Genomic DNA, 41,142 nt, shown 5'->3' with positions numbered 1-41,142 from the left:
GATTGAAAGGATTGAGGGCAGTAAAACTGAGACGATGGGAAGAATTGAAAGCGTCAGGACAGAGATGATTGAAAGGATGGATTCAGTGAGAGTAAGCCTTATAAAGTGGATGATCGGTTTATTCGTTGCTTTTTCAACTTTGATGATAACGGCGATTTGGGCAATTTTAACTTTTGCAACAAAGTAAAAACAAAAAACACATCATTTGAAAATGGCTATTATAAAAAATGCTGTTTATATGAAAGAAGTTGAACTTCCGTTTTGCCCTGGTTGTGGGCACTCACAAATTTTGCCACAACTTGACAAAGCAATGGCGAAGCTTAACCTTGACCCAAGAAAAACAGTTTTAGTCACTGATATAGGCTGCGTCGGTTTGTCGGATCAATACTTCAATGTAAATGCCTTTCATGGTCTTCACGGCAGGTCAATAACCTATGCCTGTGGTTTAAAAATGGCGAATCCGGAGTTAACCGTAATAGTTCTTATAGGAGATGGTGGACTTGGGATCGGTGGAACGCATTTCATAAACGCAGCAAGGAGGAACATTGATATAACCGTCATAATCTTTAACAATTTCAACTTCGGAATGACCGGAGGAGAACATTCAGTAACAACACCATTTGGTGGTAAAACAGCAACGACATACCTTGGAAACATAGAATATCCGCTTGATGCCTGTTCATTAGTCCAGGCAGTAAACGGTGGTTTTGCAGCAAGGATGACCGTCTTTGATAAAAATCTTTCTGATGTGATAGCCGAAGCAATCGCTTTCAAAGGTTTTGCTGTCGTTGATGTTTGGGAATATTGCACCGCATACTATGTTCCGAGGAATGACCTCAACAAAGAAAAAATGATGAAACTTTTAGAAACTTACGGCTTTAAAACGGGCATCGTTCATAAACTTGAAAGAAAAGAGTATATTGAAGCATATAAAGAAACTTATTCCAATCAACCGATAAAGGAATCAAAGCAATTTTCCCTTGAACCTGAATTTACAAACAATTTAACTCAAAAAACAGGAATAGTAATTGCTGGAGCAGCTGGTCAAAAAGTAAAATCAAGCGCCACCGTTTTCGGCTCATCTGCAATTTTATCAGGGCTATATGCGACACAAAAAGATGATTATCCCATAACGATTATGACCGGTCATTCTGTCTCAGAAATTATACTTGACCGAAAGGAAATTTTTTATACTGGGATTGACAAACCCAACTATATCATAGCAATCGCTCCCGAAGGTATAGGTAAGGTAAAAAGATTAATCCAAAATATGGATGAAAATTCAACCATTATGGTTGATGAGAATCTCATAAACTTGCTCCCAGAGACAAAGGCAAAAATTGAGGTGTATCCGTTTAGAAAAACCGCAAATACCATTGACAGGTTTTCAATTACGATACTATCTATTGCGACATTTCTTGCACGAACTGATTTATTCCCGATTGAAGCGCTGAAAAAAGCTGTGACTTTAACACAAAAGAAAGTGATAGCGGAGATAAATCTCAAAGCGATTGAAGCTGGAGCAAACCTAGCGCACGAAGATATTTCCGTGAAATAAAATTTCAAATGACATGATTTTAATCGGAACTTCCGGATATAGCTTTCAGGATTGGCGTGGGACATTTTACCCAGAGGATATTGAAGACGGTCGGATGCTTGATTACTATAAAAGATTTTTCAATGCTGTTGAAATAAACTCAACTTATTATAGAATCCCAAGCGCAAGCGTATTTTATCATCTTGACAAGAAAACACCGCCTGACTTTCATTTCATCGTCAAGGTTCATAAACAAACAACCCACGAGCGTGAAGGAAACCGTGAAGCAATGGAATCACTTTTGAAATCCACCGAACCACTTATCAGATCGGGGAAATTAAAAGGTTTCCTCGCCCAATTCCCATACTCATTTAAAGATACCCCAGAAAACAGGGAATATATACTTGAGACGAAAAAATTCGCTGGGGAAATTCCATTGATCGTGGAGTTTAGGCACATAAGTTGGGTTAAAAATTCAGTTTATCAATTTTTAGCCCAAAACGATATCCCTTATGTTTGTGTTGATGAACCACGTCTTAAAGGTTTGATACCACCTCAAAGTATAGCAACGAGTAAAAAAATCGGTTATATAAGATTTCACGGTCGCAACGAAAAAAGCTGGTGGGAGGGAGGAGTTAGTGAAAGATATGATTATCTTTACACTGAAAGCGAATTAAGGGAATGGATTCCAAGGATCAAGGATTTAAACGAGAAAGTTGAGGCATTATACATTTTTTTCAACAATTGTCATCGCGGTAGTGCTCCTAAAAATGCTCAAATGTTACAAAAAATCCTTGAAGAGGAAGGAATAAAATGAAACAGAAACGAATTCTCGTCATCCGTCCAGATAGAATTGGTGATGTGGTCTTAGCAACGCCTTTGCTGCGTGAACTTAGAAAAACTTTCCCCGATGCATTCATCGCTGTAATGGTTAGACCATATACAAAAGATGTTTTAATCAATAACCCGAATATAGACGAAATCATAATTGATGATTACGAAGGAAAAGACAAAGGATGGCGCGGGTTTTGGAGACAAGTTTTTAACTTGAGAAAGTATAAATTCAATATCGCCCTCCACCTGCTCCCAACACAAAGACACGCTTGGATGACATTCTTCGCTGGGATTAAAACGAGAATAAATGTTGGGGTAAGATTTTACGGAGTTATAACATTGATGAAACATGTCAGCAGAAACAAATACATCCCACTCAGACATGAAGCTGACTATTCACTTGACCTTGGACGCAAAATTGGGGTGAAAACTGATAACCTTGAACCTGAGATCTTTCTAACGGACGAGGAGAGGGAAAAAGCAAAATTTTTTGTCCCGAAAGACGAGGGGGAAATTATTATCGGAATTAATCCAGTAAGTGGAAAATCCGCGCCGAATTGGGAAGTTGACAAATATGTTGAGCTGACGGAAAAAATAATTTACAGATTTCCCGAGGCGAAAATTTACATTAATTCCTTTAACGACCCCATGGTTTTAAATAAATTCAAAAACTTGGTTTCGGAAAAAATTTACATTTTACAGAACAATTCATTGAGGGATTTAATACTTTACATATCAAGGTTTGATGTCCTCATAACACCAAGCACTGGGAGCATGCACATTGCTTCGGCACTTAAAGTTCCAGTTGTCGCTATGTTTTGCCCGCTTCCAGCTTGTTCTCCAAAGCTTTGGGGTCCGATAGGAAATGAAAGCGAGATAATCTTGCCACCTGAAAATTACTGCAAAACAAGATGTCCTGGTGACCCACATATATGCGACTTTGAAGGTGGAATAGAAGTCCAAGATGTTTTAGATGCTTTGTTAAAAATTCTACGCAATAAAATGAGTGAAAATGCAAAACATGAGAATTCGGCAGGCAAGGTCGGTTGACATTGACGATATCGCCCACATAATCTCAACCTCATTTCTAATAAATGACTATCACGGTTTAAGAGAAAATATAATTGATAACCCAAGATATAACTACAAAGATATAATCGTCGTTGAAGACAGCAATGAAATAATTGCCTGTACGAAGATAATGCCATTGAAAATATCATTTAAGGGGAAAATCGTTGATGCGGGCGGGATATCCGCTGTGGCAGTTCTCCCGGAATATAGAAGAAGGGGAATTGCGGATATGATGTTAAAAGACGCCATAAAAAGAATGTTTACGGCGAACTATCCTTTTTCAATTTTGTATCCATTTCAACACAGGTTCTACAGAAAATATGGCTGGGAATATATCGGTATGACATTGCTTTATGAAATTGAACCATCAAACATAATAATGTATGACGAGAGAATAAATGTAAGGCGAATGAAAACTTCGGAGAGGGAGAAAATTAAAAAGGTTTACGCCGAAAGAATAAAATCAATAAACTTTGCTCTTCACAGAAACGATGCTTTTTGGACTCGCGTCATTTTCCCGAACTTCCCTAATCCCTATGTTTATGATGATGGCGAAGTAAAAGGTTACCTGTGTTTTGAGATGAAGAAAAACGAGAAAAATCAAGTTGAGGTAGAGATAAAAGAACTTATTGCTCTAACCCCTGAAGCTTATCGCGGTTTATGGGGCTTCCTTGCATCTCTTGCAGAACAAGTCGTCAAAATCAAATATCTAGCCCCGCCAGATGAACCATTATTTAACGTTTTGATTGAACCACGAGAGATAGATTTCAAAAGGCCATTCTTTGAGTATAAATCCGTCGCCTCAATTTGTTCAACATTTATGATGAGAATCATAAATCTTGAAGAAGCATTGAAACTCTTAACATTCGCTCATGCCCCCGATGGCGAAACGACAATATCAATAAAAGACGAAATCCTCCCGGAAAACAACATCACATTTAAAATCTCCGTTCAAAATAAAATTGTTTCAATACAAAAATTAAACACACAATCTGCAATGATTAGAATGGACATAAAAACATTTGCCCAAGTTCTTTCATCTTTCGCAAAACCAAGCTCTCTTTATAACAGTGGGAAAATAGAAGGTGATCAGAACGCTCTAAAATTTCTTGATGCTGTTTTCTCCGATACCTTGCCTTTTATCTTCCATTTTGATATATTTTGAAAGATTTCTTAAAACTTAAAAGGAAACTAAAATGCGAATTTTAAGCATCTTGGTCATTGCATCGCTTTTCACAAGATTGACATTGAGTATTCAAGAGAGTAAAGAATTGAAATGGTATTCCTTCTCCGAAGGTCTGAAAATAGCTAAATCTGAAAACAAAAAGGTTCTGATAGATGTATATACCGATTGGTGTCAATGGTGTAAAAAGATGGATAAGGAGGTTTATTCAAATTCAACGGTTAAAAATTATCTTGCTTCTAAATTCATCCTTGTAAAACTCAACGCTGAATCCGAAAGGAAACATATTTTTGAGGGTCGCGAGTATAGCGAGACCGAACTTGCATATATCTTCGGAGTTGAAGGTTTCCCAACGACTATTTTCATTCGTGAGGATATGCAACCGATAACAGCCGTGCCAGGTTATTTCCCTGCTGATGTCTTTATGAAAATATTGACATTTATCGGAGACGATTACTATATGAAAATGTCTTTTGACGATTACCTTGAAAGGACCGGAGGGTTGCCCAAAAATTAATCTGACGACTCATCCATTTTTTCAAAAACGATGTTCAATCCCTTTTGACTGTATTTGTCAAGGTTTCTCTCAAGAAGAGCAAGCAAAACTTCTTTGTTAAGGTTATACTTCTCAATCTTTGGGGATTCAAGATTCCCGGTGAATTCTATATAAAAGTATTTTTCTTTCTCGTTCCCAAAAATCACAAGCCGATTATTCACTGTTTCGCCGATGAAAACCATCTTAAATTTGCTTTTTGTTTTCTATTTCCTTTTTCGGAAATGTTTTTTATTTACTTTAACAAAATTTGAAGAAATTAAAATTCCCAAGTCCTCACATGCGCAAGTTGACAGCTTTTGAGATTGAAAAGAAAAGACATAAACTTGAAGAATTGAAAAAAATTGAAAGACACCCAATTTATGTTTTGCTTGATAATGTGAGAAGCGTTTACAATGTTGGCTCAATCTTCAGAACAAGCGATGCTGCACTTATAAAAAAACTTTTCCTGACTGGGTATACCCCACACCCTCCGCGGAAAGACATTGAAAAAACAGCACTTGGAGCAATTGAAAGTGTCCCTTGGGAATATCATAAAAACCCAATTGATCCGATAAAACTTCTAAAATTGGAAAATGTTAAGATAGTTGCCCTTGAAATAACAGATGAAAGCATACCATATTATGAGATAAAACCTGAGGATTTCCCGCTGTGCCTCATCGTTGGGAATGAGATAACGGGGATTACTGAAGAAGTGCTTTCAATGTGTGACCTTTCAATTGAAATCCCTCAATTTGGAATAAAACACTCCTTAAATGTCGCAGTTGCTTATGGAATCGCTGTCTTTGAGCTTGTGAAAATTTACAGGGAAAGTCATCAAACAAGCGTAAAATAATCACCTCCACCGGTGATGTTAATTTTCAAGATCCCAACCCTAACAAGATTAACAAGTATATCCGATGCCTCATCTTCACTTATTTTGACAAGCTTGCTAAATTCTTTCACTGTTATCTTCTTGAAATTATCAAGATAGTTCAAAAGACGCCTCTCCTTTTCTCCGATCATGATGCGAAGGGGTTGATTATCATTTTCAAGTTTCATCAATTTGATCATCTCTTCGCTTGCAACTACATTTTGTGAGCCAAGCCGAATGAAAACCTTTCCAGCATCACCATTTGAGCTGACAAGACGGTGAGGTTTATCCTGGCTTTGCTCAATCGTTGCAACTATGACATCTTTACCGTTAAGCTCAAAAATTTCAATTTTTGGTTCAATGGGTGGATAACAATGCTGTCTTGCAGCTTGAAAAATAAGGTCAACTTCCTCTTTTTCGCTATCAACGCCAACTACGCTTCCATCGTCATCAATTCCAAAAATTAGGACACCACCGTGCGTGTTAGCAAAAGCAATCATGGCACGCGCTATCTTCTCGGGAGAGGAAACCTTCCGTTTGAATTCAACTGTTAACCCCTCCCCCTCAAATATGAGGTTATTCAATTGCTCCAGATTCATTTGAAATCCCCAACTTTATTTTTTCCCTTGCTAACAACCTGTTCATAATCAAATTCACCCTCCAAGTAACAAATCTCTTATTTGAATTTGGATTATACCTCAAAGGGCTCGGAATCACAGCAGCAAGACGAGCAGATTCCTCAAGCGTCAACTCCGAAGCGGACTTGCCGAAGTATTTCCTTGAAGCTGACTCAACACCGAAAATCCCATCACCGAGCTCAATTATGTTAAGATAAATTTCAAGTATCCTTCTCTTTGAAAGCTTTTGCTCAACCCTATATGCAATTAAAACCTCAACCAATTTCCTCAATGGATTACGAGAAGTTGAAAGGAAAAGATTTTTAGCAACTTGCATCGTTATGGTGCTCGCTCCCCGAGAGATTCTCCCTCGTTCCAAATTCCTCCTTATGGATTCTTTAACCTCATACCAGTCAACCCCACCGTGAGAGAAAAAGCTCGCATCCTCCGAGACGATAACAGCATTAATTAGATAAGGCGAAATCCTTGATATTGGAACCCAAATTTGATTTATTTTGTAGTTTCTCCCCTTCCTTTTCGCTTCTTCAATTCTTTGCTCCATAAGAGATGTGATTTTGGGATTTTCAAATCTCAGTCGGTCAATTTCCCTGTCAATCTCAATGAATTCATAAACAAGATAAACGAACGAAATGAAAACCAAGGAAAGAAGCAAAATTTTAACCCCTTTTCTCAACCCACCATAGCTTCTTTATTTTTCAAATAATCAAGATAACTTTGCAAAATCAAAGTTGAAGCAATCAAATCATCCGTGCCTTTTCTTTGTCTGTCCTTCTTTCTCATATTCATTTCTATCTTTGACATTTGCGCAATTTTTGTGGTTAAACGCTCATCCCACTGAACAACCCTCACTTTTAGCCTACTTTCCAACTTTTCAACGAACTTCAGAACTTCTTCCGTCTTTGAACTGGGCTTACCGTTCAACTTTAAAGGTAAACCAACCACAATTAAAGCGATATCATATTGCCGACAAATTTCACTTATCCTATCAAAAACCTCCTCGTTGTTTTCAAGAACAGACAAACCATAAGCAATAGTCAGCGTTGGGTCACTTATTGAAATCCCTATTCTCCTGTTCCCGAAATCAATCCCCATTACTCTCCCCTTTATTTCATCTCTCCTGATATCTTGAGACACTGTAAACTCCATTTATTCTTCTCAATTTGTCCATCAAGACATTCAAATGTTCAAGGTCTTTGACTTCAACTGTTATCAACCCGTGGAAAATAGGTCCATCGGTTTGAATATTGGCCATCCTTATATTTGTGTTCTGATAGCCCGAGATCACTGTGGTGATCTCCTTAAGCATTCCCGGTCTATCCTCACCTTCAATCACAATTCCAGCAGGGAATGACATACCATCAAGCATCTTTGACCAGATGACATCAACAAACCTATCTTCGTCTTTCTCCTTCAACTTAGCGACATTTATACAATCTTTACGATGAATCTTTATACCTTCACCTGTCGTAACGAAACCAACAATTTCATCTCCAGGCACAGGATTGCAACATTTCGCAAATGTGTAAAGGAAATTTAATCCACCGTCAATCGCTATGACCTTGAGCGGTTTGATAATTTCTTCTACAACGCTTTCCTTTCTCTCTTCTAATTGTCTTGGAATTATATCTTTGTGCTTCTGCCTTTCCTCTATTTTCTTTATAAGCTCAGAAACATCAATCCCATCCTCTGCTATCGCAAGATAAAACTTTGATAAGTTGTCAAACTTGTAAAGTTCCCTAACTATTTTAAGAAGTTCATCGTCGTTTATGTGTAATTTCGCTCTTTTTACCTTCTTGTCCCAAATTTCTTTACCGACATCAATGAGTCGTCTTTTCTCTTCATTTATCCACTTTCTGATTTGTGCTTTCGCTTTTGATGTGACGACGAACTTCTCCCAATCCTTGCTCGGCGAGCGATGTTTACCAGTGATTATCTCAACTTGATCACCCGTTTTAAGTTTATAATCAAGGGGGACTATTCTACCGTTAACTTTCGCACCGATACAGCGTAGTCCTATTTCGGTATGAATTTCAAAAGCAAAATCAACCGGGGTCGCCCCTCTTGGTAAAACCTTCAAATCACCCTTCGGCGTGAAAACATAAATTTCATCTTGAAAGAGATTAAGCTTTAAATCCTCTATAAACTGCGTCATATCGGTCTGATTTTCAAGTATATCGCGAACCCACCTAACCCATTCTTCAAACTGTTTGTCCGTTTCAGTTATGTTTTCTTTATATTTCCAGTGAGCAGCAAGTCCTTTTTCAGCTATTTCATGCATAGCACGAGTCCTTATCTGAACCTCAACCATCTTTCCCCCAGGACCTATAACCGTTGTATGAATTGAACGATAACCATTTGACTTCGGGTTAGTGATATAATCCTTGAATCTTTCAGGAACAGCTCTGTAAATATCGGTGACGATGCCATAAACCGTCCAACAGTCATTTTTATCCTCAGTGTCAAGTATAATTCTGACCGCAAACAAGTCGTATATCTCCTCAAACGCTTTCCCTCTTTTAACCATCTTGTTATAAATGCTGTAAAGATGTTTCGGGCGACCACTTATTTCAAATTTAAACCCCCTCTCTGCAAGCGCTTTCTCTATCGGCTTCGCAAATTCTTTTATATACTCCTCCCTCTGCTTACGAGTTTGAGCAACCCTCCTTGCTATGTCTTCATAAGCTTCAGGATTTAAATACTTGAATGCCAAGTCCTCAAGCTCCCATTTTATCTGTGCAAGCCCAAATCTATGTGCAAGAGGAGCGTAAATCTCAAGCGTCTCCTGGGCTATTCTCTTTCGCTTGTGCTCCGGAAGATACTCAAGCGTCCTCATATTATGAAGGCGATCAGCAAACTTCACAAGTATTACTCTGACATCGGTAGAAAGAGCGAGCAAAAGTTTACGATAATTCTCTGCCTCAATTATCCCACGATTATCACTTTCAAAAATCCCCGTTATCTTAGTCAGACCGTCAACAATCCTTGCGATTTTTTCACCAAATTCCGCTTGTATATCCTCAAGCGTAAAATTCGTATCTTCAACTATATCGTGAAGCAAGGCACTTGCAACAGATATATCATCAAGCGGTATCTCGCTTGCTACTATCATTGCAACTTCATAAGGATGATTAAAATATGGCTCCCCCGAAGCCCTGTAATTATCTTTGTGCGCATTGTAACTAAACCAAAATGCCTTGGTTATAAGGTCCGGATTAAAACTTCTTAGGTTCTTTTCACATACCTCAAGTAGCTTTTTCAACTTCGCCTGATATTTATCCTGAAACACAAGCATTTCTTTGAATTCTCATTTTTGGCTCAAAATTATTAACAAAAATCGCATAAAAAAGTTCAAAATTAAAATATGCATTGTCTCAATAAATTGCAACTTTCCCACCCTTTTAAACCTCTCCCTCAAAAAATTCAATTATCGCCGGAGTTATATCAAGAAGCGAATTTATTCTTCTGCCGACTTTCTCCCGAGCCTTGCCCCAAATTATAGTCGGAACTTTATTCATCGTATGCGTCTTAACGGACAAATCCTCAAGATTTCCATGGTCACTTGTCAAAATTATCAAATGCTTCCCAAGGTCAACCTTTGAAAGTAAAGAATCAAGGAAACGCTCAATTCTATCAATATACTTAATTGCAAGTTCAAAGTTTTGCTCGTGACCAGCTTCATCTGTAAAAGGAAATTCATACAAGACAAAATCATACTCTTCAAGGAGCCCAGCGAGGATTTCCCCGGATTCCTCAGGGGTGATAACCTTTATGTCAGGGTAAAACCTTTTCAAAAATTCACCGGTTAAATCCGCTGGTATTGCCTTTCCCTCCTGAAGCTCTATGTCACACCATCTGAATGGTATATCAGAAGCCATAACCGCATAAGTTGTCGCTGAAAGCTTTTCACCGCGAAGTTCAAAATAATGTTTGGAATAAGCGTTTGCAAAGGTTGCCTTTTTACCGAGATTTTTCAACTTCAAAAAGATACTCTCTGAAAGAAGAATTTGCCTGAGCGTTGGTGTTGGCAGACCATTTATGTGACCGTTCATTATTTTCGGAGCATTAACCCCTGTGAAAATCACCGTCTGACCTGTAGCACTTTGTGGAAGACCAGAAATATCCAAAGTTGCATCCGTTGGAATAATTATCCCGCCATATTCAGCGGTATAATCACCACCATCATTAAAGGCGCGAAAAAATTTTGACTTGTATCTTGCAAATGGATTTATTTCGGGATTGTTTTCGCCAATCCCGATGCCATCAAAAAATAAAAGAGCAACCGACATAATTTAAAAATCAACGCTTAATTTTAAATTCGCCCTTAAACCAAAATTGAAATCGTAACCAAATTCTGCCTTTGTCTTTATCTTTTTATTTTTAACCGCAGCATCAACAACAGCATCAATCGCACTTAAAACATGATTTGCCACAACAATGAAAAGAGAGGTTGAAGCGATTGAATAAAAATCGTTCGCTTTGCCCCTTTCAAGTGAATAAAACTTAAACTTCTCCGTCGGCTGTAAAAGGCGAACATCTTCGGGGACAAATCCACTATCAAAATCATTCCATCCCGGGGCATACTGATGGTATTTACCGATCAGCTCATAATATTGCTGTTCACCATAATAAGGCAAAGTATGTGAGAAACCACCCGAAAGACGACTTATATATCTTTCCGCCTCGTTCAACTTTGACCAATCAACCCTTTGCCACGGCTTCAAACTTTCATTTTGATCTATTTGAACTATCGGTGCATCAGGTGTTCCGTATTTCTCCATCCATTCGTTCATCCACATAGTATAACGAACAACGCTCCAATTCTCATCTGCGTATTGCTTAAATTTCCTTGTTTGCTCATCACCTTTCTTGGAATATACAAAATAAGCAGACCACGAAGCGATTTCAGCTATGAAAAATAAAGCCGACTTTAAATAACTGCCTGTATATATTTGACCACTACCAGGGATTAAACCTGACATCAAACCCGCTTTTAACACAGAGTACTTTCCCCTCTCAACGACTTTTGCACTTGAAAAATCAAGCGATATATCACCTGTCCTTACTGGAATATCTTGTGCTTTCAAAGCTGTGGATAAAATCAAGATAGATATAAAACATCGCATAAAATTATTCAAGCGAGTCAAACTCAAATACGAGCCCGAAGTAAAACCTAAATTCACGACCATAACTGAACCTCTCTTTATTTACAACCCTTTCAAATTTATCAAACCCGTAAGCGACGCTGAAAAATAACTTCATCGGAAAGATATAAAAGGAAGTCCCGTCAATTCTTAATTCAACCCCTGCGTCTTTTTTAAAATTATCCAAGTTAAACTTTTCACTCCAAGCATTTCCAAAATTAAAGAAAACACCAGCATAAACTCTATTTATCCCGAACTGTAAAAACTGAAGCGACAATCTCTCATAAATTGGAAATCTATAAACAGACCTTAACATCAACACCTCATTCCCGCCGAAAGAATAAAAAGAATAACCACGCATGCCTATTAAACCACCGATATAAAAATCAAAAAATTCATTCACTGGCTTACCAATTATGCTTCCATATTTCAAAATTAAACCGAGAGCGTGATTTTTAAATGGCAACTTCAAATATTCATTCCATCCCAATTCAAATCGCCAAAAGTTATAATTCTTGTAAACAGGGACAAGAAATCCATTCTTGAGCTCATAAGTTCCATCGGGATTTAATTTATTCAATTCGTAATTCAATCGCAAAATCACTTTCCTACCGATTGGATTTATATCCGAATTGCTCCTCGGCAAAATATCCCTAAATGTCAAATTAAGATAGAAAACCCTACCGATAAAATAAACATCATCTGATGATGGGACGAGCATATTCGTCTCCGGTATCGTAAAGCTTTTTATCTCGGCTGAATATCTTGAAAAAGTGAAACCAGTTTTCAAATTTAAGTTCTGCAGAAAAAGCCTCCAATGAAACAATAAATCAACCTCGGTCAGGTGATAAACTATATCAACGGGGATTAAATTCAACCCAAGTTCAAGATTAAATTTCGTTCTTCTTGTTATATTGTATGCTTCAAGCGAAAATTTTGGCTTTAGACCAAGTTGATAAAGTATCGGGATTCTATCGCTAAACTCAAATATCAAGAAAAGGTCTCTTTCAAACTTTCGGTTAATAAGTCCTCCACCGAACAAACTATATTTTCCAAGAACATCCGTTGAATGAGCGTAAAATCCAATTTTCAATTTGTCAATTCCTTTGTCATGCTTGTTATAATTGTCAAGCCGAATCACAGGATAGAAAGAAATCGGAGTATAAACATTGCTATATTCCTTGCTCTCAAACTCCGGCAAATCCGCATCGTTATAATCGTTTGACTTTGAAATTTGCATCTGCTCTATAATCCCATCGCCCATCGCAAGCAGATTAACACCATTGCTTGGCTTAAACCGTTTGAAACCATTGATATATGCTATTTTAAATCCGTCAGATGTATAAGTTGAATAAACGAGTTTATCCCCATAGACATCGGGCATAAAGGCACCGCCATAGACATTTGTCAGTTGCATAATCTCACCAGTTGCGATGTCAAACTCATAGATATTGAACACGCCATTTCTATCCGAGGAAAAATAGATTTTGCTCCCGTCAGTTGAAAAGATTGGGTTTCTTTCATCATGTTGCGTTGTGATTGGGCTTTGAAAAGTTTGACTCTCAACATCAATAATCCCAATGTCGCGGTTGTCCTTCAAAAGATAATCAAAAACGATTTTCTTGCCATCTGGTGAAAACGACAGGTTATATATTTGTTCGCCGTTTTTAAAATTCGTCAAATTTTTAAATTTATCTATCCGACTTGAACCTGAAAGTTCCGCAATGCCTATGTTTGCAGTTCCATCTTCATAAAAGACAAATGCAAGATATTTACCATCTGAAGAAACAGCTGGATTTTTCGCCCTCAAGCCATAGGTTAATCTCGTCTCTTTTTTCAATTCAAAATCATAAAAGAACACATCATAAAGATTTTGCCAGTTTTTGTTTTTCCTCGTCCTTTTTGAATAAAAAATTTTTTTACCATCGGCAGACCAAGATATTGAAGAGCTAACCGCATCGGCGATTTTTAATTCCTTTCTCGTTTTAAGTTCAAGAAGATAAAGCGCGGAAATAGAAAAGTAATCATTTTCTTTGTTTGAAATATACGCAATTTTCCCACCCTCGGGTGAGAATTTCGGATAAAAATTACCGAAGCCAGTTTCACAAATAATCTCACCATCAACCCTCTCGCCAATGCTTTCAATTTGCCTTTGATATTTGCCTTTGAGATACTCCCTCCACATATCGTAAAGCTGCTTACCCTCTAGTCCAAGCGCTTTCTTTATCGCCTGATCAATCGTAAGACATAAAGGCGATTTCAATTCCCTTGATATTTCATAAAGTTTATCAACGCCGTAATTTTTGACTATGAATTCAACAAGTGAGAAGCCAGAATTATATACCGACTCATTCCCCAAGCTCGTCTTCCCAAAAGAATTCAACTCCTCCCAAGATAAAAGCTTATTGTCTATAACCTGCATTCTCAAAATCATATCTCTGTGCGTATCCCAGTAATCATAATTTAAATTCGGATGGTTAAATTGCGCAGTTCCCTCAGCAAACCAGGCGGGGACATTAACACCTGAAATTGGGTAAGAGACGATGATGTTTGGAAACCCATAAAGGACATCTGGTCTATTTTCCCGTTCATATCCAAGCCATTGAAGATAAATCGCTGGGACTTTTTTACCGAATTTCATTGCAACTCGCATTTGAATCATATGTGTAAATTCATGCGTCACCACATCCCTGAGCCAGTTATGTGAACCGCGAAGTTCAAAGTCAAGAGCGCTTGCCCAGATTTCAATCCTGTCGTCGTAAAAATATGTGACGCCATTTGAATAATCGTCGTAATCTTTTATGATGAGGTTGATCTTTCGCTCCGGCTTGTAATTGTAAAGGGATGTTATCGGTTCGTAAATCTCCTCTGCTATTTTTGCCACGACTTTTGCAGTCCTTTCTGCCCCTGGATGATAATGAACAAGGAAATGTTCCGTCTCAATCGTCAACCAATCAAGCTCTGTATGAATAAACTCGTCATCTTGGGAAAAGGCAATGGCGAAGATTAAAAAAAATAAACAAAAAGCTCTCATTTCACGATGGCTATCTTTATTATCTTAACATCGCTTCTGCCTTGTGCGTTCGCTTCAATTCGGGCATAATAAACCCCACCTTGAACTTTGCTCACATCCCATTTTACATCAGTTTCAAAATTTGCCGAGGTCATTATATCAAATTCATCAACTTTAAAACCCGCGAGGTCAAAAATTTTTATATTCACTTTTGAATCATAAAATGTCTTCACACGGATAAACGTATAATCACTCAAAACTGGATTTGGCCAGTTGTAAACCTCATTTTTATCAAGTATTTCAGCCCGTGGCAACGGCTCAACAAAAGCAAACTTTGAGGAATAATTTGAATGTTTTTCATCACGAAGGTAACCCCCCCAGAAAACTTTAGCTGGAATTGAACTTGGTTTTATCGTCCAACCATAAAGATAGCCGTCAGAGCTTGCAACAAAAAGATGGACGAGATTGCTCTCATAGAAAACCGACGGCGAACCAACAACCGATGAACTAACAGAAACAGGAAAACCCGAAACTATTTTACCGTAGACATCAAATGCATAAATAAGCCCTGTTTTCGTCCCAACGATTATCTCAGGCAAACTATCTCCGTAAAAATCAACAACAACCGGCGCAGAAACCCAAACGGCATCTCTAACTTTTATCGGAAAATTCATAAGGACAGAACCAAGGTAATTCAACGCCCAAATGTCATCTCCAACAGTTATTATTACATCAGGATAACCATCAGCATTCAAATCGGCAAGTGCTGGAGTTGTGTTCACTTTTGATTTAAAAGGCAACTTTATCATCTTAAAATTACCACTTTGAGTGTTAACTATTGCTATATCCCCATCCTCACCTATTGCTATTACAATTTCAATAGCACCGTTCCCTTTAAGATCAATTCCAGTTGAAGCGACAAAATTAACATTAAACTTCCATTCTCTGCTCTCGGTTTTTACTTTTGTCTTGGAAGTAGCGACCCACATTGAATCACTTGCGATAAGAGAGATAACTGGCTCATCAGAAATTTTAACCTTCCTTTCCAAAGTCCCATCTCTTCTTAAAAAGTTAAGATATCCGGAGCTATCTCCGAAGATAATTTCATTGCGGAAAATCGCTGGTGGTGTTGAAATTTGACTCCCATTTTCAAAGACCCAAACGCTATCAGCAAAGCCATCAAGATTTGAATCAAATGTTTTAAACACGACAACTTTATTACCACTTATCCCGACAACATCCTTTTTCCCGTCCCCATCAACATCAAAAACAGCACAAGGGAAATCGCCTCCAGTTCTTGAATACCTCCCATCTGGGTTCAAAGTTAAACTCGTCCCCGAAGGATTAAAAGCGTAAATTCCAATTGAAGAATTCAAAATTATTTCGTTTTTTGGGTCGTGGTCAATATTTGCAGTCGTAATTGAAGAATTTAATGTTAAACCTTCAATCTGTTTCGGAAAAGAAGGCATCGGACTTAAAATTGTATCGTTTAAACCAACTTTGAAAGTCATCACCGGTGACGGGGCGCTGAAATCATAAATTTTAAAATTAAAATTTGAACGGCTATTCGTTGGATTCCAAGGATAAGAACGAATTGAAAACTCATTTTTGTAAAGAGGAGCTGAATTCCCCAAAAACCACATATCAAACTCCCAGCCGATTTCATCTCCGTAAATAACCTGTGGTCCATCTGCTTCTACAAGTTTAACACCGAGACGCTTCACATCATTGTTTATTGAGTTGGTTTTAATTTTTTCTTCAATCACATTCTCGTCAATATACCATATTAAAATTCCAGACCCGGGCAAAGCCCAGTCGGGCTCGTCAACATCAATCAAGACCCCATAAATTGAATCAACCTCAAAATAATTAAACCCACGCTGTTCACTTGTGAAAACCCTTTCAATAATTCTTTCACCGGTTGAATCGCGCCAGAGAAATTTCAACCTCGCTCCATCTGAGAAGGCATCGCGATTTCTATTCTCAAGGAGAAAGTATTCCTTTTTATTTATTGGGATTTTATAAACAGAACGGCTTGGATCGCTCTGAAATGTGTAAATCGTTAAGGTTGTATCTTTTTGCAAGGTGACCTCAATTGGGTTACATATACCAAGTTTAACCTTTTCCCAAGCTGATGGTGAAGGCGGTAAAACCCCACGATATGAAAAAATCCCCGCTCCGTCCATCAAACCAAACCTGCCAATTCTTGAACGCCCAGTTGCGGTATCAAATAAATCAGGCAAACCAAGAAAACTCGCAAAGTTTGAGACAAGAAGACCATTTAAGCCAAGCTGTAAAAGATTTTCACCTGTTAAAGTTGAAACAACCCTTGATTCTGTCTCCGGTAGAATGATTGAATTTTTAATCCCAAAATCATCACCAATACCATTCTTCCGCAAAAATGAAATAATTGAATCAGTGTTAATAAAAACTGATGGGATGTCGTATGGAGTTGGATTATATCCGTACTCAGCGGATAAATTTATATCCCTACCAACCCCAGCGTGGAAAATTATATAGCAATCATAGGATGAAATCGGTAAATTCATCCTCACACCTGAATTTTTAACAATTGTCCATGTCTCATAAACAAGCCACAAGAGTCGGTCAAATCCTGAGTCTTGAGGTGGTGAATAATATCGCATTTGCTTTGACAAGGTGAAGACAGTATCAATGATTTCATAATCAACATCAATTGAGAACTTCGCGAAATAATTCTTCAAAAACTGAAGATGCGCCTCAAAATATCTTTTATCGTGAGGTGGCGGGTCAATGATTTTTTTGCTCGGAAAACTCAGGTCAAATTTACCATTTCCAGTTGTCAATGGGTCATCATCTGTTTGAAATTCAACCATAACAGCAAGAACTTTATACGCACGCTGGGGTTGTGAAAACAAACAAAAACTCAAGATTAAAGTTAAAATGCTTAACGAAATGAAGCGCATTTTGGAATCACAGGTGATTATATTATTCTTTCTCTCCGAAATTTAACAAAATTGAAAACCTCAATGTGTTAGCAAGCGGGTGATTCGCCTCAAATGTTGAAATGTAGCTGAAATCAACGCCAACTATACTATATCTTATCCCCGCCCCAAAGGTTGCGAATTTCCTCCCCCCAGCTCTTGGGTCTTCATAGAAATAGCCAGCTCTTAATGCGATAAGCTTGGGGCTTCCATACCAATACTCAAACCCAACACCAGTTGTCACCCTTCTCAAACTTGCTTCTTCATTCCAAGCTGTTATCAATGACTTTGGAAGTGGATCGGGTTTTCTCCCCGTACCCGGGTATCTCCTTACGAGAACCCTTCCAAAGTCAACCGCCACTGTAAAATCATTGTACTTCGTCTGAATTACATCAAAGGCGAAACCAAATCTAAGGTGTGTTGGCAATGGATCGGCTTGTTCTTTATCAATATAGTGAATCATTGGACCAAGATTTGAAAGATTTAAACCGACTCCAACTCGTCTTCCGAAAACTTGTTCTCTGAAAAGAACCCCAATATCAAAGCTCACGCCATTTGCGACACCTCTACCTTGCTCTTCCGCAGTGCCAAATGGGGCAAGTTGACTATGGATAAAACGCAAGTTCAATCCCAAGCCCAAATTACTCGCAACCCTCATAGCATAACCAACAGCAACAGCATACTCAAACGCTTTAAATGTCCCAAGATATGTATTGTTCTCATCTCTTCTCTCAAACGAACCGAGATTGAAAAAGGTTATGTTGGCACCAATTGTTGCATCTATCGCTTCAATGTGATGTTTCGCAGTTAAATACTCATACGAAAGGTCTGAACTAAATTGCGGAAGCCATTTTGCATGTGTAAAGCTTATCTCAGTTCCTTTTTGAAAAGCAAGACCAGCTGGGTTCCAGAAAATCGCATTTGCATTGTCAGCCAACGCTACACCAGTTTCACCCATTGCCCCAGCTCTTGAATCAGGTGCTATTAAAAGAAATGGAACTGCGGCATCCCCTCCTTGAGCGTAAGATATTCCAACAAGCAAAATCACGAAGATTGCTGATAAAACGAACGACTTTACGATGCCTCTAATTAACATTTTAATTTACCTCCTTGATTTTTTTGTTTTACAAAAGCCGTAAAACTATTTCAGCGACCCTCCTCTTTTTATTTTAAATATAAAAAATTTTATCGCATCACAACAAGCTTCCCGATTGTTTCAGCTCTTTTTGAGCCGTCAAATGTCTTCACAACGACTTTATAAATGTATACCCCGTTTGCGATTTCATCTCCATCCATATCGCGCCCATCCCATTCAATAGCGATGAAATTCCCCGTAAGCCCAAACCTCTCAATTCTACTTATAAGTTTACCGCTCAAAGTATAAACCTTTATCTCAACATCAACTGGCGTTTCCTCCTCAGTTCCAACCTTTTGAAAAGTAAAATATGTTTTCTCGGAAAATGGATTTGGATAATTAAACACATTGAAAATAGCGAAATCAACACCTTCAACGACATTAAACTCTATCTCCTTAACCGATGAGTTGTTAAAAACATCCCAAGCTCTGACTTTTAAACTGTGTTTCCCGGGCGATAACTTTGGAAGTTTGTAAACCACCTTCCCCCTTTTATAATCGTCAAGTTCTGATTTGTAGAACTCCGTCAAGTCAATCCCCGTCGGATTGTCATCAATAAATGCCTCAATTCTATGCCCTATCGCAGAAGTTGAAATGTTAATCCCGCTTTCATCTGAAATTTCAACGATTAGCGTCGGTTCATTCGTCACGACATCACCAGACCTAAAATTTTTATTGTTCAAATAAACTTCAATCTCTGGACCAACTCTGTCAATTGTAAAGGTTGAATCTATCCCATTGATGATTACATTTGTCGTATATCCGATGCCGTCAACGCCATCGCCATAATAATAAGCCAAAATTTTTGACTTTGAATTTGAAAATGAAATATCTTTAGGGATGATGAATTCTCCGTAGAACCGCCCTTTGTCAAGTGTATACTCTCCCTTGAAAAGCAAATTCCCTTGATCTATGAAGTTAAACCTTGTTCCCATTTCGTCAGTGTAACTTAAATTTTTCAGCGCATCAAAAAGTATAAGTTCAACTTTTCCGGATAACTCAATTTTAACTTGATTGTTTTTAAACGAACTACCAGAAAGTTTAACTTTACCAAGAGCTTTTAGCTGAACCGTTTGCTGTTTCGGGCTCAATCCATTTATTGAGTCAATCTCCGCAGAATATCTCGGAATCACAAGTCGCGTTGCCGGGTCAGCAAGCAAGATAAATTTTCTATCATTGAGCGATGTTTGAACCTGTTTGACTTTGAAAATCGCCTCACCGAGCGTTGAGGTCTTGTATTCATCAGTTTGTTTAAACAACTCAGCGAAAAACTTATAATTGAAGACAGCATTGTCGCCAGAATAGACAAGACGAGTGGATGAAAGCACACCGATAGCACCAGCATCTTTTAAAAGCAATAAAACCTCAGCAGAACTCTGCGTTTTCGGATTATCAAACCTTGCAAAATCACATGTCGCTGCAATTATAAAAGGAGTCCTGCTTCCATTTCTCAAATTTTGAATTGTATAACCAAACTCAAAAACCCTCTCATGTGCCCAGACGAAAGGATTGCCATGACCAATCCAGTTAACGATGACGCAACCACGATTTATATAATCAACGAGCGCCCTCGCTGCATCTGGCTTTCTACGACCGGCGGAAGTATAAACCGTTGGATAAGCGACAAGATAGAGCTTCCTTTTATCAACAAATTCCGGGGTATAGTAATTTGAAAGAGTTTCGCTTTGATATGTATGAATTGTCCCATCATAATCACTGCCAGAGACCATACCATCATCAGCAGCAAACAAAATGATGTTCCTCCAGTTTCCAAAATCTTTTCCAGTTTCATACTGGATAATTTTATTCACTACCGCTTCCGCCTCGTCTTGCTTTTGAACGGGCAAACGACCTATTGCCATATCAATATAAACATCCGGTGTCAAAAGAACATAAAAATCATCAGATGTATAGGTTAAAATCTGTTGCAAACCTTCACGGCTTTCGTAAGGAGGTATCCAATTTTTATCCGAAATCTCAACATTTCTATAATCATAATCTCCATCTCCAAACAAAAGAACATAAAACGGCTTTTTATTCCACCGCTCAAAAGCGAATCTCAAAAAATCCCTTATCGCAACAGGATCAAACATACCACATGAAAACTCGTTATATATATCCGTCACATCAACTACAAGTGTTTTAAGCGAGTCCTTTCTTGATCTGTGTTCGGCGAGTTTCTTCGCCTGTGGGATAAAGTCCGGATGAGCTATAACAACCCAATCAGCACCCTCAACCTCGCCTCTTAAATTCGTATTCTTCACCTTTTCAATTCGTGTGACATTTTTATATCCATTGTTCCCAACTCCAATGAACCGCTTGATATCACCGCTTTGTTGCGAAACTTGAAATACAAATTCACCCGCATTTATATTCCCTGAAATCAACTTGACATCTTTAAAATCGCTTACATCAAAAACCCTGATATCATTTGACGAGAACCCATAAACTTTATACTCAACGATGGCGGTCGTGTCATAGGAATAAAAAGAAATGAAATCGTTCACAGCTTTAAAACTTCTAGGATAAATTATCTCAAACCAATCAATATATCCAGCCACAGCTTGACCCACCCAGTTAAAATAAAATTTCAAGTTGCTTCTCGAATCCGGCAGATTCCCCGAATATGTAAATGTCCTTGGCCCTGACTTAACAGCGTAGAAATCAATTAAAGAGCCAAGCCCCTCAAGTATAACCGTGCCAAGGTCAATTCTACCAAGCTCATAATCCCCTTCCTTGATGATAAACCAATTTGGTCCAGCAGACCTTGAAGCAACTTGAATTCTATATTTTATCAGTCCCCCTGGGATAAGTTCATCAAGCTTTGTGACATAACTTAACATATTGAAACCTTCTCTTGCTTCAACTGAAGACATAAACCAATCGCGTCCCGACTCCGTTAAATTTATCTTCTGCTCGTCTTTAAAGACAAGACCAACTGTATAACTTGGTCTAAATGGTGAAGCGATGTTTAACGATTGAATGATCCGCATTCTTTTACCTGGCTGACCTCCGAATGTGAGAAAGTAATAATTTTCATCGGTATAATCGTTAACATAGTGAGTGAATTCCTTCGCCTCCGGATTATAGTTCCAACCGGATGTCCCGCGACCGTAAAAAATTATATAATCACCCTGATCAAATCTTCCATCATCCTCGCCATAAATTAAAATTGCGTTTTCAATCAATCCCTCAGGTCTTGGCTCACGGACATCTTCCGGGAGTTGATATCCGCCGTTGTTAAAAATTTTTATAGTCCTCGGGTCAATGTTATCAGGGTTTATACCAGCATTCCTAAGGTCTTGGTAAGTTATCTTGTAAATTCCCTCATCCTTGATCGGAATTTTATACCAATCTCCAGTTGCAAACTGGCTATCACTTGGTTTAGATAAGCGAAGCGCTTCAATTTTCCAATTTTTCGCAAACTCATAATTGACGAAAGTTTGCGCAATTTTCAAATCAAATTTATCCGCCCTTGAAAACACAGTTTCACCCTGTCCATATCTCAACACAAATTTTATCTTCGTGTAAAACCTCACCTTTCCAATCCCTGGGTTATATTGAATTGGATAAACTTTTATCTGTGAGACAATGTAATTCCTTGCAACACCGATTTCCCCAAGCTGAACTATTTCACCAGGTATGAACTCAAACGAGCGATAAACTTCATCAAAAGAATAACTTTTCGCGTAAGAGATTGAATCCTTAATCAATATCGGGTTTGGCTTTAATTTCACGCCCTCGTACTCCACATACGAGGTCTCAATTAAGTTGAGCGAATTACCAATTTTTGATTTAAACGCAATTGGGAAAATCCGAACAGGGATTTGTGGTTTACCAGGGGTATAATCGGCTATGCTTGTGTTTAAAATCTGAAATGATAAAAGCATCCCTTCGGGTGAAAGCGTCGTATCTATGTTTAAAAGATAAGGCGTATATTCAATTACAATTTCGTCTGATGACTGTGAAACGATTGAAAAATCCCGAAGATATTGAGCCGAGGTTAATTGACTTATGAAAATTAAAAAAAGAAACAAAAAAGGACGGTTGCCAAGCGAACTTGCGTTAAAGGCGTCGTTTTTTTGCATATCGTATTCACTTGGTTTTTGCTTTACATTTGACATACTAATTCAAAGAGATAAAACCTTTAACGAAGTCGCTATAAGCAACCGTCCTTATTTTTAACAGTCAAAAGCAATATAAAGATATTTTTTACAAAAGTCAAGTTTTACCATTTAAACCTTTGACTTTGTCCCAAGCATTTAATAATTTTCTCTGGAAACGAAATTGTTCTTTCTTTGGTTAATGTTTTTTGAAAACAAATCGTTAAGGTTTAGGAAAACTTGATAAGTTTAATAGCGGTCTCAATTTTTGCTCTTATAATCATCGTTGTCTTATGGTTTACTTTTGACTTGTTGCAAAAGAAAAAGAAATTGCTTCCGGAGTTTATAAATGGTAAGCCAACGATTATGTATTTCTGGGTTGATAACCATCGTTGCAGAAAGATGAACTCTGCGGTTGAAAAAATAAAAAACGAATATTGTGGAAGTGTCAAAGTTCTAACTTTTAATGCGATCAAAGATTACAAAACTTCAGAAAATTATCTCGTTTTCAATGTGCCGATGATAATTTTATTTGACAGGGAGGGTAATCAAGTTATAAGAGTCACTGAACCAAATGAACTACCGAAGCTTGAGAAAAAAATAAAAGAAATAATCTAAAGGAGGTGAAATCCGATGAGAATTGGAATTTTAACTGGTGGGGGCGATTGCCCAGGGTTAAACGCTGCAATAAGGTCGGTTGTAAGAAAGGCGCTTGCATCAGGGTATGAAACTATAGGGATAAAATATGGCTGGAAAGGTTTAATGAAACTTGATATTTACCCACTTGATTTAAATAACATCTCCGGAATCCTACCTCGCGGTGGAACAATACTTGGCACATCAAGGACGAATCCTTACAAACATCCCGACGGTGAAAAATCAATACTTGAAAATCTTGAAAAAGCAGGGATTGACGCACTCGTTGCCATCGGCGGTGAAGATACATTAAGCGTTGCTTACAAACTATACAAAGCTGGCGTAAATGTCATCGGAATCCCTAAAACAATAGATAACGATGTCCGCGGAACCGACTACTCAATTGGCTTTGACACTGCCGTAAACATCGCAATGGAGGCAATTGACAGAATCCACACAACAGCCGAAAGCCACAACCGTGTTGCAGTCGTTGAAGTCATGGGAAGACACACAGGATGGATAGCCCTATATTCAGGACTGGCAGGTGGTGCAGATGTAATTCTAATCCCTGAAAAACCGTTTGACATTGATCAGGTCTGTCAAATAATTGAAAGAAGACATGCAAGAGGGAAGAATTTCAGCATAGTTGTAGTAGCTGAGGGTGCAAAATTTAAAGTTGAACCACAAGTTGATAAAGATGGCACACTTATAGTCCAAGACCTTAGGGTTGATGAGTTTGGACATGTTCGCCTCGGTGGTATTGGTAATCTTGTCGCTGATCAAATTGAGAAAAAAACCGGCATGGAAGCAAGAGCGACAATCCTTGGACATATCCAAAGAGGTGGAGTACCAACCGCTTTTGATAGAATACTTGCGACAAGATTCGGAGTAAAAGCTGTTGAATTGATCAATGAGAAAAAGTTTGGCTATATGACATCAATTCAAGGCAACAATATAACTGAAATTGAACTAAGTGAAGTAGTCGGTGGTCTTAAAATGGTTGACATTGAACTATTTGAAGTAGCCGAGGTTTTCTTCGGATAAAAGCAAACATTAAATAAAGAGAATAACTTTCAGATGGCGATAGATATTGCGCTGGTCCATCCGCTTTTTATTGAAAAGGACCCTGTTGAGAAAAAGATAATGACCCCGTATTTCCCACTTGGGTTGATGTATATTGCAAGCGTCTTGAGGGAAAATGGATATGAAGTTGAGCTCTTTGATTGCACTTTTAGAAAAGATTTCAATGAGTTTGAAAATTATATCAAGTTAAAAAAGCCAAAAATTGTCGGCATCACCTCTTTAATAACGATTCGCCGAAACGCTTTAATACTTGCTGAGATTGCACATCGCTATGGTGCAAAAGTAATACTCGGTGGTCCAGACCCAACTGCCTTGCCAGAAAGATACCTTTTATACAAGACAACCGATGGTGAATTTCCAGTTGATATCGTTGTTTTTGATGAAGGCGAGATAACGATGCTTGAACTTGCAAATTTCCTCTTGAAAAATGAAGGATATAACGATTTAAGAGAAATCCCAGGGCTGAGGTTAAGGGATAAAAACGGAAAAATTATCTCAACCCCACCAAGACCTCTAATTCAAAACCTTGATTTACTCCCATTTCCCGCAAGAGAACTTGTTGATATGGATGATTACAGAAGGGCTTGGAAAAAAGCACATGGCTACTGGTCTTTAACAATTATAAATAGCAGAGGATGTCCCTACCATTGCGCTTGGTGTCAAAAAGCTGTTTTCGGAAGAAAATACAGAATAAGAACCCCGGAAAATAGCGCTGAAGAAATGAAACTTCTAAAAAATGTCTTCTCCCCCGATTTCATCAGAGTTGTTGACGATATAACGGGTGTTCAGAAAAATTGGGTTTTAAAATGGAGTCAAGAAGTTATAAAGAGAAATGCAATTATACCTTTTGAATGCTTGACAAGGGTAAACCTCGCCTCGGAAGATATGCTGAAAGCATTGAAAGATATGGGATGTGAGAAAATTTATTTCGGCGCTGAATCCGGCTCACAAAAAGTCCTTGATACAATGGAAAAAGGAATAACAGTTGAACAAATCTATAGAGCATCTGAACTTTGCAAAAAACTCGGAATCAAAACATACTTTTTTATGATGGTCGGATATCCGGGCGAAGAAATTGAAGACCTTAAACTTTCCGTGAAACTTCTAAGAGAAACCCTGCCAGATGAATTTAGCACAACGATAGCTTACCCATTGCCTGGGACAAAATTTTACGAACAAGTCAGAGATAGATTAATGTTTGAATCCCAGGAATGGATGCTTGATTGGGATTATACAGCTGAGAATAAACTTTTGTTCAAACGAGAGAAATACAATACCACTTTTTATCGCTGGGTTGTGAGATGGTTCAACAGGGAATGGAAAGATGCATGGTATAAAGCAGGGAAAAAAGCAACAATTTTTGAAATAACTAAAAACAAAATTGAACTTGGAATAACTAAAACAATTGTAAATCTCCTTGCTCAAGTTCAAACATCAAACATCGTTAGATTCCAACCGGCTGAGGGAAGATGAAATGGACGAGTTAAAAGTAAATAAATCTTTCTGGGATTTTTACGCCGAAATTTACGATGAAAAGAAAGCTGACTTTGATAAATATCTGCGCGGAAGAAGTATAAAAACACTTCAAACTTTTTTCAAGCCAGGGCAAAACTTGATTGAAATCGGTTGTGGCACTGGAACCGAATCACTTGAGATGATAAAATATGGTTGCAAACTTACATTGACCGATCTATCACCTCAAATGTTGAAAAAAGCATATGAAAAAATCGGGGACAAGGCAAGATATGTAAATTTACCAGCCGAATATATTGACTCCTTCAAAATTCAATTTGATGGGGCTTATTCTTCATTTGGCGTTTTAAACTGTGTAACGGACATAGGGGAATTTTTCAAAAAGCTTCACACAATTCTAAAACCCAATGCGTATTTCATCGCTTCAATTATAAACCGATGGTATTGGGGTGATTTTCTCTTCTTCGCACTTGGGATAACGAACTATCTTAAAAAGAGGTTAAAGGGTTGGGGTTATATTTCCGTTGATGGAAAGGAATATAATGCAAAGGCGAATTTTTACTCAGTTTTTAAAATCAAGAAAATTGCAAGCCCATATTTTGAACTTGAAAAATGTATTGCTTTCCCAATTCTCCTTCCACCCCCTTATCTCAAACCCAAAGATAGGTTGCCCGAGAAAATTTTCAAAATCCTTGACAAAATTGAAAGCGCACTTAATGGTCTCTTCCCGTTCAAATACTTCGGTGAACAAACAATTTTCATTTTCAGACGGAAATGAAGGGCGAAATAAAAATTGATATAGGCTACCCGATAACCGCCAGCCCAGTTGTATTTGATTTAAACTCAGACGGAATAGATGAATTGATAATCACGGCAGATAAAATTTACATCTTTGACACTTTTAATTTTAAACTTATCAAGACATTTCAAGCCCGAGGACCATTTGCTTCAACTCCTGAAATTTACACATCAAAAAATGGAATTAAATTTATCGTCGTCGGCTCGGATGACGATGAGCTTCACTTCTTCCCGCTGGATGATCAAATAAAACCATTTTCGTTTAAAACGAATGGGGATGTGTTTAGCTCACCTTTAATAAATGATGTTGACGGCGATGGATTTGATGAAGTGATATTCGGTTCGGATGACTACAACCTTTACGCTTTGAAGATAAACGAAGAAGCGGAAATCATAGATGTTAAAACCTTTAAAACAAACGGCTTCGTTTCGTCCTCACCAACTCTGTTCCCCAGAGATGAATTTACATTTGACATCGTGATTGGTTCATGGGACGAGAATATCTACAGAGTTGACGGCTCAAAATTAACCGTTAAATGGCAAACCCCACTTTCAAATTTCATATGGTCATCGCCCGCTGTCTGTGATTCAAACGGAGATGGTAAATTTGAAATAATATGCGTTTCAAGTTCAATTTTCATAATTAATGAATCCGGCGAGGTGCTTGGTTCAAAACCTTTGGGGAGTTTCACCGTTTCTTCACCAGCAATTTGTGACATTGACGAAGATGGCATTGCTGAAATAATTGTTCTTGCTGACGGCATTTATATTTTTAAACCGAACCTTTCAACTGAAGAAAACTTTCCGTCAAGATTTAAATCAACATTTTGGTCATCCCCTATTATTTGCGATGTGAATGGAGATGATATTCAAGAAGTCATCGCTTGCGATTATAACGGAAATGTATGGGTTTTAAATCATAAAGCCGAACTCATCCCAGAGTTTAACAAACAGATTGCCACCTCAATTGTTTCAACACCACTTGCATTTGACATTGATGATGACGGTTTCATTGAAATTGTAATATGCACAATGGATGGGAAAATTTGGATCATCCCGACAAAGGGAAGGAAGTCAAAATGGGATAAATTTAGAGGAAAGGAAAACGGACTTGTCACAGAAAAATTTAAATCATTTCCTAATCCATCAACCTTTGAAAAAAATTATTATGGGGATACATCAATAATTGATGCCAAAATTAGAAAAGTAAAACGCGGGAGAATTAAAGCTTGGGAATTGTTCCTAAAGGTTGAAAATGCCCTATTTAAAAAAGGAACGATGTATTTCTTCAAACACGGCGAGTGGTTCCCTTCACCGATCTTTGGCGATGGCGAAAATTTTATAGCAAGGTTTCCCCCATTTAAAAAATTTTCAATCGTCAAATGGTTCGTTGAACTTCAATTCTACAATGGAAAAACTTTAAGATTTCCTGAAAAAGGATTTAAGTTTTTTATCACAACTTAAAAAGGAGGCAAAGCAATGAAGCTGACGCGCAGAGATTTTCTTAAGACATCGCTTCTCGGGATTCCAGCCCTGATGTTCAGCTCCGAAAATTTGAAAGACGAACCGAAAATTGAAAGGGTCAAAATTAAAATAAAAAATCTGCCGGAACCATTAAAAGGTCTAAATTTGGCGCTTATAAGCGATATACATTCAGGCATATTTATGACGAAAGAAGAAATGAAAAAATTAGCTGACATCCTCAACAAGCTAAACGCCGACTTAATTTTTATGCCAGGGGATTTCATAACCTCGGACCCCGAAGAAATTTATCCACTGGTTGAAGCATTCAAAGATATAAAGGCAAAATATGGTGTCTTCGCAACGCTTGGAAATCATGAATTTTTCAGGAGAGAGCAAAATAAAATAGCAAAAGCCCTTGAAGATTCCGGCTTTAGAGTTCTGAGAAACCAAAACGAAAAAATAAATATAAACGGTGAACATTTCTATATCCTTGGGATTGATGACCTTCGCTATGGAGCTGATCTTGACAAGGCGATGAAAAATGTTGAAAAAGAAAAATTCAAAATCCTTTTATCACACAAACCATACGATTTTCCAAAGTTCGCACGATACCAAATTCAGCTCACTGTTTCAGGTCATACACATGGTGGGCAAATCGTCCTCGCAAAGATTGATGACATTTACATAGCTCCTGCTTCGCTTGTGTCAAGATTTATCTCAGGGCATTATAAACTTGGTGATTCACATTTATATGTAACCCGTGGAGTTGGTGTGGTTGGGATACCGATAAGATTAAACTGCCCGCCGGAGATAACTAACATAACGCTTATTTAAAAGCGGGGCGCAAAAAGCGCCCCTATATCTTATTCCTCTGCCTTCTCTTCTTTCCCCTCCTTTGCGGACTTCTTCTCTTGCTTAATCTGTTGTATCTCAACCCTTATCTCTTGGGCAAGCTTACGCAATTCTTGCATCTTCTTTCTTAGTCTCGTTCCAGCAGACATAACCCCCTTTTCATAAAACTTCCTAAAATCATCCTCAAGGGAGCTGACAAATTCTTGCAGTTGCTGAAATCTGTGATGCATTTTCTACCTCCTGTGGTTTAGTTTTTAAATTGGGATTTATACTTTAACCCTCCCTTTTGCAACAGCTTTTAAATGTGCCTTCTTTAGGTTTTCAACGAGTTCCGACAATCTATGATATAAATTCTTTTGCTTCCTCGGTTTTCTCTTGGCAAGAGCGTAGGAAACAAGTATCGGCATCGCAATGGTTGAATCGGTATAACAAACAACAGCGTCAGGTAATTTGTCAGGGTTAACTTTTCCCCAGCTCACCGCTTCAGATGGGGTTGCGCCAGATAATCCTCCAGTGTCCGGTCTCGCATCCGTTATCTGCAAGAAATAATCATGACCTTTTTCATCTATTCCGAGAACTTCCTGTATTTGTGGCTCGGTCTGAAGCAAGAAATTTTTCGGCGAACCACCACCGAAAATCAAAACAGCACTTTTACCACCACTGGCTTTCGCATTATAAACTATCGCAGCTGTTTCATTTACATCCCTCGCAATGTCTATCTTTATCTTGTATCCATTTAAAACCAATCCAGCCAAATTCATCCCAATTGAACTATCCCCTGGTGAAGAAACATAAACAGGAACACCATACTTATAAGCTGCCGAGAGAATGCTCATATTTTTAATTTTAAGCACCTTTTCACGCTCATAAACATATTTTCCAAGCAAATAATGAAATTCAGCTGTCCCCATTTCCTTTTGAAATTCAGGTCCTTTCAAAACCTCTCTTATAAAAGCATCCGTTGAAAGCAAAACCTCATAATCAAACAAAATATCATAAATCCTTATCACCCCTTCCTTCCTTAAAATTCTATCGTCAACGAACGGGGTTCCGCGATGTAGATTATGCCCAATTGAAAAATGAATGTCATGATACAAATTCGCCCCTGTTGAAACAATCCAATCAACAAACCCAGCTTGTATCAAAGGAACAACGCAACTTCCACCAAGTCCAGCAGGCGTAAGAGCACCCGTCAAACTCATCCCAACAGTTACATCATCCTCAAGCATTTTTTCAACAAACAATTGACACGCTTCCCTCAATCTTCCAGCGTTATAAGCCTGAAAATACTCGTCAACAAGTTTCGTGACCTTTATATTAGGTTCAATTGGCTTACGATTTATAGGTTTCCCTGAAAGCAGTCGTCTCTTGTTCAACCTTATTTCTTTTTTACTTTTAAAAAACCAATCAAAATTTTAAAAATTTTCACAAATAAAGCAAATTTGAAAATCTCCTTTAAATCCCCTTGCCCATTTTATTCAAATCCGCCTTTAAAATCAATGAAAAACTGACCTCGCCCAGTGTCATTTCTCGCAAACCCAACGCTCAAAATCAAATCATAAGGCAAAATAAAGTTAATCCCAACCCCACAACCGCTCAAATATCTCAATTTCAAAACCTTTTCACGGTTAAACCATGTATTCCCAAAATCACCAAACAACACCAAATCAACCCCAAATCTCAAAATTGAAAATTCTTCAAGTGGAGCTTTATTCCATTTAAAAAATTTTTGCTTTACAAACGGGATACGATATTCAACTGTCCCCCCAAATATGTTTTCCCCTTCAAAAACATCGTTAAAATAGCCCCTAATCCGCTCGTTATATCCGAAGTAAAAGTGCGAATAAACTGGAATTTCCCTGCCAAATGAATTCAAAATGAAAAATCTACTTGCGATCAATCCAATCCCAATTTTTTTAAAACCTTGAAATTCTAAACCACCTTGGAGGAAAAAACAATCACAGTTAACGAGACGATTGAATTTATATCCAACGCTTACCAGAAAACCACGGCTTGGATAAATCGGTATATCTCTTGTATCATATCTAAATCCGCCCCCGAAGACAAACATTTGATCTCTCCCCGATGGAGATAATGTCTTCATATAAGGAACTTCCCCTGTGGTTGAAATCTCCTTGAAACCGATACTCCCCCAAAACCTTTTATAAAGCCCATATCTTTTGCCAAATGTTAAAGCAAAGGAAAGATGTCTTTCATAGAAAGAACCGAATTCCTCTTCAAGAATTTTGCTTCTATTTTTGACCCTTTGATAAAAAACCTCAACTGAATAAAACAAATTCTTACTTCCCAAAACCCAGGGATTTAAATACTCTGCTTCAATCCAAGGGTCATAACCAAGCGCAAAACTAAAAATCAACTTCTCATTTCTTCCCCTAAAATTTGTATGGATTAAACCAGCACCGTAAAACATTTTCTTCAAATCCCTATCCTTCCACCCCAAAATTGGAAATGGCCATATATACCATCTTTCATTAACCCAAACATAAACGATAGAGGAGTCGCCTGAATCCCTTTCAGCCCAAATTTTAACCCTGTTGAAAAGCCCTGTCCCATAAACCCTGTTCTCGCTATAAGCCAAATCGCTTGTGTCAATCTGAGAACCAACTCCGAAGCTTAATTCCCTTGCTATAACCTCCTTTTTTGTTTTCTCATTCCCAATGAAAACTATCTTTTTAACTGTAAATTTTTCTTGTGCAGATAGAAAATTTATCACCAAGACCCAAAAGATTAAAACCCACATCCCTGAAACCTTTGTTAATCTTTGAAATCTTAACTTTTAATGTAGTCACATTCAAGAAAAAAGTCAAACGCTTGATTTATTTAATAGCGATGCCTAAATTAAGGAAAAAATCAAGGAGTCAAAAGTGATGGTTAAAGTTTTACTTTTGCTCCTTCTCACCGTTTTCCCATTGGAAGAACAAATGAGAGCGCAAAGTGATAGCTTAATAATTGAGTTGATAGATGATCAAATTTTCGTCCCGATTAAACCGATTGAAATAATTTATTCAAGCGATCCGAGCGCAAGTGATACTTTGATATTTCTTTACAAGGGCGAACTCCTAAGCGTCAGCATTGATGACATAAGTAAAATAATTGTTGCGAAGAAATCAAAGTTCTGGAAATATCTTGCAACTGGTGCTGGCATTGGGATTGTTGCAGGCGCTATTCCAGGGATCATCATTTTAGGAAAAATCTCTTCAGAAAATTCTCAATCAAGTTCAAGATATATTGATTTAAGCGGTCTTGCGTATGCTATTGGTTTTGCTATTTTATTTGCGGGGGCTGGAATTGGGCTTATTGCTGGTGCAACAATTGGTGGTATTACTGGAGCGATAGTTAGCAAAAACATTGTCTATGATTTTTCAAAAATGACCGGAAGCGAAAAGATTGAAACGATTCAAAAACTGATAAAGAAGTATAAAGAACGATAACCGATGGAAAAGTTTAAACTTGTCTCAAAATATAAACCAACGGGCGATCAACCAAAAGCGATAAAAGAACTGACCGAGGGAATCCTGCGCGGTGAAAAATATCAAACATTGCTTGGCGTCACCGGGAGCGGTAAAACATTCACGCTTGCGCATGTGATAGCAAATGTCAATAAACCCACACTTGTAATCTCGCACAACAAAACGCTCGCTGCTCAACTTTACGGTGAGTTCAAAAGTTTTTTCCCTGAAAACGCAGTTGAGTTCTTCATAAGTTATTACGACTATTATCAACCTGAGGCATACATCCCCGAAACAGACACATATATTGAAAAAGACGCAGCTATAAACGATGAAATTGATAGATTGCGACTTAAAGCAACAAGCGTCCTACTTGAAGGAAGAAGAGATGTCATAATAGTTGCCTCCGTCAGCTGCATTTATAATATCGGCTCACCCGAAGATTATGTCAGACAAATTGTGACTATAAGAACAGGGGAAAGAATTGATAGAAATTCCCTCCTTTATAAACTTATGGACATCCATTATGCAAGGAACGATTTTGAATTCACACGCGGGACATTCAGGGTCAGAGGCGATGTGGTTGAAATTCTCCCGGCTTATGAAAATGAAGAAGCAATAAGGATTGAATTCTTTGATGATGTAATTGAAAGGATATCATATATTGACAGATTAACCGGCAAAGTTATTGGAAGAACCAATGAGGTTGTTATCTATCCAGCGAAGTATTTCATAACCGATAGACCAACGCTTGAAAGGGCGATAAAAAGCATAGAAGAAGAACTTGAACAGCGACTTTCCGAGCTCAGAGCTCAGGGCAAGTTTCTTGAGGCACAACGTCTTGAAAGCAGAACAAGATTTGATATTGAAATGATGCGCGAGATAGGATATTGCAAGGGAATTGAAAATTACTCAAGGCATTTAACAGGAAGAAAACCAGGGGAACGACCATATACCTTGATTGATTACTTCCCTAAGGATTACCTTATGATAATTGATGAATCGCATGTTACGATACCACAAATTCGCGGTATGTATAACGGCGATAGATCAAGAAAAGAGACATTGATTGAACACGGATTTAGGTTGCCATCGGCACTTGACAACAGACCCTTGAAGTTTGAGGAATTTGAATCGCTTATAAACCAAGTCATCTTTGTAAGCGCAACCCCTGGTGATTATGAACTTGAGAAATGCAAAGGCGTCATAGTTGAGCAAATAATAAGACCGACAGGACTTCTTGATCCGGAAGTTGTCGTTAAGCCAACCAAAAATCAAATTGACGACCTGATATCTGAGATAAGAGAACGGGTCAAAAGAAAGGAAAGGGTTCTTGTTACAACTTTAACCAAACAAATGGCTGAAGACCTTGCTGAATTCCTTCAGGGAATTGGGATAAAAGTAAGATACATACACTCAGACATTGACGCGCTTGAAAGGGTTGAAATTTTAAGAGACCTGCGACTTGGGGATTTTGATGTCCTTGTTGGCGTAAATCTTTTAAGAGAGGGGCTTGACTTACCAGAGGTCTCGCTCGTTGCGATACTTGACGCAGATAAAGAAGGTTTCCTACGCTCGGAAAAATCGCTCATCCAAATAGCAGGAAGAACCGCAAGAAATGTAAATGGGAAAGTAATTTTATACGCCGATAGGATAACGAAATCAATGCAAAAGATGATTGATGAGACAAACAGAAGAAGGAAAATCCAAATGGAATATAACGAAAAACATGGTATTAAACCGCAAACTGTTTATAAAACCATTGAAGATATACTTGCAACGACAATCGTCGCTGATGCCAAACCAAAATATGAGGTCAAGGAGAGAACGAAAATTTCAATCGTTACAGACATCGGCTTGAGATTTATGACACAAAAACAAAAAGAAGAATTAATTGAACAATTAAGGCGAGAGATGATAAAGGCAGCTAAAGACCTTGAATTTGAAAGAGCAGCTGAATTAAGGGACGAGATTCAACGGCTGATGAGTTTAATGAAAAATTAACCGAACATTTAAAATGCGAAGATTGACAATCCTATTTCTAATTTTTCTAACTTCTTGTTCACAAAAACCAAGCATGATACCGACATCGCTTGGGAAATTAAAACTTGAAAAATATCTTTCGGGGGAAAAGGCGAAAAAATTTATAAATCAAATGCATGAAAGTGGGAATGTAGCAGGTGTTGAAAATGAAGTCGGATTCTACTCCCTTGACACGCTTAACGCAACACTCTACATTTCAAAGTTTAAAAATTCAAGAACGGCACAGCAAAAATTTTCAGAGATGCTCGTTAAAATAATCCACCAAAATACACCTTTTATTTACCACGGTCAAATAAATGTTGAAGGTAGAACTATAGTGTTAGTCTTTGGAATGGGACAGGCGCATTATATCTATAGTGAGGATAACCGACTTATTTGGCTTTCAGCTGATTTCCCCATTGCTATTGAAACATTACATTCCCTTCTAAAACAAAAGACCTAATCCATATGCGACTGATCACCGAGACAAATATCCCAGGGGCGAAGTTATTGAAGCGAGGGAAGGTTCGCGATATTTATGAAGTTGATGGAAACCTCATTATTGTGGCAACCGATAGAATTTCCGCTTTTGATGTTGTGTTGCCAAACCCGATACCGTATAAGGGTTATGTTCTAACTCAAATTTCAATTTTTTGGTTTAACTTTCTGAAAGGCATAATAAAAAATCATCTCATCAGCGCAGATATAAGTGAATTCCCGGATGTTTTCAAGAGAAATTATGAGCAAGTTATACACAGATCAATGTTAGTGAAAAAAGCGAAGCCATTGCCAGTTGAATGCATAGTCAGGGGTTATATATCTGGCTCGGCGTGGAAGGAATATAAAGCAAGTAGAAGCGTATGCGGGATTAAACTTCCCGACGGACTTAATGAATCTGATAAACTTGATGAGCCGATTTTCACCCCTTCAACGAAGGCGGAAACAGGTCACGATGAAAATATAAGTTTTGAAAAAGTTGTTGATTTGATCGGGCAAGAACTCGCCGAAAAAATTCGCGATATAAGCTTGGAAATTTACACGAAAGCAGAAAAATACGCCCGAGAAAGAGGGATAATAATCGCTGACACTAAATTTGAATTTGGGATTGATGAGAACGGTGAGTTAATTTTAATTGACGAGGTCTTGACACCCGATTCGTCCCGTTTTTGGCCACTTTCTGAATATAAACCTGGGAAACCTCAACCATCATTTGATAAACAATATGTTCGTGATTACCTTGAATCATTAAATTGGGATAAAACCCCACCAGCTCCAGAGTTACCCGAAGAGGTTATAAAAAAGACAAGTGAAAAATATCTTGAAGCGTATAAATTTCTAACGGGAGAAGACCTGCTTAAAAAATTGAATTTGTAAAAGATGAACTCCATTGAATTCCTTAAAACCTTCGCGATTATCTTAGGCACATCAACCGTCATTGTTTATACATTACACAAGATGAAAATGCCCCCCGTGATCGGCTTTTTAATATCTGGTTTTATGATCGGACCATACGCCATAGGTCTTGTCAAAAATGTTGAACTGGTTGAGCTATTTGCTGAAATAGGGATAATCCTTCTTCTGTTCGTTTTGGGAATTGAACTTTCCCCTACGAAACTTTTTGAAATGCGCCGATTTCTGTTATTCGCCGGCGGACTTCAAGTTCTTTTAACCGTAACTCTGTGTGCGATAATCGCCCTAACTTTTATGAACCTTGCTCAGGCAATTCTTGCAGGTATGTTGATAGCTTTAAGCAGTACTGCAATTGTCTTGAAACATCTTTCAGATAAAGGCGAAGTTGACACACCTCACGGTAAAATAATAATCGGAATCCTGCTTTTTCAAGACCTGTTTGCGATCTTCATGGTTGGCTTGATACCTTCTCTTGCTGGCGGTAAAATACAAATTAACCTGCTACTTGAGAAAATCGCAATGTCATTGGTGGTCATCTCGCTTGCAATCTGGAGTTCAAAAAAACTTATACCATGGCTACTGTTTCAGATCGTTAAGTCAAGGATAAGGGATCTGGTTATTGTATCGGTTCTATTCCTATGTTTCAGCGTCGCCCTTTTAATTTCAGAGCTCGGATTTTCACTCGCCCTCGGGGCTTTTATAGCTGGACTTTTAATCTCAGAGTCAGAATATGCACATCAGGTCACAGCCGATGTGACACCCCTTAGAGAAAGCTTTATGGCTATATTCTTCATCTCAATAGGGATGCTCCTTGACTTCAAATTCGTCAAAGATAACCTGGTTTTAATCCTCTTGATCTCGCTGAGTGTAATTTTGCTGAAACTCATCGCAAATTTCCTATCCATTCGCCTCGCCGGTGGAAGTATGAGGGTTTCATTGATTTCAGCGCTTGCGCTCGCACAGATGAGCGAATTCTCCTTCGTTCTGGTTTCAATCGCTCAATCGCACAATATGATAGATCAAACATCATTCAATTTCATTATTTCCATCTCAATTATAACTATGCTTTTCTCACCACTGATACTCCTGCATATCCACAAAATAGCGGAGATGCTCTCTAAAAAGATGTCACCATCTGTAAAGGTGCAAAGAGATGAACTTGAAAAGGTGATGAAGCTTGATTCACATGTCATAATCGTCGGCTTCGGAATAAACGGGAGAAATGTAGCTAAAATCTTGAAGGATTTAAACATACCTTACGTCATACTTGAGCTCAACCCTATCACCGTCAGAGAGATGAAAAAACAAGGCGAACCGATCTACTTGGGAGATGCGACAAGCATTGATGTCCTCAAATCCGTTGGGATAGATAAAGCCAAGCTGATAGTTATAGCCATTTCAGATCCGACTTCAACCCGAAGAATTGTTACAATAGCTCGCTCCGTAAATCCAGACATTTACATTATCGTTAGAACAAGATATGTATCCGAAATTGAAGAATTAAAAAAGCTTGGCGCTAACGAAGTCATACCTGAAGAATTTGAAACATCAATTCAAATTTCATCACGCGTCCTTGATTTCTTTAATGTCCCATTAAATATCATAAAAGATTACACGGCGAAGTTGCGTGAGAACAGTTATGTTGCCTTGCTTGATATCCCCAAAAACGAGTTTTCAAAACTTGTTCAAGAAAAATTTCCTTCCATATCATTTAACTTGTCCACATATCTGGTCTTGGAGAACTCAAAATCAACTAATAAATCAATCGGGGAACTTAACTTCAGAGCTCAAACCGGGGCAACAATAATAGCCGTAAAACGTGGGGAGGAAATTTATTTAAACCCGAGTCCGAGCTTTATATTAAAACCCGGCGATTTAGTTTTAGCGCTTGGAAAACCCTCGGAACTTGAAAAGGCAGTTGAATTTTTCAAAAATCTCAATTTTACTTAAAAACTGCTTGACTTGAACTATATCATATCGCTATTTTAACATTGAAAAATCACTGCTTAATTAAAAATTTCAAAAAAATTTTGGTTAATCCTGATGAAAAAAATCATCATTTCGCTGATTTTGTTACTTAACATTACATTTTCTCAAACCACAGAGGAAATCAAAAATTATTTTAAACTCGCCTCAGACGAATTTAATGTCCCAGCTGAGCTCCTTGAAGCGATAGCATTCGTGAATACCCGCTGGGTTCATATAGAACCAGAAAAGTTTGAGCCGTCTTGCAATGGTCAACCACCAGCATATGGGATAATGGGCTTGCGAGATGATGAATGGTTCGGACATAGCTTAAAAGAAGGAGCAAAGTTGATAAATCTTCCAGTTGAAATTGTTAAGCAAGACCCATACCAAAACATAAGAGCTGGGGCAGCTTTGATTTCAAAGATTGCTTCCGAGAGCGGATTTAAGAAAGATAAAATTCAAAGAATTGAAGATTACAAAGACATAGTAGCAAAATTTAGCGGTATCCCACAGCCAGAGATAGCTCAAATTTTTGCTTACGATGTTTATAAGGTCTTATCTACTGGATTTGATGGCTTCGGGATAAAAATTGAGAAAAAAGAAATTGATATGTCAATTTTTCCGAAAGATTTATTTGAGAAAGCGGGGTTAAAAATTATAAAACCGGAAGAGATAAACTCCGATGATTATCCACCCGCTGTTTGGGACCCGAGCCCAAACTACACCGCAAATAGACCTTATACGACAAGGATTGTAATCCATGTGACCCAAGGAAGTTTCGCTGGTTCTGTCTCCTGGCTTAAAAATCCACAGTCAAATGCAAGTGCTCACTATGTAATAAGAAGCAGTGACGGTTATATTGTCCAACTCGTCAGAGAAAAAGATAAAGCATGGCATGCGAGATGTTGGAACAGTTTTACGCTTGGAATTGAACACGAGGGCTATATTGAAAATCCAAGCGTATGGTTTACACAAGTTATGTATCTTGAATCGGCAAAGCTTGTCAGAAATATGGTCAATAGATGGGCTGTTCCAGTTGATAGCAATCATATCATAGGACACAATTTCTGGCAACAACCACAATGGCCGATAGTTCGTCAAGAATGGGACTTTGCAACTTACGATCCCGCTTCAACTTATCCAACATCCTGCAACAATCACACTGACCCAGGACCAGGTTGGGATTGGAATCATTACCTTAAATTGATACGCGGTGATCCTACTCCACCAACAATTACCTCAACACCTCAATCAGGTGCTACTAATTTTATCGCTTACAAATCTATCTTTATAACTTTTTCACTCCCAATGGATAGATCTTCCGTTCAAGCAAATCTATCAATAACTCCAAATGATACCGTTACCTTTATTTGGAGCTCCGATAGCAAAACCCTTGAGATAAAGCCGAATAAGTTTTGGGAGTTTTCAACAACTTACACGATAAAAATTGACACCGGTGCAAAAAGTTTATATGGTGGAAAACTTAATGCTCCATTTATACTTCAATTTACAACAACTCAACCAGATATTTATCCGCCAGTCGTTGAAAAGGGATTCCCCGAAGGTGATAATATAAGCATCTTTGCAGAGATGAAATTTGTTTTCAATGAAATTATTGAAAGCGCAAGCTTAGCTGGTAGAGTCAAGTTACTTGATGAAAACGATCAAGTTATTTCAATCACAAGTGGAAAACATATCATTAAAAACGATAAAAGTATAGTGACATTTAAACCAGCAAGTGTTCTCTTAAATGGTAAAATTTACAAAGTCAAGTTCCTTGCTGGTTTGAAAGATTTATTTGGCAATGCAACGAGCTCGGACTATGTTTTCACATTCAAAACAGAAGAGGGCATATTTCAACAAGGCGTTGTGATTGATTCGTTTGAAACGATGGGTCCTTGGTGGAAACCAACCCTAAGTGGAAGCACTACGGGAATTGATCCAAATGCAACCGATTTCTTGATAACGAACGAAAAGAAAATGAATGGAAGCTACTCAGGTAAATTGTTCTATAAATTCACAGGTGAAAGTGGCGGGGTAGTTAGAGTTTATAACTCATCCAAACCAAACATTTCAAATGCTGACGGAAATATCGGTTTGTGGGTTTATGGCGACTTGAGCGGTAACCAACTTGAATTTTGGTTTTATAACCCCGACAATTACATCGTAAACCTCGGACCAGTGAACTGGTATGGCTGGAAATTTATATCATATCCGATTTCATCCGTTCCCGGGACGAACAAGCAATTTCATAGCGTGGTCTTAAGACAAATTGCTGGAGCTGATCTAGAGGGCGAGCTCTATCTTGATGACTTACAACGTGGCGGTAAGATAACAACTGCTAATTTTGAAAAAGAACCAATCCCGCAAAACTTTGCATTACATCAGAATTATCCAAACCCATTTAACTCAACGACGATTATTACATTTGAAATTCCTGAAAAGTCCCATGTCAAGCTCGCGGTCTATGATGTCCTCGGTCGTGAAGTTGAGTCATTGATTGATCAAAATCTTGAACCCGGGAAATACAAGGTCAGTTTCAACGCGAATGACTTGCCAAGCGGTGTCTATTTCTATACTTTAAAAACCCCAAAATTTGTAAAAACAAACAAAATGCTTTTGATTAAATAAAATCTTTTCTACACTTTTCTTTCCTCTTCTCCCCTTGTGGGAGGGAATTAAAGTGAGAGTGCCGTTAATTTTTCACCTCCACCTCAATCCTCCCCCATCAATGGGGAGGAAGCCCCTGAATAATTTCCTTAAATTTTCCTTCTCTTCTCTCCCCCTGCGGGAGAGAATAAAAGTGAAGGATGCCGTTGAATCTTTTCTTTTTGTGTCATTGATAATTTCACTGATACTTGAAAAAATAAAAAATCCTCCCCACAAAGGGGAGGATTTAAACAAAACCGAAAAACCTCACTCCTCACTTCATTATCACCATC

Annotated in this window: 34 protein-coding genes; 20 read left to right on the top strand and 14 right to left on the bottom strand. The window is 38.1% G+C overall.

Features of this window, described 5'->3' with window-relative positions; translation table 11 throughout:
• The 6 genes from FKZ43_RS11365 to FKZ43_RS02350 all read left to right on the top strand — a co-directional run.
• Positions 1-187: hypothetical protein (locus FKZ43_RS11365; protein ID WP_181180217.1), on the top strand; the 187-nt coding region annotated here is incomplete at its 5' end.
• Between the two features lie 24 nt (positions 188-211).
• A complete protein-coding gene (locus tag FKZ43_RS02370) occupies positions 212-1,558 on the top strand; it encodes a thiamine pyrophosphate-dependent enzyme (RefSeq protein ID WP_140944280.1) in 1,347 nt (448 codons plus the stop codon).
• 13 nt (positions 1,559-1,571) lie between these two features.
• Positions 1,572-2,354, top strand: coding sequence for a DUF72 domain-containing protein (locus FKZ43_RS02365; RefSeq protein WP_140944279.1), 783 nt, complete (start codon positions 1,572-1,574; stop codon positions 2,352-2,354).
• Complete coding sequence (locus FKZ43_RS02360) at positions 2,351-3,421, top strand: glycosyltransferase family 9 protein (RefSeq protein ID WP_140944278.1); 1,071 nt, start codon at positions 2,351-2,353, stop codon at positions 3,419-3,421. Before FKZ43_RS02365 ends, FKZ43_RS02360 begins: the two co-directional genes overlap by 4 nt.
• Positions 3,384-4,607 carry a GNAT family N-acetyltransferase gene (locus tag FKZ43_RS02355; RefSeq protein WP_140944277.1) on the top strand — a complete coding sequence of 408 codons (1,224 nt, stop codon included), beginning with the start codon at positions 3,384-3,386 and terminating at the stop codon, positions 4,605-4,607. Before FKZ43_RS02360 ends, FKZ43_RS02355 begins: the two co-directional genes overlap by 38 nt.
• 31 nt (positions 4,608-4,638) lie before the next feature.
• A complete protein-coding gene (locus FKZ43_RS02350; protein ID WP_140944276.1) occupies positions 4,639-5,142 on the top strand; it encodes a thioredoxin family protein in 504 nt (167 codons plus the stop codon).
• Here the strand turns inward: FKZ43_RS02350 and FKZ43_RS02345 are convergent.
• Positions 5,139-5,363 (bottom strand): hypothetical protein, encoded by a 225-nt coding sequence (locus FKZ43_RS02345; RefSeq protein WP_140944275.1) that lies wholly within the window; start codon positions 5,361-5,363, stop codon positions 5,139-5,141. The genes FKZ43_RS02350 and FKZ43_RS02345 overlap by 4 nt on opposite strands.
• Before the next feature lie 95 nt (positions 5,364-5,458).
• On the opposite strand from FKZ43_RS02345, the gene FKZ43_RS02340 reads away from it, so the two are divergent.
• Positions 5,459-6,013, top strand: a complete 555-nt coding sequence (locus FKZ43_RS02340) for an RNA methyltransferase (protein WP_140944274.1) — start codon at positions 5,459-5,461, stop codon at positions 6,011-6,013.
• On the opposite strand, the gene FKZ43_RS02335 is transcribed toward FKZ43_RS02340, so the two are convergent.
• The 10 genes from FKZ43_RS02335 to porU form a co-directional block, all read right to left on the bottom strand.
• Entirely contained in the window at positions 5,995-6,630 is a 636-nt protein-coding gene (locus tag FKZ43_RS02335; RefSeq protein WP_140944273.1) for an AlbA family DNA-binding domain-containing protein, read from the bottom strand. The genes FKZ43_RS02340 and FKZ43_RS02335 overlap by 19 nt on opposite strands.
• Complete coding sequence (mtgA, locus tag FKZ43_RS02330) at positions 6,608-7,342, bottom strand: monofunctional biosynthetic peptidoglycan transglycosylase (RefSeq protein ID WP_140944272.1); 735 nt, start codon at positions 7,340-7,342, stop codon at positions 6,608-6,610. Before mtgA ends, FKZ43_RS02335 begins: the two co-directional genes overlap by 23 nt.
• On the bottom strand, positions 7,339-7,815 hold the full coding sequence (gene ruvX, locus FKZ43_RS02325; protein ID WP_140944271.1) for a Holliday junction resolvase RuvX: 477 nt from the start codon (positions 7,813-7,815) through the stop codon (positions 7,339-7,341). Before ruvX ends, mtgA begins: the two co-directional genes overlap by 4 nt.
• Positions 7,778-9,961 (bottom strand): RelA/SpoT family protein, encoded by a 2,184-nt coding sequence (locus FKZ43_RS02320; RefSeq protein WP_140944270.1) that lies wholly within the window; start codon positions 9,959-9,961, stop codon positions 7,778-7,780. Before FKZ43_RS02320 ends, ruvX begins: the two co-directional genes overlap by 38 nt.
• Before the next feature lie 106 nt (positions 9,962-10,067).
• Positions 10,068-10,955: an alkaline phosphatase family protein gene (locus FKZ43_RS02315; protein WP_140944269.1), complete on the bottom strand. Its 888-nt coding sequence runs from the start codon at positions 10,953-10,955 to the stop codon at positions 10,068-10,070.
• A 3-nt stretch (positions 10,956-10,958) separates the two neighbouring features.
• A complete protein-coding gene (locus tag FKZ43_RS02310) occupies positions 10,959-11,792 on the bottom strand; it encodes a hypothetical protein (RefSeq protein ID WP_140944268.1) in 834 nt (277 codons plus the stop codon).
• Between the two features lie 4 nt (positions 11,793-11,796).
• The gene (locus FKZ43_RS02305) at positions 11,797-14,844 is read right to left on the bottom strand and encodes a peptidase MA family metallohydrolase (RefSeq protein ID WP_140944267.1); all 3,048 of its coding nucleotides are present in this window, start codon (positions 14,842-14,844) and stop codon (positions 11,797-11,799) included.
• Positions 14,841-17,768 carry a T9SS-dependent M6-like inactivated metalloprotease gene (locus FKZ43_RS02300; RefSeq protein WP_140944266.1) on the bottom strand — a complete coding sequence of 976 codons (2,928 nt, stop codon included), beginning with the start codon at positions 17,766-17,768 and terminating at the stop codon, positions 14,841-14,843. Before FKZ43_RS02300 ends, FKZ43_RS02305 begins: the two co-directional genes overlap by 4 nt.
• Before the next feature lie 22 nt (positions 17,769-17,790).
• On the bottom strand, positions 17,791-18,882 hold the full coding sequence (gene porV / locus FKZ43_RS02295; protein WP_235894664.1) for a type IX secretion system outer membrane channel protein PorV: 1,092 nt from the start codon (positions 18,880-18,882) through the stop codon (positions 17,791-17,793).
• A gap of 89 nt (positions 18,883-18,971) precedes the next feature.
• Positions 18,972-23,045, bottom strand: a complete 4,074-nt coding sequence (porU, locus tag FKZ43_RS02290) for a type IX secretion system sortase PorU (RefSeq protein ID WP_140944265.1) — start codon at positions 23,043-23,045, stop codon at positions 18,972-18,974.
• 219 nt (positions 23,046-23,264) lie between these two features.
• Between porU and FKZ43_RS02285 the strand changes: the two genes are divergently transcribed.
• From FKZ43_RS02285 to FKZ43_RS02260, 6 genes are read left to right on the top strand one after another with little or no spacing between them, the layout of a single operon-like run.
• Positions 23,265-23,642: a thioredoxin domain-containing protein gene (locus FKZ43_RS02285; protein WP_140944264.1), complete on the top strand. Its 378-nt coding sequence runs from the start codon at positions 23,265-23,267 to the stop codon at positions 23,640-23,642.
• Positions 23,643-23,657: 15 nt separating this feature from the next.
• The gene (locus FKZ43_RS02280; protein WP_140944263.1) at positions 23,658-24,704 is read left to right on the top strand and encodes a 6-phosphofructokinase; all 1,047 of its coding nucleotides are present in this window, start codon (positions 23,658-23,660) and stop codon (positions 24,702-24,704) included.
• A 33-nt stretch (positions 24,705-24,737) separates the two neighbouring features.
• A complete protein-coding gene (locus FKZ43_RS02275; protein ID WP_140944262.1) occupies positions 24,738-26,216 on the top strand; it encodes a B12-binding domain-containing radical SAM protein in 1,479 nt (492 codons plus the stop codon).
• Position 26,217: 1 nt separating this feature from the next.
• Entirely contained in the window at positions 26,218-26,994 is a 777-nt protein-coding gene (locus tag FKZ43_RS02270) for a class I SAM-dependent methyltransferase (RefSeq protein ID WP_140944261.1), read from the top strand.
• Entirely contained in the window at positions 26,991-28,478 is a 1,488-nt protein-coding gene (locus FKZ43_RS02265; RefSeq protein ID WP_140944260.1) for an FG-GAP repeat domain-containing protein, read from the top strand. Before FKZ43_RS02270 ends, FKZ43_RS02265 begins: the two co-directional genes overlap by 4 nt.
• Before the next feature lie 15 nt (positions 28,479-28,493).
• Positions 28,494-29,312 (top strand): metallophosphoesterase, encoded by an 819-nt coding sequence (locus tag FKZ43_RS02260; RefSeq protein ID WP_140944259.1) that lies wholly within the window; start codon positions 28,494-28,496, stop codon positions 29,310-29,312.
• A 29-nt stretch (positions 29,313-29,341) separates the two neighbouring features.
• Here FKZ43_RS02260 and FKZ43_RS02255 read toward each other — a convergent pair whose 3' ends face one another.
• The 3 genes from FKZ43_RS02255 to FKZ43_RS02245 all read right to left on the bottom strand — a co-directional run bounded on the left by FKZ43_RS02255 (position 29,342) and on the right by FKZ43_RS02245 (position 32,091).
• A complete protein-coding gene (locus FKZ43_RS02255) occupies positions 29,342-29,560 on the bottom strand; it encodes a BF3379 family histone-like protein (RefSeq protein WP_140944258.1) in 219 nt (72 codons plus the stop codon).
• 36 nt (positions 29,561-29,596) lie between these two features.
• Positions 29,597-30,706: a homospermidine biosynthesis protein gene (locus tag FKZ43_RS02250; RefSeq protein WP_140944257.1), complete on the bottom strand. Its 1,110-nt coding sequence runs from the start codon at positions 30,704-30,706 to the stop codon at positions 29,597-29,599.
• Positions 30,707-30,804: 98 nt separating this feature from the next.
• Entirely contained in the window at positions 30,805-32,091 is a 1,287-nt protein-coding gene (locus tag FKZ43_RS02245) for a BamA/TamA family outer membrane protein (RefSeq protein WP_140944256.1), read from the bottom strand.
• A gap of 127 nt (positions 32,092-32,218) precedes the next feature.
• Between FKZ43_RS02245 and FKZ43_RS02240 the strand changes: the two genes are divergently transcribed.
• The 7 genes from FKZ43_RS02240 to FKZ43_RS02210 all read left to right on the top strand — a co-directional run.
• Complete coding sequence (locus FKZ43_RS02240) at positions 32,219-32,782, top strand: hypothetical protein (protein ID WP_140944255.1); 564 nt, start codon at positions 32,219-32,221, stop codon at positions 32,780-32,782.
• A gap of 3 nt (positions 32,783-32,785) precedes the next feature.
• Entirely contained in the window at positions 32,786-34,804 is a 2,019-nt protein-coding gene (gene uvrB, locus FKZ43_RS02235) for an excinuclease ABC subunit UvrB (RefSeq protein WP_140944254.1), read from the top strand.
• 13 nt (positions 34,805-34,817) lie between these two features.
• Positions 34,818-35,285, top strand: coding sequence for a hypothetical protein (locus FKZ43_RS02230; RefSeq protein ID WP_140944253.1), 468 nt, complete (start codon positions 34,818-34,820; stop codon positions 35,283-35,285).
• A gap of 5 nt (positions 35,286-35,290) precedes the next feature.
• On the top strand, positions 35,291-36,196 hold the full coding sequence (locus FKZ43_RS02225; protein ID WP_140944252.1) for a phosphoribosylaminoimidazolesuccinocarboxamide synthase: 906 nt from the start codon (positions 35,291-35,293) through the stop codon (positions 36,194-36,196).
• 3 nt (positions 36,197-36,199) lie between these two features.
• Positions 36,200-38,182 carry a monovalent cation:proton antiporter family protein gene (locus tag FKZ43_RS02220; protein WP_140944251.1) on the top strand — a complete coding sequence of 661 codons (1,983 nt, stop codon included), beginning with the start codon at positions 36,200-36,202 and terminating at the stop codon, positions 38,180-38,182.
• A gap of 93 nt (positions 38,183-38,275) precedes the next feature.
• Positions 38,276-40,831, top strand: coding sequence for an Ig-like domain-containing protein (locus tag FKZ43_RS02215; protein WP_140944250.1), 2,556 nt, complete (start codon positions 38,276-38,278; stop codon positions 40,829-40,831).
• Positions 40,832-40,883: 52 nt separating this feature from the next.
• The coding region (locus tag FKZ43_RS02210) for a hypothetical protein (RefSeq protein ID WP_140944249.1) at positions 40,884-41,142 on the top strand (259 nt) is incomplete at its 3' end.

The sequence above is a fragment of the Candidatus Thermokryptus mobilis genome, assembly GCF_900070205.1.
GTDB lineage: Bacteria > Bacteroidota > Ignavibacteria > Kryptoniales > Kryptoniaceae > Kryptonium > Kryptonium mobile.
This window is presented reverse-complemented; position numbering and strand designations above follow the sequence as displayed.

Excerpts from the sequence above, each read along its gene's own strand:
- FKZ43_RS02370 (WP_140944280.1), top strand. The coding sequence starts at position 212 with ATGGCTATTATAAAAAATGCTGTTTATATGAAAGAAGTTGAACTTCCG.
- FKZ43_RS02365 (WP_140944279.1), top strand. The coding sequence starts at position 1,572 with ATGATTTTAATCGGAACTTCCGGATATAGCTTTCAGGATTGGCGTGGG.
- FKZ43_RS02360 (WP_140944278.1), top strand. The coding sequence starts at position 2,351 with ATGAAACAGAAACGAATTCTCGTCATCCGTCCAGATAGAATTGGTGAT.
- FKZ43_RS02355 (WP_140944277.1), top strand. The coding sequence starts at position 3,384 with ATGCAAAACATGAGAATTCGGCAGGCAAGGTCGGTTGACATTGACGAT.
- FKZ43_RS02350 (WP_140944276.1), top strand. The coding sequence starts at position 4,639 with ATGCGAATTTTAAGCATCTTGGTCATTGCATCGCTTTTCACAAGATTG.
- FKZ43_RS02345 (WP_140944275.1), bottom strand. The coding sequence starts at position 5,363 with ATGGTTTTCATCGGCGAAACAGTGAATAATCGGCTTGTGATTTTTGGG.
- FKZ43_RS02340 (WP_140944274.1), top strand. The coding sequence starts at position 5,459 with ATGCGCAAGTTGACAGCTTTTGAGATTGAAAAGAAAAGACATAAACTT.
- FKZ43_RS02335 (WP_140944273.1), bottom strand. The coding sequence starts at position 6,630 with ATGAATCTGGAGCAATTGAATAACCTCATATTTGAGGGGGAGGGGTTA.
- ruvX (WP_140944271.1), bottom strand. The coding sequence starts at position 7,815 with ATGGAGTTTACAGTGTCTCAAGATATCAGGAGAGATGAAATAAAGGGG.
- FKZ43_RS02320 (WP_140944270.1), bottom strand. The coding sequence starts at position 9,961 with ATGCTTGTGTTTCAGGATAAATATCAGGCGAAGTTGAAAAAGCTACTT.
- FKZ43_RS02315 (WP_140944269.1), bottom strand. The coding sequence starts at position 10,955 with ATGTCGGTTGCTCTTTTATTTTTTGATGGCATCGGGATTGGCGAAAAC.
- FKZ43_RS02310 (WP_140944268.1), bottom strand. The coding sequence starts at position 11,792 with ATGCGATGTTTTATATCTATCTTGATTTTATCCACAGCTTTGAAAGCA.
- FKZ43_RS02305 (WP_140944267.1), bottom strand. The coding sequence starts at position 14,844 with ATGAGAGCTTTTTGTTTATTTTTTTTAATCTTCGCCATTGCCTTTTCC.
- FKZ43_RS02300 (WP_140944266.1), bottom strand. The coding sequence starts at position 17,768 with ATGCGCTTCATTTCGTTAAGCATTTTAACTTTAATCTTGAGTTTTTGT.
- porV (WP_235894664.1), bottom strand. The coding sequence starts at position 18,882 with ATGTTAATTAGAGGCATCGTAAAGTCGTTCGTTTTATCAGCAATCTTC.
- porU (WP_140944265.1), bottom strand. The coding sequence starts at position 23,045 with ATGTCAAATGTAAAGCAAAAACCAAGTGAATACGATATGCAAAAAAAC.
- FKZ43_RS02280 (WP_140944263.1), top strand. The coding sequence starts at position 23,658 with ATGAGAATTGGAATTTTAACTGGTGGGGGCGATTGCCCAGGGTTAAAC.
- FKZ43_RS02275 (WP_140944262.1), top strand. The coding sequence starts at position 24,738 with ATGGCGATAGATATTGCGCTGGTCCATCCGCTTTTTATTGAAAAGGAC.
- FKZ43_RS02270 (WP_140944261.1), top strand. The coding sequence starts at position 26,218 with ATGGACGAGTTAAAAGTAAATAAATCTTTCTGGGATTTTTACGCCGAA.
- FKZ43_RS02265 (WP_140944260.1), top strand. The coding sequence starts at position 26,991 with ATGAAGGGCGAAATAAAAATTGATATAGGCTACCCGATAACCGCCAGC.
- FKZ43_RS02260 (WP_140944259.1), top strand. The coding sequence starts at position 28,494 with ATGAAGCTGACGCGCAGAGATTTTCTTAAGACATCGCTTCTCGGGATT.
- FKZ43_RS02255 (WP_140944258.1), bottom strand. The coding sequence starts at position 29,560 with ATGCATCACAGATTTCAGCAACTGCAAGAATTTGTCAGCTCCCTTGAG.
- FKZ43_RS02245 (WP_140944256.1), bottom strand. The coding sequence starts at position 32,091 with ATGTGGGTTTTAATCTTTTGGGTCTTGGTGATAAATTTTCTATCTGCA.
- FKZ43_RS02240 (WP_140944255.1), top strand. The coding sequence starts at position 32,219 with ATGGTTAAAGTTTTACTTTTGCTCCTTCTCACCGTTTTCCCATTGGAA.
- uvrB (WP_140944254.1), top strand. The coding sequence starts at position 32,786 with ATGGAAAAGTTTAAACTTGTCTCAAAATATAAACCAACGGGCGATCAA.
- FKZ43_RS02230 (WP_140944253.1), top strand. The coding sequence starts at position 34,818 with ATGCGAAGATTGACAATCCTATTTCTAATTTTTCTAACTTCTTGTTCA.
- FKZ43_RS02225 (WP_140944252.1), top strand. The coding sequence starts at position 35,291 with ATGCGACTGATCACCGAGACAAATATCCCAGGGGCGAAGTTATTGAAG.
- FKZ43_RS02220 (WP_140944251.1), top strand. The coding sequence starts at position 36,200 with ATGAACTCCATTGAATTCCTTAAAACCTTCGCGATTATCTTAGGCACA.
- FKZ43_RS02215 (WP_140944250.1), top strand. The coding sequence starts at position 38,276 with ATGAAAAAAATCATCATTTCGCTGATTTTGTTACTTAACATTACATTT.